The following is a 57,186-nucleotide window of genomic DNA, read 5'->3' as shown; positions in this document are numbered from 1 at the left end:
CCGACTACGTCTTTGACGGCAGTGGGGAGCGGCCGTGGGCCGAAGGCGACGCAACCGGGCCGCTCAACACCTACGGCCACACCAAACTCGCGGGCGAGGACGCCATCCGCGCCAGCGGCTGCCGGCACCTCATCCTGCGCACCCAGTGGGTGTACGGCGTGCGCGGCGGAAACTTCGCCCGCACCATGCTGCGCCTGGCGCGCGAGCGCGAACGCCTGACCGTGGTGGACGACCAATGGGGCGCGCCCACGGGGGCGGATTTGATTGCCGATGTCACCGCCCACGCGCTGCGGCAGGTGCTTGCCACGGGGCAGGGCAGCGGCACCTACCACCTCGCGGCGGCCGGGGTGACCACATGGCACGGCTACGCCTGTCATGTCATCGAGGCGGCCCGCCGCCGCTGGCCGGACGCGGGCTGGCGCGTCTCGGCCATCGACCCCGTGCCCACCAGCGCTTTCCCGACGCCGGCGCGGCGCCCGCACAATTCGCGGCTGGACACCACCCGCCTGCAGCGCACCTTCGGCCTGCATCTGCCAGCCTGGCAGGCCGGGGTGCAGCGGTGGGTCGAATCGCTGCCGCTGCCCTGATCGGGGTGCCAGGGGGCACGCCGCTGTTGGGGAAATCGCGACGCCTGGCGCGCGCAGCCGGCGTTTGCCTTGACGCTCGGGGGGACGCGTGCTACCGTCGCCGCAACACAAGTCGAAGACCATCGCGCACAGGAGGTCCCTTGAACCGATTCAAAACAGCCTACGCCGCGCTGGCGGGCAGTCTGCTCGTGGGCTTGGGGGGGTGCACCCATGCGCCCATTCCTGTGGCCGAGAATTTTCCGTACACCGCGCAGAAAAAAGTCCGCTCCGCCGGGCACTGGGACGCCGTGGCGGGCCATGTGGTGTCCAACACGCTGACGCGGCTGGGCCAGACCCCCGCGGCAGGCGCCGCCCTTCAGGTCGGCCTGCCGGCGTCGCCCACCGCGTTCGACCGGGCCTTCCGCGAGCTGCTGATCACCCGCTTGGTCAACGAGGGCAAGACGGTCGTCGAACGCGACGACGCCCCCATCAAGGTCAGCTACCAAGCGCAGGTGGTGCGCCACAACAGCGACCGTCCGCACTTCATTCCGGGTCTCTTCACGGCCATCACCTCTGGCGTCTACGTGGCGCACTACCTGGGCGTCCATGCGCACCCCGACGCGGCCATGGTGGGCGGGTTGGGCTACGCCGTGATCGCCGACGTGGCCCGCAGCCAGTACACGGGCGGGCCCACCCACACCGAGGTCATTTTGACCACCACCATCATGCAGGGCGACCGTTACCTCGTGCGCAACACCGACGTGTACTACGTCGAGGACAGCGACGCCACCCTGTTCCAGGTCGTGCGCGGCCCCGCGTCCCGCGAATTCAAGGTGGTGTCCCAATGAGAGCCTTCGCTGCGTTTGCCATGGCGGCGGCCGTGGCCCTGGTCGGGTGTTCGGCGCAGCCCAAAGCCACCCTGCCGACGTACGAGCAGGCAGCTGCGCACCCGTTTCTGCAGGCCAACCGCGATGCGATGGCCAAGCTGCTGGCGGGGCTGCCCGCGGCCCAGGCGTCGCCGCTGCTGGTGGCCACCATTGTCGATGTCAACGACCTGCGCGTGTCCTCGCCGCTGGGGCGCACGCTGTCGGAGCAGTACAGCTCCGCGGCGGCGGCCGCTGGGATCGATGTGCGCGAAATGAAGCTGCGCGGCGACGTGTTCGTGCGCGAGCAAACCGGCGAGCTGCTGCTGTCGCGCGAGATCAAGGACATCGCCCGGGTGCATCAGGCCACGGCGGTGCTGGTCGGCACCTATTCGGTCGCTGGCCAGTATGTGTACGTCAACGTCAAGCTGGTGCGATCGGAAACCGGCCAGATCCTGAGGGGCTATGATTACGCCCTGCCGATGGATCGCGACGTCCAGCGCCTGGTGCGCAAGCCCACGGGCGACTACTGACGGCCAGCCGCCCCTTGCGCCGCATGGGGGCGGGTTTCTTCGTTCAATCATCACCGCCTGATCCTCCCGGGTCGGGCGGCTTCTGCTCATGCGCAAAGGCATCATCCTGGCCGGCGGCTCCGGCACCCGCTTGCACCCGGCCACGCTGGCCGTCAGCAAGCAGTTGCTGCCGGTGTACGACAAGCCCATGGTCTACTACCCGCTCAGCACGCTGATGCTGGCGGGCATTCGCGACGTGCTCGTCATCAGCACGCCGCAGGACACGCCGCGCTTTGCCCAGTTGCTCGGCGACGGCAGCCAGTGGGGCATGAATTTGCAGTACGCCGTGCAGCCCAGCCCCGACGGGCTGGCGCAGGCCTTTCTGATCGGTGCGGACTTCGTGGCCGGGCACCCCAGCGCGCTGGTGCTGGGCGACAACATCTTCTACGGGCACGACTTCCAGCCCCTGCTGCACGCCGCCGATGCGCAAACCACGGGTGCCACGGTGTTTGCCTACCATGTGCACGATCCCGAGCGTTATGGCGTCGTGGAGTTCGACGCGCAGGGCCGTGCGATCAGCATCGAAGAAAAACCCCGGGCCCCCAAAAGCCCCTACGCCGTCACCGGGCTGTATTTCTACGACGAGCAGGTGGTGGATATTGCGCGGGCGGTCCGACCCAGCGCCCGCGGCGAGCTGGAGATCACCTCCGTCAACCAAGCCTATCTGGAGCGCGGCCAGCTCAACGTGCAGATCATGCAGCGCGGCTACGCCTGGCTGGACACCGGCACCCACGACAGCCTGCTGGATGCGGGGCAGTTCATCGCCACGCTGGAGCGGCGCCAGGGCCTCAAGATCGCCTGTCCGGAGGAGATCGCCTGGCGCCAGGGCTGGATCGATGCGGAGCAACTGCATCGGCTGGCCCAGCCCCTGGTCAAAAACGGCTACGGCCAGTACCTGTTGAGCCTGTTGCGATAAGCCCATGCCGTACACCGTCACCCCGACCGCCATCCCCGGCGTGCTGATCCTCGAGCCCAAAGTCTTTGGGGACGCGCGTGGCTTTTTCTTCGAGAGCTTCCACCAGCGCGACTTCGAACAGGCCACTGGGCTCAGCGGCATCGCCTTCGTGCAGGACAACCACAGCCGCAGCCGCCGCGGCGTGCTGCGGGGGCTGCACTACCAGCTGCCGCCGCACGCGCAGGGCAAGCTCGTGCGTGTGGCGCGCGGGGCGGTTTTCGATGTGGCGGTGGACATCCGGCGCGGCTCGCCGACCTTTGGCCGGTGGGTGGGGGTGGAGTTGAGTGAGTCCAACCACCGCCAACTCTGGATCCCGCCCGGGCTGGCGCACGGCTTTCTGACGTTGACCGACAGCGCCGACTTTCTCTACAAGGCCACCGACTACTACGCGCCCGAGTCGGAGCGCTGCATCCGGTGGGATGACCCGACGATCGGCATCGAATGGCCGTCGTTGGGCATGGCCCCGCTGCTGTCGGCCAAGGACCAAGCCGGTCGTGCGCTGGCGCAGGCCGATCTTTCGGAATGAGCCTCTCGGTATCCATCGTCTCCCACGGACACGGTGGGTATTTGCCCACACTGCTGCAACGATTGGCGTGTGTGCAGGCGGTTATCGATCGCGTTTGGCTCACGTTCGACATCCCGGACCCCGCGGTGCAAAGTGTGCTGATGCAGACCCCATGGCCATTCGACCTGCGCATCGTGTGCAACCCGCATTCGCAGTCCTACGCGCGCAACCACAATCGTGCTTTTCAGGCCGAATGTGTTGCCGCGGGCCGGGCACCGACTTACTGGTGGATCTTGAACCCAGACATCGACTGGGTGTGCGACCCTTCCGTGCCTCTGTTGGCTGCTTTCGCCGATCCAGTCGTGGGGCTGGCTTATCCTACACAGGTCGACACCGCCGGTCAGGTACAGGACCATGCCCGACGCCTCCCGACGCTGCCCCAGCTGTTGCGCAGGCTGGCATCCCATGCGCGGGGGGTAACCGACAAGCCCGTTTCCCGACCTGACTGGGTCAACGGTGCTTGCTTCGTCGTCAGAGGGGAGGTGTACGCGCGCCTGGGTGGGTTTGACGAGCGTTACCGCCTGTACGTCGAAGACGTGGAGTTTTGTCTGCGGTTACAGTTGTTCGGCTTTGTTCTGCGCCATGCCGCAGGTTCGCAGGTGGCCCACGTTGCTCATCGGCGCAGTCGCCGTCACATCAGGCACTTGGGCTGGCATCTGGCGGGCTTTGCGCGGCTGTGGACTTCCAAGACGTTCTGGAAATACCTCTGGAGGGGTACTCAATGAACAACCCGCTTGCATCCATGGGTTCGGGCCCTTCCGCGGTGGCGGCAGCACGGCCGCCGCTCGGACATATTCTGGTCGAGCGCGGCAAACTCCAGGCCCGTGATCTCGAACGGGCCCTGGCCGCCCAGCGCGAGACCCCGGGTTACCTCATCGGACAGGTTTTGGTCCGCTTGGGCCTCGTCACCGATGTCGACGTCCTCGATGCACTGAGCGAGCAGCTGCACATCCCGTCCATTGCCCTGGACCAGTTTCCCCCATTTCCTCCGGAAGTGCCGGGTCTTTTACCCGAATTTCAGCGCTCCCAACTGATATATCCCTTGGCGCTGGAGGGGCAGGTCTTGACCGTTGCGCTCGCCAATCCGCAAGATGGCTTTGTCGTCAAGGCGTTGCAACTGGCCACGGGTTTGCAAATTGAGCCGCGCATTGCCCTCGAAGCCGACATCGAAAAAGCCCTGCAAGGCCTAGGCACGGTGGACGACGGGGAGCAAACCCAGGGACAAGGCGACGATGCGGACGCCAGCGAATTCGTCGAGCATCTCAAGGATTTGGCCAGTGAAGCCCCGGTCATCCGCAAGGTCAACCAAATCGTAGGCCGCGTGGTCGACATGCGCGCGTCGGATATCCATCTCGAGCCGTTCGAAGACGGACTGCACGTGCGCTACCGGGTCGACGGCGTCATCGCCACCCACGAGGTCCTTCCGTCAGCTCTCGCTGCGGCCGTCACTTCCCGCGTCAAATTGATGGCCCACCTCGACATCGCCGAGCGCAGGCTGCCCCAGGATGGCCGAATCCGTTCACGCGTCAAGGGCAGGGACCTCGATCTGCGCGTATCGACTGCACCCACCGTTCATGGGGAAAGTGTCGTCATGCGCGTTCTCGACCGGTCCTCTGTGCGCTTCGAACTCGACCAGATGGGTTTTGCGCCGGATACTTTGGCGCACTTTCGTGCCCTTGTCGAGCGTCCGCATGGCATCCTCCTCGTCACCGGCCCCACCGGCTCGGGCAAAACCACCACGCTCTACGCTGCGCTCGCCAAGATCGATGCCGACGCACACAAAATCATCACGGTCGAAGACCCCGTCGAGTATCAGTTGCCTGGTATCAACCAGATCCAGGTGCACTCGGCCATTGGTTTGACCTTCGCGCGGACCCTCCGGGCCATTTTGCGACAAGACCCCGACATCATCATGATCGGCGAGATGCGGGACGCCGAAACCGCGCAGATCGCCGTGCAGTCGGCGTTGACCGGCCACCTCGTTTTGTCCACCCTGCACACCAACACGGCTGCAGGGGCCGTCATCCGGCTCCAGGACATGGGCATCGAGCGTTACCTCATCACCTCCAGCGTCATCGGGGTGCTCTCCCAACGGCTGGTGCGTCGCCTATGTCCAGCCTGCAAGGCGCCGCAAACACCCACCCCGCGGGCTCTGCAGGACACGGGTTTGGACAGGTTTTTGGCAGCGGGACAACCCATCTATCGCCCGGTGGGGTGCGACCAGTGCCGTGGGACAGGCTATCTGGGGCGCACGGGCGTGCATGAACTGCTGATGCTCGACGACGCGCTGCGTCGCAGCATTCTCGATGGGGCCGATGCCGCCCGGCTGCATGCCCAGGCGGTCCAGGCGGGCATGCTCACCCTTCGGGACGACGGCTTGCGCAAAGTCGCGTCGGGCGAAACCAGCCTGGACGAAGTGCTGCGCGTCACCGAGGACCAGTCCGATGCCTGACTTCTGGTACCGCGGCATCGATGCCTCGGGGCGCAGTTGCGAGGGGCACCTGCAAGCGTGGGACGAAGGCTCGGCCCTTCGACAACTCAGGGGGCAGGGCATCTTGGCCCGTGAGCTGTCTGCTGCACCCATCGGGGGCGCCGGTTCCCCGGCCGTGCCAGCGTTACCGCCCCAGCAGACCACGCGGCTGCCTGCGCGATGGCAGCGCTTCTTGGGGCGCTCGTCCCCGCGCGCGGCCGACATCGGCGCCTACACGGCCGAACTCGCCACCATGCTCAAGGCCGGTCTGTCGCTCGATCGGGCGCTGCGTCTGTTGGGTGCCATGGCCCCCCATCCGCAACTGGCAGACGTCAACCAACGACTGCTGGAGGACATCAAGGCCGGACACGCGTTCAGCCGGGCCCTCGCACGACACCCGCGGTTTTTTGACGACTTTTTCGTCAACCTGGTCCGCGCTGGCGAGGCCAGTGGCCACTTGGGCGATGCACTGGCGCGGGTGCAAGAGCACCAGGAACGGGTGCGCACCCTGCGCGAGCGCGCGGTCGCGGCAGCCACCTATCCCGCAATCTTGCTGATCGTCAGCCTGCTCTCCCTGCTCGTCATGCTGCTGTACGTCGTACCGCAGTTTCGCGACGTCTTTGGCGAGTTGGGCGACCGGCTGCCCCTGGCCACCCGGTTCATGATGGGGCTGAGTACCTCGTTGACCGACAACGCCATCGTGTGGGGATTGGCCATCACGGTTATCGTGGCAGGGGTGCTGACCTACTTGCGCAGCGACTCGGGCCGCGCCGCGTGGCGTGTGGCACAGTACCGCTTGCCCCTGGTTGGTCCCCTGCGCACACGGTACCAGCAAGCTGTCTTTGCCCGCACCTTGGGTACGCTGCTTGACAGTGGCGTCAACTTGGTCGCTGCTCTGGGCATTGCCACCGATGCCTTTGGCAACCCTGCGGATCGCCAGCGCATCACAGCCGTCACCGCCGACATCAAAGCCGGTCGGCGCATGGCTGATACATTGCAGAACCTGAACTTTTTTGACCCATTGGTCATCAACCTCGTGCGGGTGGGGGAGGAAACCGGCCGCCTTGGCCCCATGTGGCAAGAAGTCGCCCAGATCCTCGAACGCGAGGTCCAAGCCCGCATGCAGCGTTTGTTGACGGTCCTCGAGCCGCTTCTCATCCTGCTCCTTGGCGCGCTCATTGCCGGCATCATCGTTTCCATCTTGCTCGGCATTCTGGCCGTAAATGATCTGGCGCTATAATTTTTCGATGAAAATGATACCCATGAACACTCGTGTGCATCCTGTGCACCGTGGCTTCACTCTTGTCGAGCTGCTGGTCGTCCTGGTCATCCTGACTCTGCTGGCGGGCTTGGTCGGTCCGCGCTTCCTCAACCAGCTTGGTGGTGCCAAAAGTAAGACCGCCGCCGTCCAGATTGCCGATCTGGAAAAAGGCCTCGATCTCTTCAAACTGGACATCGGTCGCTACCCCACCACCGACGAAGGTTTGGCTGCCCTCGTCAAGGCCCCCTCGGGCTTGCCGTCGTGGAATGGTCCCTATATCAAGGGCGAAGTCCCCCAGGACCCTTGGGGTCGGCCCTACCGGTACACCGCGCAGGGCGGCAAGGTCGAAATCGTCTCGTTCGGCGCGGACGGGGCCCCCGGTGGCGAAGGCGAGGACGCGGACATCCGCAATGCACCCTGATAGCAGGGGTGGCTGGGGCAGGTCATGACCCATCGTGCCAACTGGCGGCGCGGCTTCACGCTCATCGAGCTGCTTGTCGTGATGACCATCGTCGCGGCCATCTCGGCCACGGTCCCTTTTGTGTACGACCGTTGGCAAGCCGCTGCGGCCTATCGCAAAGCGGTGGATGCCATTGCCGACGGACTGCAGTCCGCGCGCCAGCAAGCCACCCGCACCGCACGGCCCACCGCCTTGGTGCTCGATTTGCAGGAGCGCCGCCATGGTCTCTGGCAGGCGCCTGCGCCTCAGCCCGCCTGGTCCGCCGCCTGGCCCCCATCCGTACAAATCCGGGTTGACGTGGCGGAAGGCGCGGTGCCCGCTCCCTGGCTGGGCGTAGTGTTCATGCCAGACGGCGGTGGCACCGGGGGCACCATCGACATTTTGCGCGCGCCGCAAACCGGCACCCGCCTGCGCGTCGACTGGTTGACCGGGCGCTTGGCCCAGCAAGCCATCCTTCCATGACAACCGTGCACGTCCCAGCAGCCCTGGGCCGTCGCCCCGTGGCGGTTCACGGCTTTTCCTTGCTCGAAATGCTGGTCGCCATCGTCATCATGGGCGTATCCATTGCGCTCATCTACCGCAGCCTGGGTGATGGCGCCAGCAAAGCGGCCGATCTGTTGCAGCGGCACAAGGCCACACTTTTGCTCGAAGGCTTGCTGCAAACCCCGCCAGACCGGCTGCCATACCCCGTGCCACAGCAGGGGGCGAGCGGCGATCTCGCTTGGCGCATTGAGCCCGTTACCGATGTCCCCCAACCGCAACTGCTTGGGCCAGACGTCGCCCCCGGCGGCGCGGGCGCCACGGCAGCCGCGCCGCCGCCCGTTCGCCCGCAGGCCCTGCGCTACACCGTCTGGTGGGGTGATGGGCGACGCCAGATCAGCGTCGTCACCTGGCGCTTGGCTCCCACCGCGGGGCAAGGTACGCCATGAGGGGCGCACGGTATCGGCGCACGTGGGGCTTCACCCTCGTCGAAGTCCTCGTCGCCCTCGTGCTCTTTTCCCTTTTGGCCGTCGGTCTGGGGGGGGCCTTGCGCGCCTTGGGCGACACGCAAGAGCGGGTTCTGCGCCAGTCCCAGCGGGTCGAGACCATGGTGGCGGTGGGGGCGTTTTTGCGTACCGTCACTGGCGCCGTCGTGCGGGACGAATACCGATCTGCCGACCCCGGGGCTGCGGCCACTGCCGCGCGCCTGCGCTACCAGATCGCGCCGCACGAACTGCAATGGATCGGCATCATGCCCGCCCGTCCGGCCATGGGTGGGCGGACCGAGTTCCGCCTCGCGCTCGAGCCGGACGCCTCCGCCCCTGCCCGTCGGCACCTCGTGCTGCGCCATCGCCCGTGGATGCCGCTGACCGCCGCCAATACCGCTCCCGCGGGGTTCCTCGACTGGTCGGCTGCCGCAGCCGAAATCTTGGCCGAAGACGTTACGGAACTGGTCATCCAGGTGCGCGGCGAGCGGCCATCCGGTTGGCCGCCCGATCGACCCTGGGATGCCGATTGGCGCGCCGACTGGCCTGCTGACGCCAACGATCTGCCCCAGGCCATCCGGCTGCAGATTACGGATCGCCACGGCCATTGGCCGCCTCTGCTGGCCACCATCTTCCCCACGGTACCCAGCGCCGGCGGCCTGTCGCAGGCTGTGGTGGGCGGTACTCCCGTACGTGGGAGGGCGCGATGACTGGCCGCACTGGCTGCGCCCGTGGCATGGCCCTGGTCGCCGTCCTGTGGATGCTCGCGGCGTTGTCCGGGGCCGCCCTCGGACTGTCCGCCTGGGTGCGCAGCGAGGCCCGCCTGCGCCAAGCCGACGTCGCCCGCCTAAACGCCACGGCCGCCGCCCAAGCGGCCCTCGTCCACGTTCTGGCGGCCCACCCGTGGGGCGGTGGGTCGCCACCTGCGCGACAGCGCTGGACGGTGACTGTGCTGGACACGCCTGTCCAAATCGACTGGTCCACGGCCCAAGCGGCCATCGACATCAACCGCGCGCCGCAGGACTTGCTCCAGGCCGTCCTAGCCCACGCTGGGGGGCTCCCGTCAGACGCGGCCGCGCGCTGGGCGGCCGCCATCGTGCAAACCCGGGCCGACCCGGCACTGTCCGGCCGTCCCGCCTACGACGCGGTCGAGGACCTGCTCACCCGTCCCGGCCTGCCGTTTCCGGTCTGGATGGCGGTGCAATCCCTGCTGACCGTGGACAGCGACGACCCCGCCCTCGACCCCCAGGCGGTGGATGACAGCCTGCTCATCGTCTTGGCGCAGGGTGACGCAGGCCGTGCGGCGGCCTGGGCGCGCGCCAGGTCCATGCAGACCGATGGGGACCTGTCCACCATACCCGCGCCGTGGATTCGCCAGACCCCTGGCAACCGCTGGAAAGCCGTCGCCCACGTGCAGACCGAAGACGGCACGTTCCAAGTGACGTGGATGCTCGTTCAAGGCGCACCAATGGCCGACCGTTCGCCGTGGCGTCTGCTGCGGCAAACGGTCCGATGGGTGCCTTCCGGCTAAACTTCCAAGGTTATGCCAAACCCGGGTGATATCACTGCCCCCCAACCCCAGGCCGCAGCTGCCACCCGTGGCGGCAGTGGCCTGTGGGCGTCCTCGCCCCTGTTGCGCGGGCTGTCGCGTGCCTGGCAGCGCGGGGGGCGTCGCATCGCCTCGTGGCTGCGCCCCCCCACCGTGGTCGAACTCCCCCCCCAGGCAGCCGGCCCCGCCCGTCTGTACGACGCCACCGGCCGTGCCTGCCCGGGCTTGGCCCCCCGTTCCTGGCGGCTGTGGGGCATCCGGCGCTGGCACGCCGACCCCGTGGCCGACGACCTGCTGCTGCGTCGCACCTGGTGGCAACCCGGCACCGACGACGACGCCCACCGCGCCGCGGTGGCCCTGCGCGGACGGCTCGAAAGCCCCTTTCCACCCGACGACACCCTGTTCCTGTGGGCCGATCAACCCGCCGACGGGGGGCGACAGGTGCACGCGCTGTGGGCCTCTCGCCGGTTGCTGCAGCAACGCCACCCCCAGCATTGGCAAACCGGCAGCCGCCGCCTGCTGTGGGTGGAACTGCCGCCCGCCACCGATCGCTGGGTCCCGCTGCCCACCCCGGCCCAGCGCGCCATGCACCGGTGGCGCAACACCCGCGCCGCGCTCAATGCGGCAGCCTGGCTGCTGGCGTTGGCCGCCGTGGCCGCCCTGGCCGTCACCCCCAGTTGGCAACTGCGCCAGCGGGCCATCGACGCCCAGGCGCAGTGGGCCCAACTGCAGCAGCAAGCGGCGCCGGCCCTGGCCAGCCGGCAGCAGCTTACCGTCGCCATGGAACACATCGACGCCTTCGACCGCACCACCGCGGCCCTGCGCGACCCCGTTGCCCTGCTGGACTGGATCACGGCCCAGCTGCCCGACGACACCCACGTCAGCGACCTCGAGCAGGAAGGCGACACCCTCCGCCTGCAGGGGCTGACCCCCAACGCCGCCGCCCTCATGCGCCGCCTGGGCGACCAGCCGGGGGTGGCCGCCGTTACCGCCAGCCGCCCGGCCACCAAAGTCACCGGGTTGGGCAAAGAGTCGTATTTCATCGAAATCCGCTTCGCCCCGGTACCGTTAGCCCCGCCCGCAGCCCCGGGCGCCCCCGCCCAGCCATGACGCCACCCCCTGTTGCCACCCCCCCAGCCACCGCTGCTGCGGTTGCCGCGCAACCGGGCCGTGCCCCGCGCGCGCCCGCCCGCCAGCGCTGGCTGCCTGCCCTGTGGGTGCTTCCCTGGCTGGCCGTGCTGGTGGTACCCGCGGCACTGCTTGGGGTGTATGTGTACGACAAGCACCGCCAAGTCACCGCAGCCCTGCAGGACCTGGCTCCGCGCTACGCCCGCCTGTTGGGCCTGCAGCAGCAAGCCGCCCCCCTGGCCGATCTGGCCCAGGCCGCCCAGGCGGCGCTGGAGCAGCGCCTCTATGTCGCTGCCACCGACCCCGGTGCCGTTGCCAACGAAGCCCTACAACGCGCCCGCACCGCGCTGGAGGAGGCCGGCCTCAGCATCGAGGCCAGTCAGGCCGCCCCCGCGCAGGACGACGGCCCCCTGCAGCGCATTGGCCTGAACTTCACGGCCGAAGGCGACATGGCCGCCATCGTCGCCGGTCTGCAAAAACTGCAATCCAGCCGCCCCGCCATCCGCGTGCTCAAGATCGCCATCCGCCCAGCGGGTCTGACCCCGCCCAGCAGCAACCCCCGGCTCAAGCTCCAGCTCAATCTGGCTGTCTGGAGGCAAAAAGCACCATGACCCGCTGGCTACCCCTGACGGCCGCGCGGCTTGCCGCGCTCATCGCCGCTGCTGCCGCGCTTGGCCTGGCGGCGTTGTGGCTGCGGCCTGCCGGCCACGCCACCGCCGGCCCCCAGGCCTGGCGCGTATGGGTGCAGGACGCCGACTGGGGGGCCGTCCTGCGCGATCCGCTGGGTGCGGTCACCCTCCATCAGCCCCGCTGGGTTCCGCCGGCCGCCGTGGCGCCCGTCCTGCCGCCGCCACCGGCGCCGCTCGCATCCGCTGCCGTCGGCACCACCGCCATGCTGGAGCGGCCCCTGTTCGTCCCCAACCGGCGCCCGGCGCCGCCCCCGCCACCGCCCGAAGCCGCCAAACCGCCCGATCCCCTGGAGGGCGCGGCGCTCGTCGGTGCGCTCGTCGGCGAACATCCCATGGCCATCATCCGCACGGCCGACGGCACCCGCCGTCTGGCCGTCGGGGCCACCGTGGGCGACTGGACGCTGCGGTCCGTGGACGCCTTGCAAGCCCAGTTCGCCCGCGGCGACGAAACCCGCACCATCGCACTGACCGTCGCCCCCTTGGGGGCGCCCAACCCCAACGCCCGGCCGGCTGCCGCAGCCCCGGCGCCGGGGGCGGCCCCTGCGGCCCACAACCTACCGCCCAACCTGCAGGCCGTCCTCGAGCGCACCCGGCGCGAGATGGAAGAGCGCGCCCGCGCCCGCGCCGCCGCCGGCCTGCCTCCCTTGCAATAAACAAGAACAGGCACCACAGAACCTCGGCCCTCCAGCGGGGCCCCTTCATCCGAATGCACGCCATGTCGCCTTCTTCCTGTTCTCCCTGTGTTCCGCACCCGCCGACCGGGCTGCGGCCCTGGGCCGTGCCGCTGCGCCCGCGGCTGACCGCCCTGGCCGTCATGGGCGCACTGGCCCTGCAAGCCTGCGCGACGGCCCGTCCCCCCATCCCCCCACAGCCCACGGCCGCTGCCAGCGCGCAGGGCGCCACCCCGGCAGCGCCGGGCGCGTCCGACGCCGTGCCCGACGCCACCGCCGGCGCCCCGGTCTCGGCCCCGGCAGGCGACGCCCCGGCGGACGGTGCTGCGCCCGCCGCCCGCGCCCCCCAGCAGCCCGCCGGTGCCGAGCGCATCCTGCGCGGCACCGACCGCATCGTCGGCCCCAACCGGGCCGCCCCCGTGGCGGGCGCCAACACCGCCCTGCGCTTCGAGGCGGCGCCCCTGGCCGACGTGGTCCACGCCATACTGCGCGAGCTGCTGCAGGTCAACTACGTCGTCCATCCCCCTCTCAACGGCAGCGTCACCCTCTCCACCGGGCAGCCGGTCAGTGCCGAGCGTGCCCTGGTGCTGCTCGAGGCGGCCCTGCAAGCCAACGGCTACCAAATGCTGCGCGACGCCGCCGGCACCTACCACGTCGGCAAAGCCGAGCAACTGCGCGCCGTCGTGCCCGGCGTAGCCGTGCGCGACCTGGGGGCGACCGCGCCCCTGCCGGCGGGGCAGGGCGTTCTGGTCGTGCCGCTGCGCTACATCGGCGCGGCCGAAATGGCCGCCATCCTGCGCCCCTTTGCGCCCGACCCCGCCATCGCCCGCGTGGACGCGCTGCGCAACCTGCTCGTCCTCACCGGCACCCGGGGCCAGCTCGACGGCTGGCTCGACCTGGTGCAAACCTTCGACGTGGACCTGCTGCGCGGCATGTCCGTCGGGGTCTTCCCTCTGCAGCACATCGGTGCGCGCGATGTGGAAGCCGCGCTGCGCCTGCTGTCCACCACCGGCGGGGCAGGGCGCGCTCCGGCGGCTGCCGCCGCGGGCAGCCCCACGCCGCCGCCTGCCGGCAACGCCGCTGCCGCCACCGACGCGGTCACCAACGTCCCCTTCCCGCTGCTGGGCGCCGTGCGCGTGCTGCCGCTGGAGCGGGCCAATGCCGTCGTCATCGTCACCCCGCGGGCCGAATACCTGGACCTGGCCCGCGAATGGATTGCCAAGCTCGACCTGCCCGGCCTGGGCAGCAGCGACAGCCAGCTTTTTGTCTACCGCGTGCAAAACGGCAACGCCCGCCACCTGGCCGACGTGCTGGCCGGCCTGTTTGGTGCCGCGCCGCCCGCCACCCCGCCGGGCGGCTCCACGGGGGTGGCCCCCGGCGCCACCGTGCAAAGCGCCGCCAGCGCCCCGCCCGCGGGCAACTACGCCTCGCTGCCCGCCGTCGCGGGGCAGGCCGCCCAACAAGGCACCAGCCCCGCCGTCACCCTGACGGGCGGCCTGCGCGTCATGGCCGACCAATACAACAACGCCATCCTCGTCTGGGGCAGTGCCGGCCAATACCGCCAGGTGGAGCAGGCCCTCAAACGGCTGGACGTTGCACCCACCCAGGTCCTTATCGAAGCCAGCATCATCGAAGTCCAACTCGTCGACGACCTGCAATACGGCATCCAGTGGTTCTTTACCGACCGCCACGGCAGCAACAGCGGCAGCGGCGTGCTCAACGCCCTGGCCAACCTGGGCGACGCCCGGGGCGCCTTCACCTACACCCTGCGGGGCGCCAACGGCAACATCCGCGCCGTCCTCAACGCCCTGGCCGAAAAGTCGCTCATCAAAGTCATCTCCAGCCCCAGCCTGATGGTGCTGGACAACCACACCGCCAGCATCGTCGTGGGCAACCAACAGCCCGTCCGCACGTCCGAAACCGTCACCACTGGCGGCAACGTCACCACCAGCATCACCTACAAGGACACGGGCGTCAGCCTCACCGTCACCCCCTCGGTCAACGCGGGCGACCTGGTCACCCTGCAACTGCAGCAGGCCGTCACCGACGTCGGCGCCGTGGACACCGCCACCGGCCAGCGCGCCTTCCTGCAGCGGCAAATCGGCAGCCGCGTCGCCGTGCGCACCGGCGAGACGCTGGTGCTCGGCGGACTCATCCGCGACAACAGCACCAGCGGCAATGCCGGCCTGCCCGTGGCCAAGGACATCCCCCTGTTTGGCTGGCTGTTCGGTGCCCAAAACCGCAGCGCCAACCGCACGGAACTGCTCGTCCTCATCACCCCGCGCGTGCTGCGCAACACCGACGACAGCGCCGAGGTCGCGCGCGAGCTGCGCCAACGCATGCAAACCCTGCTGGGCGCGGGGCTGCACTCCACACTGCCGCCACTGCCCGCCCCATCCAACCCATGACCGTGATGACCCTCTCCAACGCACCGACGACCATGACTGCCCCCCTTGCTGACCATGCCGCCACCGTGCCACCCCGGCCCCAGGCGCCCGCCCGGTCAGTCCACCGGTCTGCCACCCGGTGGGCCTTGGCGTGGGCCGCCTGTGCCGCCGCCCTGCTGGCGGCCTGCGCCACGCCCCCGCGCGACCCCGTCGCCGCAGCGCAGGCCACCGTGCAACAGCGCGCCCAGCAGCGCGCCGACGCGATCGTGCGCCAAGACGCCGCCGCCGCCTACGCCCTGGCTTCCCCCGCCTACCGTCGCCTGGTGACGCCAGACGTGTACGCCGTGCGCCGCGCAGCGGTGCCGGTGCAATGGCTCAGCGCCCGGGTCCACCAGGTGGACTGCCCGCTGGACGGTGCCGAGCCCCCCGTGCGCTGCACCGTGCGGCTGGAAATCACCAGCCAGCCCCGCCTGCCCCTGCCCGGGGCGGCGCGCGCCCCCTTCAGCGGCTTTGTGCAAGAGACCTGGGTGCGCGACGGCGACCAATGGTGGATGCTGGAGGAGTTGTGACCCCCCATCCATCCACCCCCGGGCTTACCCGCGTTGCATGGCCGCAACAAACCGCCACGTCGGGCCTGGCTGCTTGGGGTGGCGGGGTCAGGTGTGCTAGAGTAGCCCCTGCGAGTCGTTTCCACATTCGCGAATCAACCACAACTGGAGGTTCCATGAAAAAGTCGTACATCGCACTGGCGATCGGTGCGCTGGCTGCAGGTGCCGCGCAGGCTGGTGTCGTGACTACCAGCACGGGTGCAGCCACTCTTGAGGTCAACCCCAACGGCATCGGTCACAAACTGGTGGTTCCGTACTACACGGTACAGAACAACAACGCCACCCTGCTCAACATCGTCAACCACGACCAGACTAACGGTAAGGCGGTCAAGATTCGCTTCCGCGGTGCGGCGAACTCGGACGATGTGTTTGACTTCACGCTGCTGCTGTCGCCGGGTGATGTTTGGACGGCTGCGATCACCGCTGATGCTGATGGCACCGCGAAGCTGACGACCGCGGACAACTCTTGCACGTTGCCGGCCAAGGCTGACATCAACCGCAAGTTCGTCACGACCCGCCTGGATCCGTACAGCTCCAAGTCTGTGGCTGAGCAGACCCGCGAAGGTTATGTTGAAATTATCAACATGGCCGATATCACGAAGAATACGGCAACGACTTCTTTGTGGTACGCGGTCAAGCACAACAGCAGCGGTGTACCCAATAGCTGTGGCTCGTCTGTGGTGACGGCGCTTCTGGATTCCTCGCTGATCGAGTCGTCTACTCTGTCGGATTATCTGGCTCGCGGCTTGGAGAATCCGTCCACCGGCTTGTCGGCGGATTGGATCATCATCAACCAAACGACGACTGCGGCGTGGTCGGGTCAAGCAACTGCCCTGGAGGCTCGCGATGCTGCCGGCGGGCGGGCGGAAAAGGCCAACTTGGTGTTCTTCCCGCAGATCGAGACGGAGTTTGGTGTTTCCGCGACAACCGCCGGGCAGTGGACGGCTGACCCCCTGCTTGCGGGTGGTACGGTGAAAGCTCAGCCGTTCGATTTCCCCGATCTGTCCACTCCTTACAGTGCAGCTGGCGCAACGACGGCAAACGAGTTGTTGGTCTCCACTAGAACTCTGGCCAAGACTTCGGTGGCCAATGAGTTTGTGACGTCGGCCGAGATCGCTGGCGCAACCGACTTTGTGTTCTCGCAGCCGCTGCGCCGCTATTACGTTGCCGTGAACTACATGGGGGGGACGGACGGCAAGACCGCTACTCAAGTTCCGCTGAGCACTTCGGTTGGCGTGCCTTACGGCCCCGGTCTGACGACGGTCAGCGATCGCGTGGTGTGTTTGGTCCGTTCTGGCAGCCAGCCGACTTTCCTGAGCTACACGGCGTTCAACCGCGAAGAGGCGACGCTGAGCGGCAGCACCTCGGCGGTCGTGTCGCCTGGCGGCCCTGGTCAAACCTTCCGCCTGTGTGGCGAGGTTGCCGTGACGTCCATCAACGCGGGCAGCAACACGGCGCCTTCCGCGCTGGGGGGCACGCTTGCGCGCAACAACATTGAGCTTCCGTATGCTGACGGTTGGTTCCGTTTGGATACGGACAGCAACGGTAGCACCAGCGGTGGTGGTCTGCCGATCATTGGTAACGCCCATCTGCGTGCAGCGAACGGCCCGGTTAACTATGGCTTCACGTGGGGTCATAAGTACAACTACTGATCTCGCTCTTGACCGCGGCGCTTTGAGTGCCGCCAGTTGATTCGCGAACGTGCACAGGGGCTGGCAACAGCCCCTGTTTTTATTTTTGCTATGCTTGTTCGCTGTTTTGTGCCAACCCTTGCTTGACCATGCTTGTTGACGTGACCCCACTGCGCCCATCGCGCGCGCTGCGCGCTGCTGCCTTGGTACTCACACTGGGCTGCGCGGCGGCGGGTGCGCCCGCCCAAGTCTTGTTGCAACACCCCCAGGCCCGGCTGGAGGCCGCGGATTTGCAAGCCGACTGGGCGCGCCTGCCCCCGGCCCAGCAGCCGTTGGCGCGGCAGTCGGTGCCCGCCATTCGCCAGCAGGCCGATGCGCTGCTGGTGCGCCGTGTGCTGGCCGCCCAGGCGGCAGCGGACGGGCTGGAGCGCGATCCCCTCGTCCAGCGCCAGTTGCAACTGGCGCGCGAACGGGTGTTGTCCGACGCCTTGCTGGCCCGCGTGGACGCCCAGGCCGTGGCCGACGAGCAGGCGCTGCAAGCCTATGCCCGCCAGCGCTACCAGGCACAGCCCGAGCGGTTTGCCCTGCCGGAGCAGGTGCGTGTGCGCCACATCCTGCTGCGCGGCGACGACGCCGACGCCCAGGCACAAGCTGTGCTGGAGGCACTGCGCGGCGGCGCCCGCTTCGAGGACGTGGCGCGCGAACGCTCGCAAGACCCGGGCAGCGCCGCCACGGGGGGCGATCTGGGCTTTTTTGGCAAAGGCCGCATGGTGCCCCCGTTTGAAGAGGCCGCTTTTGCGCTCAAGGCGCCGGGCGACCTGTCCGGCCCGGTGCGCACACAGTTTGGCGTGCACATCCTGCAACTGGTGGAACGCCGCCCCGCCGGCCAGCAGCCCTTTGCCGAGGTGCGCGCCGCCTTGGTGGAAGAGGCCGCCCAGGCCCTGCGCAACCAGGCCCGGGTGGAACTGCGCGACCGCATTCTGCGCGACGTGACGGCCGACGAGGCCGCGTTTGCGCCCCTGGTGCAACAGCCGGCGCAGTGACCCGCGCCACCGTGACGCCGCCATCCGCGCCCGTGCCACGCCCCCCGCGCGCGACGCTGTGGGCCCAGCGCCATGTGCTGCGCGCGCTGTGGTGGCGCCAGTGGCGCGACCGCTATGCGGGCAGCGCCTTGGGCGGGCTGTGGGCGCTGTTGCAGCCGCTGGCGCAGTTGGCGCTGTACGCGCTGGTGTTTCAGTGGATTTTTCAGGTACGCTTGCCGCAGGCCACCCCGGGGCAACCCTATGTGGTGTGGCTGGCATTGGGCCTGTGGCCCTGGATGGCGCTGCAAGAGGCGCTGGTGCGCGGTGCCGGGGCGGTGGTGCAACAGGCCGCGCTGGTGCAAAAGGTGGCGTTTGACAGCGCGTGGCTGGTGGTCGCCGCCGTGGGCGCGGCGTTTGCCCTGCATGGGCTGGGCCATGCCTTGGTGCTGGTGGCACTGGCCTTGGGTGGCGCGGCGTTGTCCCCCGCCCTGCTGTGGCAGTGGCCGCTGACGTGGCTGGCCCTGCTGGGCGTGGCGCTGGGCGCCGCGTTTTGGCTGGCGGCGGCCCAGGTGTATGTGCGCGACGTGGAGCCGTTGCTGCCCCAGGTGCTGCCGCTGCTGATGTACGCCAGCCCCGTGCTGTACCCGCTGGCGCTGGTGCCGCCCGCCCTACAGGCGGTGCTGGCCGTCAACCCGCTGACGGGGCTGCTGGAGCCGCTGCGTGCTGCTGCCTTGGGTTGGGGCAGTGGCTGGTCGCCGTGGCAGGCCGCAGGGGCGTTAGGTCTGTGCGCGGCATGGGCCGCATTGGGTTGGTGGGGCTTCCATCGCCTGTCGCCGGACTTTGAGGATGCGTTGTGACTTCTGACGCGCTGCCTGCGCCGGGCACCCCCCCGAGCGCTTTGCCAAGTTCGGCCGAACCCCTGGTGGTGCTGCGGGGCGTAGGGAAGGACTATCCGCTGGCCCAAGGGTGGCGGCGCTGGGCCTTGTTGTGGTCAGCGTGGCGGCGTCGGCCACCGGCTGGCGCGTTGTACACAGCGCTGGACCAGGTGGATTTGACGGTATTGCGCGGCCAGTCGCTGGGGGTGATTGGCGCCAACGGGGCGGGCAAGTCCACCCTACTCAAGTTGGTGGCAGGTGTGGCGCGCGCCAGCCGGGGGCACGTCGAGCGGCGCGGCCGCGTGGCTGCGCTGCTGGAGCTGGGCGCGGGTTTTCACCCCGAGTACACGGGCCGCGACAACGCGCTGCTGGCATGTGCGTTGCAGGGGCTGTCGGCGGCGCAGGCCCGCGATGCCTTGCCCCATATTCTGGCGTTTGCTGACATTGGCGCCCACATCGATTTGCCGCTGAAAACCTATTCCAGCGGCATGGTGGTGCGCCTGGGTTTTGCGGTCATGACGGCGCTGCGTCCGGATTTGCTCATCACCGACGAGGTGCTGGCGGTGGGGGACGAGGCGTTCCAGAAAAAATGCATGGCCTGGATGGAACGTTTTTTGGCCGACGGGGGCACGCTGTTGCTGGTGTCGCATGGCATGTACCATGTGCAAAAGCTGTGTCACCACGCGCTGTGGCTGCACCGTGGCCGTGTGCAGGCCCACGGCGATGCGCTGGCCGTGACGCGTGACTATCTGGCCTGGCACGAGCGGCAGGCGGCCGCGCCGCCACTGCAGGACGAGTCGGCCGTTTTGCGCGCCGCGGGCGATGCTGCCCCCTATCGGGTTGTGCGCTGGTGGGTGGACGGCGCAGTGCCCCACGGGCCGCTGACCGTGGGCACGGGCGATGCGCTGACCGTCAGCGGGGTGGTTGTCGCGCCCGACGGTGCCCACCCCCACGTGGCTGTGGGGTGGGCGCGGGCGGACGGCTCGCCGGTGTATGGGGTGGTCAGCGACATGGACGGCGTGCGGTTGCAGCGGCTGGATGCCCACCACCACGGCTTTGCCCTGCGCTTTGATGGCCTGCCGTTGCTCCCCGGCGATTACGAGCTGCGGTTGCATGCCATGGATGCGCAGGCGCTGCGCCTGTTTGACCAAGTGCAAGTCACCGTGCGGGTGCGCGGCGATTCGCGCGAACTGGGCTGGGTGCGCCTGCCGCACCGTTGGCTGTCCGTTCCGGCAGACGGGGCGGCGCAGCCGGCTGCGGGCTGGCCCGGTTGGCGTGCCTGCGACAATACGTCTTTGGATCATCCGTCCGGCGATCGCCCTCAGCCCCCCTGTCCATGAAACCGACGTCCCCTTCCCCTGCCGCCGTGCCGACGGCGGAAGCGTATTTTCAGCAAGCCTTTGCCGCCCACCGCGTGGGGGATGTGGCCAATGCCGAGCGTGGCTACCGGCTGGCGCTGGCGCTGGACCGACAGCACGGCCCGTCGCTGCACATGCTGGGCGTGATGCTGGCCCAGCAGGGTCGCTACGCCGATGCGGCCGAATCCCTGCGACGGGCGGCCCGGCGGATGCCGCACGATTTTTCGGTGCACAACAACTTGGGCAATGCGCTGGTCAAGGTGGGCGAGCACGCCGATGCCCTGCGGGCGTTCGACCGTGCGCTGGCACTGGCACCGGGCCATGCGCAGGTGCTGAACAACCGGGGCAATGCGCTGTATGGCCTGGGGCGCTATGCCGACGCCATTGACAGTTACCGTGCCGCCATCGAGCGGGAGCCGCGCTATGGCGAAGCCATGGCGAACCTAGCGAAGGCGTTGCTGCAGACCGGTCAGTCAGCCGAGGCATTGCGCTGGGCCGAGCAGGCCGTGGCGCTGGCTCCCAATCGCCCCGCGCCGCACGTGGCCAAGGGCTGGGCGTTGCTGGAGCTGGGCAAGCCGAGCGAGGGGGCACTGGCCGTGGGCCAATGGCTGGTGCAGGACGACAACCACGCCGAGGCGCTGTGGTGCCGTGGTCAGTGCTGCGCGGCACTGGGGCACGACGATCTGGCTTACGAGGCGTACGCTCGGGCCTATGCGCTGGAGCCGAAACTGCCAGGGGTGCTGGAGGGCTTGGCCGATGCCGCTGCACGCACGGGCCGGCTGGACGAAGCCCGGCGCCTTGCCGCCGTTCTGCGGCAGGAGGGGGAGCGCGATCCCGCACGGCTTGTGGCGGCGCTGCTTGTGCAGTCTCACGCCTTGGACTGGACAGACTATATTGCGTTGCGCGATCGCGCCTGCCAGATTGTGCGGGCCGGACAGCCTTATCGTCCCCATCCGTTTGCAATCCTTCAGGTCGTGGACGATCCGATGGTCCAACGACAGGTCGCGAGGGACTACACGCGGGTGGCGGGGTATGCCGGCAACAACGGGGGGGAGGCGGCATGGCCCGAGCCACAGTCCGGACGCATTCGCGTGGCCTACCTGTCGGCCGATTTCCGGGAACACCCCACCACGCGGTTGGCCGCTGCGACCTGGGAGGCGCACACGCGACAGGGCTTCGAGTGGGTGGGGGTGTATCTGGGGCCTGCCCTCGACCCGCAGAAGGACCCGCTGCACGCCCGGGCGATGCAGGCGTTTGATCGCTTCGAGGTCATCACGGATTTGGACGACGAGGCCGCTGTACAGCGGTTGCGCGAACTGCACATCGACATTGCGGTGGATCTGATGGGGTTTACGAAGTATGCCCGCCCGGGGCTGTTGGCGCGGCGGGTGGCACCGGTGCAGGCGGCTTATTTGGGCTACCCGGGCACCACGGCCATGCCGGCCATCGACTATTTGCTGGCGGACCGCTGGGTGGCCCCGCGCGAGGCGTGGGGCGCATTTGCCGAGCAGGTGGTGTGGCTGCCCACCACTTACCAGGCCAACAACCGCGAGCGCGTGGCGGCGGCGCACACCCCCACCCGCGCCGAGCTGGGGTTGCCGGAGGCAGCGGTGGTGTTGGCGTGCTTCAACAACCCAGGCAAGATCCAGCCCGAGACCTTTGCCTGCTGGATGCAGGTGCTGCAGCAGGTGCCCGGCGCGGTGCTGTGGCTGTTGACCACCCATGCGGGGGTGGAGCAGGCGTTGCGCGCGCATGCGGCACAGGCGGGCGTGGACCCTGCGCGGCTGGTTTTTGCCCCCAAGGTGGGGCATGCCGAGCACATGGCGCGGCATCAGGTGGCAGACCTGTTTTTGGACACGTGGCCCTACAACGCACACACGACAGCGGCCGATGCGCTGTGGATGGGCTTGCCGGTGTTGACCATGGCAGGGCACAGCTTTGCCGCGCGCGTGGCCGCCAGCCTGTTGGATGCGGTGGGTTTGCCCGAGTTGATTACCCACTCGCCACAGGCGTATGTGCAGCGCGCGGTAGCGCTGGCGCGCGATGGCGCCGAGCGGGACCGCTTGCGCGCGCATTTGTTGCGGGCCCGGGACCAGGCGCCCCTGTTTGACGCCGCGTTGCGCGCGCGCGAGCTGGAAGCGGCGTTTCGCCAGATGCACGAGCGGCGCTGCCAGGGGCTGCCGCCGGCGCCGTTGGATGTCCCCCCCCAGACGGCAGGGTGATGGCGTCCACGCCGGTTGCGGTCATCGTCCCGGTCTATCAGGGGCGGGACTGGGTGCAGCGCTGCCTGCACAGCGTGGCGGCGGCCGTGAACCGCACGCCGTGGCGCTTGTGGGTGATTGACGACGCCTCGCCAGACCCTGAGCTGCAGCATTGGCTGCGGTCATGGGTGGCTGTGCAGAAGGTGCCGGTCGAGTACCAGCGCAATGCCGTCAACCAGGGCTTTGTGCGCACGGTCAACCAGGGCATGGCCCAGGTGCGCGGGGCCGATGTGGTGTTGCTCAACAGCGATACGGAAGTGTCCGACGGCTGGTTGGACCGCCTGCGCGCGGCGGTGCGCCGTGAGCCAGATATTGGCACGGCGACGCCGTGGTCCAACAACGCCACGATCTTCAGTTTTCCGGCCTATCCCCAGGGTGGGCCGCTGCCCGCCGGTCTGGGCGTGCATGACATGGCGGCGGCGTGCGCCGCGGTGCTGTCGGGGCAGTCGGTGGATGTGCCCACGGCGCATGGGTTTTGCATGTATATCCGTGCCGAGTGCTTGGCGCAGACGGGCTTGTTCGACGCCGACGCCTTTGGCCGCGGCTACGGCGAGGAAAACGACTTTTGCCTGCGAGCTGCTGCGCGCGGCTGGCGCCACGTGCATGCGCTGGATGCGTACGTGTACCACCGCGGCAGCGTCAGTTTTGGCGATGAGCGCGCGGCGCTGGCGGCGCATGCGATTGCAGTGATCCGGCAGCGCTACCCGGGCTACGATGAGCAGGTTCAAGCCTATTTGCGGGCGGATCCAACGCGACCCGCCCGTTTGCGGCTGGAGGACTTTTTGGCAAGCCGGACCCACCCCACAACGGTAGAAGGGGGGGCTGCTGCGGCGGATGAGTCCCCGTGGTGGCGCAGGCTGAGTCAGGGGTGGCGCCGCGTCTGGGGTATTCGCCCGTGACCTGGGTGTCGTGGTGGGCATGCCGGGCGCTGCCAGCCATGGCAGCACGGCTGGGGCCAGGGGCGCAGGCCTGGTTGCCCGTGGCGCCGGGGGACAAGGCGGCGGGTGTGGCGGCCGCGCGTGCGGCGGTTGGATTTTTGCCCCGGGGGGGTGTGGACGCAGCGGCGTTTGCTTGGCGCCACGCCCGGTATCACGCGGCCGACCGGACAGATGTTTGGGCCATGTCCAAGGTTGGCCGCGCAGGCGCGGACCGTTGGGTGAGCGTGGAGGGGGAGCTACCAGCCAAGGGCGCGTACTTGGCGTTGACGCTGCACTACGGCGCGGGGATGTGGGCGCATGCAGCCTTTGCGCGCAGCCATGCGCGCAGCCGGTGGCTGTATGCAAGGCCGGCGGCGTCCCCCGACCGGTGGGTGCGCGGCTTGACGGCCATGCGCCTGCAGGCGCTGGAGGACGCCATGGGGCACCCCCCGCTGCCAACGGGGGGGAGCGCGCAGCAGATGCTGGATTGGTGGCGGCAGGGGGGCGGCATCATGGCGCTGTACGATGCTCCGCCCGACGGACGACGTCGCTGCGTGGCGCTGCAGACCCAAACGTTAGGGTGCGTGCAGGTGCCCAGGGGCTTGTTTGGGCTGGCGGTGGCGCATGGCATCCCCGTGTACTTTTACCGCTGTCTGCTCGACGATGCCACTGGCCGGCGGCGAGTCCAGATTTTGCCCCCAGTGGTTGCGGACGATGTGGAGGCGTTGACCCGGATGGCCGCAGCATGGCTGGACGCGAGTTTGCGCGCGGACCCCGCCGCGTGGCATTTTTGGGCCGGGGTGGAGCGGTTGCAAAGCCCGCCGCCCCCCGAAGACGGTGGGGCGGCGTAGCGTCAGGCTTTCCAGCGCAGGGCGTGTTTTTCCACCCCATGCCACGACGCAGCGCCCAGCGCCAACGTCACGGCGGTGGCCGATAGCAGGTACACGCTCATACCGTGTTGGTGGACGCCCCAGTGGGCCAAGGTTTGTTGAACCGGAAAGCGGTACAGATACACGCCGTATGACCAATCACCCCAGCGCTCGGGCCATGTGGGCAACCACTGGGCGTCGCGCGCAAGCCAGACGATGAACGACGCTACCGCCGTCCACAACAGCAACCACCGCGGGGCCCCGCCGTCCAACCCCGCCAGCAGGGCCGACACCATGACCAGCCCCACCAGGCGCCAACCATGCATGACCTGTCGCCAAGCGGCCAGGGCGCTGCCGCAAAAAAACAGCCACCCCAATTTGATGTGGTAATAATCCAAACCCCAGTGGCGATCGAACACGCCGGCATCCGAGGGGCGGTACCACAGTACGACCGTCAGAACGGCCAGCAGGCCCAGTACTTTCCAGCGCAGCGGCAGAGGCACGACCGCTACCAGCATCAGTACGAGGTAGCACCGAACCTCGTAGGGCAGCGACCACAACGATCCATTGACGGCATGGGGCAGCGGGTTGTGCTCGAACACCCCTGGCAGCGGGTAAGCCACCTTCCAGGCGCTGGCCGTGATCCAGTAACCGCGCGTCATGGCGTGGGACCAATAGTCGGCCAGGGGCAGTCGTGTCAGGGCGGGGCCCAGCGCACAGACGCATAGCGTGCACAACACCACCAGCGCCGGGTAGATGCGCAACGCGCGGTTGCGGGCGAACGCGCCCAGGTGTGGGCGGCGCTCCCACGACAAGGTCAGCAGGTAGCCGCTGAGCGAAAAAAGATGGCAACACCCAACCCGCACAGTGTGTCCAGCCCGGTCAGCCGCGCCAGGGGCTCGCGCTCCCCCTGTCCTGCCAATGGGTAGGCGTGACTCCAGAGGACGAAGAGCGCCGCCACCAGGCGCAGGGTGTCGAATCGCTGGTTGCGTTGGGGCCAATCGGCAGGGGTGTGGCGTTGGGGGTGACTGGGCATCCGCCGGGCATTATAGTGATCGGTGCGTTGGCGGCACCCCGCGGATAATGAGCGTGATGCGTGAGCTGCAGACGAACCCCCAACCCGCTCCCCCGCAGGGTTGGGTATTGCATGTAGTGCCCCCCAATGGCGGTGGGGTGGACCGGTGGGTGCGCGATGTCTTGGCGTGGCGGGCGGGCGATGCGGTGTTGCACGTTGCCCCCAATCAATGGGTGTTTGAGTCCGCTGACCACAGGTTCGTGCCCATGGCCGTGCCGAGTGAAGACGCCGGGTTGGCGGCTTTGGGGCGACCGTCGTGGGTGCATGTGCATGCAATGACCACGCCCGTCATGGAGGCCGCGCGACGTTTGAGCGAGGCGCTGGGGTGTCCACTGGGCATAACGCTACACGATGTGTGCTTTGCGGAGCCAGGGCCCGACGCCGATACCCGTGCCGATCTGGTGCTTCGCGCACGATGGGTGTTGGCCCCCAGCGATTACCTGGCCGGTGTGGCCCGGGATTGGATAGCCCGGGTGTGTTCAGGGCAGGACGCCCCGATGGTGCAGGTTCTGCCCAACGGGTGGCGCCCCTGGCCGGAGACGCCAGCGGTGCCCGCGACGGGGCAGGGTGAGTTTGCGATTGGCATGGTCGGTGCGCTGGGGTTGCACAAGGGCTTGGCTTTTGCCAGGGAGATGGCTGCATGCCTGCCCCCACGGATGCGTGTGGTCTTGATCGGGTATGCCGATGGCCAACTGACGCCGGGATGGCTCATCCCCGATCGTCTGTGGGTACACGGGGCGTTCGAGACGGGGGCGCTTCCATCGTTGCTGCGCGCTTACGGAGTGCAGGTGGTGTGGTTTGCGCCCGGGCAGCCCGAGAGTTTTTGCTACGCACTGTCTGATGTGTGGCAGGCGGGGTGGCCGGCGGTGGTCCCGGATGCCGGCGCGCTGGGCGAGCGCATGCAGCGCGTAGGGTTTGGATGTGTGTACGATCCGTATCTTTCGCCACAACGGGTTGCCGCGCTGTTGCAGGACTGGCTGCTGCATCCGCGTTGTCTGCCGCATGCCGAGCAACCGGTCGAGCGCGAGGTGACGGTTGCCGAGATGGTGCGGCAATTGGAAATGGTGTATGGGTCTGACAGTGTGAACGAATCTTTTCCCCCCGATGACGCTGCGTTGCAGCACTTGGCGCAGACGCATTTGGATAGTCGGTTTTTTCGGCACGAATTGCTGCGCCTGCAGGGTGAGCTGGAGGCCGCGCAGGCGCAGACCGCCCGCTTACGCGTCGAATTGGACGACGTGGCTCGAGCTTACGAGGCCAGGGGCCGGTGGATTGAAAAGCTGCAATCGGACATCGACGCTTTGAACGTGTCGATTGCAGTATTGCAAGAGAGGAACGGCTCAGGCAGATGGTGGGGCGCGATTCGGCGCTGGGTGGATCAGATGTTTGGCCGTTGAAGACGGTGGCTGTCGGGACGTATGCATGTTGTTGGAAGTGTTGACCGTTGCCTATCGCGCAAAGGCAGAGGACTTGGCTCAGACCGTAGAAATGCTGGCGCAGGCCCGCTCGGCGGGGGTGCCGCTGGGCTGGTCGGTATGGCATAACGATGGGGCTGAGGCATCGCCGGATTTGACGACGGTCTATCAGGCTGCCCGTCAGAATGGTATCCCGTTGAAAATAAACGGTGGCCGTGGTAATCTGGGCTTTGGGGGTGGCGTCAATGCGGCGCTTGAGTCATGCACCGCTGATTATGTGCTGCTGCTCAATCAAGATGCGATCCCCGAGCCTGGGGTGTTGGAGGAGTTGTGGGCAGTTGCACGCGCGGATGACGAGCGGGTGGCCGCGTGGGAAATGCGCCAACTGCCTTATGAGCACCCCAAGGCGTATGATCCCGTAACTCTGGATACCCCATGGGTGAGTGGGGCGGCTGTATTGCTGCGCACCCAGGCGCTGCGATCAGTGAAGGGGTTTGAGCCGCGCATCTTCATGTATGGCGAAGATGTGGACCTGTCGTGGCGGTTGCGGTGTCAGGGTTGGCGTTTGCGCTATGTGCCGCGTTGCACCGTGGTTCATCACACCTACGCACATCCCGACGAAGTCAAGCCGCTGCAGGCGTTGGAGGGTATTTACGTCAATTTGTGTCTGCGCGCCCGCTATTCGGGGCGTCGGCGTGTATTGCAAGGGTTGTCGATGGCGGCGGCGGAATGGGTGTTGCCGGCGTCTTTTCCCGGCAGGCGTTTGGGTATCGCCAAGGCAGTAGCCAAGTTTTTGCGGAACTATCGTTATTTTCGGGCCACACACCATTCCGCCCCCGGTTTTGAACCGGAGTTTGTCGGTTGGGGGTTTGAGACGCGGCGGGAAGGGGCGTTTTTCCCCCTGCGCACACAGGCCCAGTGGGCGCAGGCTGATAAACCCTTGGTGTCGGTGCTTGTGCGGACACACCATCGCCCGGATTTTTTGCGGCAAGCATTGACGTCGATTGCCAATCAGACCTGGCGCAATATCGAAGCGGTTGTGGTGGAGGACGGATCGTCGGACGGCGAGGCAGTATGCCGAGAATTCGACGGCAGGTTGGCGATTCGCTATGTCAGGTTGTCTCCTGCGCAAGGGCGCTCCGTGGCAGGCAACAAGGCCATGCAAGAGGCCCGGGGCGATTGGTTGTGTTTTTTGGATGATGACGATCTGCTTTTTGCCGATCACGTCGAAGTTTTGCTGCAATCCGTACAGGAGCACGGGGTGTTGGGGGCGTATGCCCTGGCGTGGCGGGTGTTTTGTCGCTCTTTGAGTGAGGGTGTGGGTCAAATTCAGGAAATCTGGCACGATACGTTTCCGGATGAGCCATTTTCGCGCGTAGCGATGTGGCACCATAATTACATGCCGATTCAGTCGGTTCTTTTTCACCGATCGCTGTTCGAGAAGTACGGCGGGTTTGCCGAGGATATGGATCAGTTGGAGGACTGGAATCTATGGACGCGCTACACCATAGTCCATGATTTTGTGCAAGTTCGTAAGGTTACCTCAAAGTATCGTGTGCCCGCGGATGCCGATGCTTCGGTTCGGCGGCAAGCCAGATTGGACGCTGCATACAAAGATGCCGTGGAACGTCAACGTTCGATGGAGTTTTTGGCCAACCCAGAAATGATTCGCGAGCTGGCCCGAAGTTACGCCGAAAAAGATGCTTTAGTGCACGTGAGCCGTGGGCGATTGAGGCAAGTGATCGCTCGCTCGCCCTTTTGGTCTCAAGTCGTGGCGCTTCGTGGTGTGGTCAGGCGTCGGTTTGGCCGCTGATGCGTCGCCAAAGTTGATTCAACCAAGAGTGTTTGCGTGCTGGCGGGCGGGGATCGGTGTGGTTTGTCGGCGGTTGCGCTGGCTGTGTGGGCGTGCCTACAGCAGTACGGTGCAGCGATTGGATGGCCGCCAAATAATCGGCAGACCAAGGCCAGTCGCACACGATGGTCAATGTTCCGCCGTGGATTGCGAAACTCTGGAGATCTTCGGTTTTGATGGGCAGGTCGAATTGCGGATCGTCCCCAGTGAGCACTAAGCGAAGATAGCTGCCGTCCGACGATTCGACATTGCCGATCTCGACGTCGTAATGCGGTGCGTCGAGCAAGTTCTGGCGTCCAATGGCGTTGGGGTGCCATTGCCAAACGATATCGCCGCTGTCCCGGGTAAGTTGCATGTACCGCAGATTCCAGTAGCCCGGACGGTCTGCTGGGTCAAGTCGCAGGCGTTGCGGTGTTGGGCCCGGTGGTATAGGAAAACTAATAGTTTGAGACGTTTTTCCCATTGTCCCCAGCGCGTGAATGCAATGATCGGCGCGATAGCCGCTGCCATCGTCAATGTAAAGCGTCATCGAATAACTGGCCATCCCAACGTCTGTAGGGGCGGTGGGGGTGTTTGGGGAATTTGGTTTCTCGTCGGTCGCTGGGGTGGCCCGAAAAATCCACTGATAGGCTGCGCTGTGCGGTTGTGCCAATATGTAACGCGCTACGCTGGGGGGTAGATGATCGAATGGGCGGTGGAACTCCGTTTCATGCCATGGTTGGGGAACCGCTTCAACGTGACGCGCCTGCCAGCCGGTTTGATGGAGCAGGTCCGTGAAAGATTGGCGTGTAAAAAATCGGACGTGAGTCTTGTCCAGCAGGCCTTCGGGGCCGTACTGCCAACGCCCGTGGATGAGGTCGGCTATCAATCCTGCATAAGATGCATTGGGGATCGAAACGAGGAGTTCGCCAGACGGTTGCAACAGGTGTCGGCACTGGTCGGCGAGCCGCTCGGGGTTGCGTAGATGTTCCAGGACATCCGCGCAGACGACCCAGCGGTAACGGCGCTCCCCGAGCAGGGCGGCAACGTCCAGCACTTCCAGGTCGCCTAGCCAGCACTGCCGGTAGAATGGGCGGGCTGGTTCCAGTTCGGCCGGATTGACTGTTACGCCGTCTATGGCAATGCCCAGCCCCAGAGGACCGTTGAGGTATCGGCCGAGACTGCCCGTGCCCATGCCCAAGTCGAGTACGTCACCGGGGTCGGCGGCGATCCACTCCGACAGCCGCTTCAAGGATGCGGCGGCGGGGGTGTCCATCGGGCGCGCATAGATGTGTGGACTGGAATCCATCGGGCGTAGTAGTTTTTTCCATTGTCATTGTAGGGTTCGTGCCTGATGATGTCGTCGTCATCTGCTCGCTTGCGTGGGCGCCGGCTGGTGCTGTTGTCGGGGCTGCTCGGGTTGGCGTCGGTTGCCCGCGGCCAGACATGGCGTTTTGTCGATACCAACGGCGTGGTGCATCTGGGTAATCAGCAGGCGCCTGCCGACGCCCAGGGGGTGACGTGGTTGGGTCCGGACGCTCGAGGGCCACTGCCTCCCGAGGTTCCACCGCCTACCCGGTTGGCCGGTTACCATCAGGTGCGAGCCTCGCTACGGGCTGCAGCGGCGGACTCGGGGCTTGACCTTGCGCTGGTCACGGCGGTAGCTGCGGCCGAGTCGTCTTTCAACCCCAAAGCGGTTTCGCGCAAGGGGGCTATAGGGCTCATGCAGGTGATGCCTGACACGGCGATGCGGTACGGCGTGGTGGGGCCGACGCCCCAGGCGGTGAGGGAGCGGTTGTTCGACCCTGACGTCAACGCCCAGGCAGGCTCGCGGGTGTTGCAGGATTTGCTGCGACGTTTTGGTGATCGGCTGGAGTTGGCGTTGGCCGCCTACAACGCCGGTGAAGGGGCGGTGCGCCGCTACGGAGGGCGTATCCCGCCGTTTCCGGAGACCGAACAGTACGTCGTGAAGGTGTTGGGGCTGTACGTGCGGTGGCAGACGCTCGTATGAGCCACGTTGGCTGGACAAGGGACGTGAGGCGCTTGTGCTGATCCAGCTTCTGTTTGCATTTGTGCTGTCGCTGCTGGGTTGCGGCCTTCTGGTCCGCTTTGCCTTCAGGCTGGGTGGTCGGTACCCGCTGGACCGCCCGCAACGATTTCATATGGGCGATGTCCCCAGGTTGGGTGGGGTCGCCATGGGGGCGGCGTTCTTGACGGTGGGCACTGCGGGTGCATGGCTGAGTGTCCACGTGCCCGATCAGATGATCGTAGCCCATCAGTGGTGGCCGCTGTTTGCGTTGGCGATGGGGCCTGCGTGGTTGTTGGGTATTGCAGAGGATTACTGCCACACCATTCGTCCGGCTATGCGTCTGGCGGCGACAGTCGTTTCGGCGGTTCTGTTGGTGCTTTGGCTGGATCTACGGATAAATCGACTGGGCCTGCCGTGGCTTGATCCTCAATGGATCAGGTGGGGATGGGCAGGACTGATGCTGTCCGTCTTGGCGATCGCGTCAATGGCCCATGCATTCAATATTATCGACGGCTATAACGGCTTGGCCAGTACCGTGACCCTGATGATCACGGCGGCGCTCATATACGTCGCGGTCAAGGTGGGTGACTGGCACTGGCTCTCGGTATTTGTGACCCTGTTTGGCGCCACGTTAGGGTTTTGGCTGTGGAATTATCCGCGTGGCCTTCTGTTTGCAGGCGATGGTGGTGCCTACCTTTGGGGTATGGTGATTGCTGCAGGTGCCATTGGGCTTGTGCAACGCAATCCGATCATTTCACCGTGGTTCCCGGTTCTGTTGCTTGCGTACCCGATCATGGAAACCTTATTTTCGGCTTACCGGAAGCTGGTGCGCGGACAATCACCAAGTGTCGCTGATGCGCTGCATTTTCATCAGCTCATCTATCGTCGTATTGTGCGTGGGGTGTTTGATGATGATCATGCGCGCCAAGTACTGATGCGGAACAATCGAACGTCCCCTTACTTGTGGGGGGTGGCATTGCTTGCTGTGGTGCCTGCGGTAGTCTTTTGGTCAAACAGTGTCGTATTGGTGGTGGCCGCGGCTCTCTTTACGGTGGGCTATGTGTCAGCGTATTTGATGATCGTTCGGTTTAAGGTGCCGCGTTGGATTCGGCGGTCGTGAAAGGTGGGGGTGTGATGAGACGATTCTTCTGGTCATGGGGTGCCGTTGCAGTTGCGGCTGTTATGCTGACGGCGGTCGGTGTTATTTACGGTAGTGGGATCCGTTTCGGTTACGTTTTTGACGATCTTCGATTGGTGGATGGAACGATCGTTCTTACGGACCCCTATTCGGTCTCGTTGTCTTTTCGGTCGCTTTGGACTGCCAGCTATCCGTGGATACATCAAACATTCGGGTCGGATATCGCTTGGCAGCGCGGCTTCAATGTCGTCCTTCATATGCTCAATGCCTTGGCATTGTGGGTGCTAACGCGGCGATTAATTGCGCGGGCGTTAGAAGAGGAATTTGGCTTTATAAAGGGTGAGGAGCGTTCGGCTGATCAAGATGCCTCGGTGTATGCCACGGGAGTCCAGATGAGTATCCTTCTGTGGGCACTCAATCCCGTGGCGGTTTATGCTGTTGCCTATCTGATCCAGCGGTCCACATTGATGGCGACGGGTTTTGTGGTGCTCGCGTTGCTATCTTTTATCGAGGGTATGCGTACGCGGAACTGGGTTTGGTATGGTGTCACTCTACTCTGCTACATCCTCGTGCTGATGTCCAAAGAGCATGGAGCACCTATGGTGGCCTTACTGTTACCGTTGTACGTATGGTGGAAACGGCCGTCACGAGTCGCCTTATGGCGGATTGCATTGGGATCGGGGGGGCTTGCGGCTGTCGCGGCAGCATGGGTATTCATCCGTAAAGGCTGGGCGTTGGGTGGGGCTACCGAGGACATGGTCCAGCCGTTCTTGCAGCAGCTTGAAGCAATTGATCCATCGGCAAAGGACCACGTTTTTGCGCTGAGCGTTCTCAACCAGATGTGGCTGTTTTTTCGGTACGGCCTGCTCTGGCTGTTGCCATGGGTGGGGTGGTTAAGTATTGATATTCGTGTTCCGTTTCCGACGGGTTGGTGGAGTCTGCAACTCCTTGGGGGGATTTTGTTTTTGTGTGTGGTGGCCGGCGCAATTTGGTTGATTTTGGTGCGCCGAGGGTTGTTGTCTCTGTTGGGCTTGGTGTTTCTGGTTCCTGCGACGTTGTATGTTACTGAGTTTGCGTATGTTCGCATTCAGGAGCCCTTTGTTTTGTATCGGAGTTATCTGTGGTCAATTACGCTGCCTGCGCTGTTGTCCATGGTGATGGTTGTTTTGGGGAAGAAGCAGTGGATCTATGCAGTCGGGTGTCTGGTCGCGATGGTTTTTGGTGGAATGGGGTATGAGCGCGTGCAGACTTTTCGTGATGATCTGGCTGTTTGGCGTGACGCGACGGCTAAGATCGACCAAGAGGCCTCTGCTAACGTGCTCGGACGTTGGCGGGCTCCGCTGAATCTGTCAATGGCGTTGTTGAATCGTCGCGATAACGAGGAAGCCTTGCGATCGGCTGTTATGGCTGACAAGCTTGGAGCCCCGTTGGGTCTGGCAAAATTTAATCAGGCCGCAGCTCTGGGTAATCTCGGAAAACACGAACAGGCGGTGGCTCTTTATGATCAAGCGGAGCGTGAGGGGTTTACGCTAAAGCCAGAACTATACAAAGATCGCGGGATTTCGCTCGCGAAAATGGGGAGGTTTGATGCTGCGCTGGAGAACTTTGATCGTTCGTTGGCTGAGGCCAAGAAGGAGTCCGTCCGCGCCGCGGTGTTATTGGCGGCAGGACGCGCCGCTAACTCATCGGGTCAGTACGATAGGGCAATTGATTATTATACGAAACTTGGAGAATTGCAACCGGATTTAACGGCGGTTCCGATCGGTCTTGCATACGCTATGTATAAAAAAGGTGATGGACAAGAGGCGTTGCGTGCGTTGAATCAGTCGCTTGCGAAAAAACCTACGGCGGAGGTGCTTCATGCTCGGTCGTATTTGTTTTATCAGCTAGGAAATCGCCAGCGTGCTCTGGGTGATATTGGGGTTGCGTTAACGTTGGATCCGCGGAATTCTGCGTATTTGGCTTTACAGCGCCAAATCGAGGCCGGGGTATCTACTGGACCGGATGCATCGAAGCCATAAAGGGCAATGGTTTGAGTGCCAATATCCTCCTGACCGGCGACACCGGCTACATCGGCAGCCACACCGCCGTGGTGCTGCAGCAGGCCGGCCATCGCGTCGTGCTGCTGGACAACCTCAGCAACAGCGACGCGGCCGTGGCCGAGCGCATCGGCCGCATCACCGGCCAGCGCCCGGCGCTGGAGGTGGCCGACGTGCTCCACACCGTGCGCGTGTGGCGGGTGCTGCGCCACTACGACGTGGATGCCGTCATCCACTTCGCGGGCCTCAAGGCCGTGGGCGAGTCGGTGGCGCAGCCGTTGGCCTATTTCCACAACAACGTCACGGGCACTGTCAGCCTGCTGCGCGCGATGGCCGAGGAGGGCGTACGCCAGCTCGTCTTCTCCAGCAGCGCGACCGTGTACGGCCAGCCGCAGTACCTGCCGCTGGACGAGGCGCACCCCACCGGCGCCACCAACCCCTACGGCAGCACCAAGCTGCACATCGAGGAGATGCTGCGGGACCTGGCGGCTAGCGACGCCACTTGGCGCATCGCCATCCTGCGCTACTTCAACCCCGTCGGCGCGCACGACAGTGCCCTGATCGGCGAAGACCCGAGCGGCATCCCGAACAACCTCATGCCCTACATCGCGCGCGTGGCCGCCGGGCGGCTGCCGCAGCTCAACGTCTGGGGCGACGACTACCCCACGCCCGACGGCACCGGCGTGCGCGACTACATCCACGTGATGGACCTGGCCGAAGGGCACCGCGCGGCGCTGGATCACCTGGATCGCACCGACCAGCCCTGTGACGTCTTCAACCTCGGCACCGGCCGTGGCACGAGTGTCCTGGAGATGGTGCGCGCCTTCGAAGAGGCCAGCGGCCGGCCCGTGCCGTACCGCATCGCCGCGCGCCGCCCCGGCGACGTGGCCGCCTGCTGGGCCGACCCGTCGAAGGCGCATCGTGTACTCGACTGGCGCGCCACGCGCGGAGTGGAGGCGATGTGCGCCTCGGCGTGGGCCTACGTGGCGCAAAGCGGTGCAGCCGAGCCCGCGGCCGCGTCGCAGGAGGCGGCGTGATGGAGCGGCAATTCAACACCGCCGGCCCGTCGATTCCCGGGGACCACTACCTGCTGGATCCCTTGCACCGCATCGACCTCGATGAGGTGCTGAGCCTGATCGAGGCCAAGCGCTACTTCGTGCTGCATGCCCCGCGGCAGACCGGCAAGACCACGGCGCTGCTGGCGCTGATGGAGTATCTCAACCGTCAGGGGCGCTACCGGACGCTGTATGCCAACATCGAGACCGCCCAGGCCGCGCGTGGCAACGTCGCGGAAGGCATGGCCGCCATCGTGCGCGCGCTGGCCAGCGCGGCGCGCCACTACTGGCAAGACGAGGCCGCCGCCCAGATGGCCCTGGAGCTGCTGGGCACCGTGGGGGTCAACGACTGGGTGCGCACGCTGCTGGAGCGCTGGAGCCAGATGAATCCCACTCGTCCCACCGTACTGCTCTTGGACGAAGTCGACGCCTTGGTCGGCGACACGCTCATTTCCCTGTTGCGCCAGATCCGCGCCGGCTACACCCAGCGCCCGGCGGCGTTTCCGCAGACCGTGGTGCTGTGCGGCGTGCGCGACGTGCGCGACTACCGCATCCACAGCGGCGGCGGTGAGATCATCACGGGCGGCAGCGCCTTCAACATCAAGGCCGAATCGCTGCGGCTGGGCAACTTCAGCGAAGACGAAACGCGGGCCCTCTGGCTGCAGCACACCGAAGCCACCGGCCAGACGTTTGACCCCGCCATCTGGCCGGAGCTGTGGGAAGACACCCGCGGCCAGCCGTGGCTGGTCAATGCCCTGGGGCATGAATGCACCTGGAAGGACAAAGAGCTGCGCAAGAACCGAACTGAGCCGGTGACGCTGGAGCGCTACAAGGCCGCGCGCGAACGCCTGATCCAAAGTCGCGCCACGCACCTGGATCAGCTCACCGACAAGCTCAGAGAGCCGCGCGTGCACGCCGTCATGGCCGCCATTCTGGCCGCCGACGACCGCGACGCTGATGCCTTGCTCGACCAAGTGCCGCTGGACGACCTGCAATACGTCGAAGACCTGGGCCTCATCCAGTCCCGCCCGCAGTGGAAGATCGCCAACCGCATCTACCGCGAGGTCATCCCGCGCGAGCTCACCTACACCACGCAAACCCGCATCACTCACGAGCAAGCCTGGTACGTCCGCGCGCAAGACCGGCGGCTGGACATCCCCAAGCTCCTCTCGGCCTTCCAGCAGTTCTTTCGGGAAAATGTCGACGCCTGGCTCGAGCGCTTCCAATACAAAGAAGCCGGGCCGCAGCTGCTCTTGCAGGCCTTCCTGCAGCGCATCGTCAACGGCGGCGGGCGCATCAGCCGCGAGTATGGGCTGGGACGGCGAAGAACCGACCTCTTGCTTGAGTGGCCCTTGGATGAAGCGCAAGGCTTCCTTGGCCCGGTGCAGCGCGTGGTGCTGGAGCTCAAGATCCTCTACAAGAGCCTGGAGGCCACGATCAAGGAGGGTCTCGAGCAAACCGCGGCTTACGCCGAGCAGTGCGGTGCGCAGGAAGCGCACCTCATCGTCTTCGACCGCCGGCCGGACATCAGCTGGGACGACAAGATCTTCCACCGCAGCGAAACGGTGGGCACGCGTACCCTCGGCGTGTGGGGGATGTGATGGAAAAGCAATTCAACACCGCCGGCCCGAGCAAGGCAGATCTGCACTACGTGCTCGATCCGCTCGCCCGCATCGACCTGGAGGAAGTGCTGGGCCTCATCGACGCGCAGCGCTACTTCGTCCTGCATGCCCCGCGCCAGACCGGCAAGACCACGGCGCTGTTGGCGCTGATGCAGTATCTGAATACCCAAGGCCGCTACCGCTGCGCCTACGCCAACATCGAGGGGGCGCAAGCCGCCCGCGGCAACGTCGAGGCCGGCATCGGCGCCGCCTGCCACGCCATCGCGCGCTCGATCGAGGACAGCACGGGCGAGCGTGCGCTTTACGAGTGGTATCGCCGCGAAGGCGAAGCCATCGAAGCACGCGACCGGCTCACGGCATTGCTACGGCACTGGAGCCAGATGAATCCCACTCGTCCCGCCGTGCTGCTCTTGGACGAAGTCGATGCCCTCGTGGGCGACACGCTGATTTCCCTCCTGCGCCAGATCCGTGCCGGCTACGCGCAGCGCCCGGGGGCGTTTCCGCAGATCGTCGTGCTGTGCGGCGTGCGCGACGTGCGCGACTACCGCATCCACTCGGGTGGGGGCGAGATCATCACGGGTGGCAGCGCCTTCAACATCAAGGCCGAATCCTTGCGGCTGGGCAACTTCAGCGAAGAGGAGACGCGGGCGCTGTGGCTGCAGCACTCGCAAGCCACCGGCCAGACGTTTGACCCTGCCATCTGGCCGGAGCTGTGGGAAGACACCCGCGGCCAGCCGTGGCTTGTCAATGCGCTGGGGCACGAGTGCACCTGGAAGGACAAGGAGCTGCGCAAAAACCGTGCTCTGCCGGTGACGCTGGAGCGCTACAAGGCCGCGCGCGAGCGGCTGATCCAGAGCCGCGCCACGCACCTGGACCAGCTCACCGACAAGCTCAGGGAGCCGCGCGTGCACGCCGTCATCAGCCGCCTGCTGGCGGGGGGCGACGAAGCCGTGCAAGACCTGCCCAGCGACGACCTGCAATACGTCGAAGATCTGGGCCTCATCCAGCGTTGGCCTTCGGCTGAGATCAGCAACCGCATCTACCGCGAAGTCATCCCGCGCGAGCTCACCTTCAGCACCCAATACATGCTGCCGCAGCAGCAAGCCTGGTACGTCCGCCCGCAAGACCGCCGGCTCGACCTCGACAAGCTTCTTGCGGCCTTCCAGCAGTTCTTCCGCGAAAACGCCGACGCCTGGATCGAGCGCTTCCAATACAAAGAAGCCGGGCCGCAGCTGCTCTTGCAGGCCTTCCTGCAGCGCATCGTCAATGGCGGTGGGCGCATCAGCCGCGAGTATGGGCTGGGGCGCCGAAGGACGGACCTCTTTCTGGAATGGCCGCTCGATGAAGCCCAGGGTTTTCTCGGTCCGGTGCAGCGCGTCGTCCTTGAACTGAAAATCCTGCACAAAAGCCTGCAGGCGACGATCGAGGAGGGCCTGCAGCAGACTGCGGCTTACGCCGACCAATGCGGGGCGGAAGAGGCGCACCTCATCGTCTTCGACCGCCGGGCCGAGCGCGCCGGGGATGATAAAACTTTTCGCTACTGTGCGCTCGCGGGGGGACGAATGATCGGTGTGTGGGGGATGTAGAAAGGGAGAGATTTTCATGAATTTGATTGGACAACCGATCGCCGTCATTGGTTTGGGCTACGTCGGGCTGCCGCTGGCGGTTGAATTTGGCAAACACTTTCCGGTCACCGGCGTTGACATCAAGGCCCGACGCATTGCTGAGCATCTCTCCGAGAACGCGGCCGTCTGTTGGGATGTCCCCACCAAGGCACAGCGGAGGCTGGGCTGGCACGCGAAATGCTTGTGGCAACGGTCGTGTGGGAATGCGTTGGGATTTTTCACTTCTGCGCAATGAATACAACGCAAGCCCAGCCGCGCCTGCGGCACAACATCGCGGCGATGGGGTTGGTCCAGGTTAGCAACTATGTGCTGCCGCTGATTACCCTACCGTATCTCACCCGTGTTCTGGGGGCCGAGGCTTACGGCAAAGTCGCGTTTGCGCAGGTCGCCACGGCCTACTTTGTGCTGTTGGTGGACTATGGCTTTTCGTGGAGTGCCACACGCAAAGTCGCTGCGCAGCGCACAGACCGCGTGGCGCTGAGCCGAATCTTTGCTGCCACCTGGGCAGCACAATGGCTACTCGTGGTTATGGCGGCGCTTACGGTCGCAATCGTGGTGCTTCTGGCCGAGCGGCTGCGCCCCGATGCTGCCTTGTATGCCGCCGCCTTCAGCACCGTCATCGGCACTGCGCTGTTTCCCATCTGGTTCCTGCAGGGTCTGGAGAGACTGCAGGTCGTTGCGATCCTTCAGCTGCTTCCCCGCGCCCTAGCCTTGGTGCCAATTTTTCTCGTTATTCAGCAGCCGCAAGACGCTGTCTGGCTGTTGCTCATCCAGGGCGGTGCCGGCGTTCTTGGCGGAGTCCTGTCACTGTATTGGATGCGGCGTCAATCCTTGATCCATTGGCAACTGCCGAGCTGGTCAGACACCTTGGGGGCCTTGCGCGAAGGTGGCGCGCTCTTTGGCTCTCGTGCCGCCATCAGCCTTTACACCACTTTGGTTCCGCTCGTTTTGGGCTGGATAGCTGGCCCTGTGGCATTGGCTTATTTCAACTTGGCAGACAAGCTGCGCAGCGCGGCCCAAGGCGTGCTCACACCACTCTCTCAGGCGCTGTTTCCTCGCATGAGCCATTTGGTCAGCACCAATGGACACGCTGCCTACACGCTTGTTCGCGGCAGCGCATTCGCCGTTCTGTTGGTGGCTGGTTCAGCAAGCGCTGCGCTGTGGCTGCTCGCTGATTGGTTGATTCTTTTGTTGGGGGGCGAGGAGTTTTTGCCCGCAGCCGACGTGCTGCGCTGGTTGGCGCCTTTACCGTTGGTGATCGGACTATCCAACATTCTGGGCGTACAGATCATGCTGCCGCATGGACTCAACCGCGCATTCAACACCGTCTTGCTATCGGCGGCAGCGGCAAGCCTGGGCCTCATCGTTCCCATGGCATCCCATTTTCATGCCGTTGGTGCCGCGCAAACCATGCTCATCGTAGAGATTTGGGTAACGGTTTTGATGGCAATCGTGCTATGGCGGCTTGGGTACTTCCAAGCCGACCGATGGGCCACTCTCACTACAAAGTCATGAAAACAGACGTACTCATCGTTGGAGCCGGTTTTGCTGGCTCCGTCTGTGCCCGAGTGTTGGCGGAAGCGGGTCGGAAAGTGCTCGTCATTGACAAGCGTAATCATATCGGCGGTAACGCCTACGATACTTACGACGACCAGGGCGTACTCATCCATCCTTATGGCCCGCACATTTTTCATACCAACGCTAAGCGAATCATCGAGTGGCTTTCGCGTTTTACAGACTGGCGCTTCTATGAACATCGAGTGTTGGCCAGTGTGGATGGTCAGCTATTGCCGATTCCGATCAACCGCACGACGATCAATCGTCTCTACGGCTTGAATCTCGACGAAGCCGGTGTTGCCGCATGGTTAGAGCGCGTCCGCGAGCCACGTGACCCCATCCGCACCAGTGAAGATGTCGTCCTCAATAGCGTGGGCCGCGATTTGTGCGACAAGTTCTTCCGTGGTTACACGCGCAAGCAATGGGGACTCGATTTATCCGAACTCTCTGCTGGCGTCGCGGCGCGCATCCCTACACGTACCAACGAGGACGACCGCTACTTCACTGACACGTACCAGTTCATGCCACGAGATGGCTACACGGCCATGTTCCGGCGTATGTTGGACCATCCAAACATCACGGTACAGTTGAATACCGACTACTTCGCTGTACGCGGCTACGTGCAAACCATTCACACCGTGTACACAGGCCCTATTGATGCGTTTTTTGACTACTGCTATGGGCGCTTGCCGTATCGGAGTCTCCGCTTCGAGCACCAGCATTTACCCGACACCGAGTGGTATCAGAGTGTTGGGACTGTTAATTATCCAAACGACCACGCGTACACCCGAATCACCGAGTTCAAACATCTGACCGGTCAAATACATAGGGGGACGTCGATCGTGCGTGAATTTCCTTGCGACGAGGGCGAGCCTTACTATCCCGTCCCTCGGCCGGAGAATGAATTGCTATTCAAGCGCTACGAGGAGCTTGCGCAAGCACGGCAAGATGTTACTTTCGTAGGAAGGCTTGCGCAGTATCGATATTACAATATGGATCAGGTGGTAGGGGCCGCGCTCAATGCGGCAGGAGAGATAGCAAATGACTGAGCACGGTATGGCTAACGTTATCGCCGTGGTTGTTACATACAACAGAAAGGACCTGCTTATCAAATGCCTATCCGCATTAAAAAATCAAACGCATAAATTAAAAAAAATACTCATCATAGACAACGCAAGCACCGATGGAACTGCTGAGTTACTGAAAAATAGAGGGATTATTTGTGATGACTTGGTCGATTATCAGCGCACGAGCATCAACATCGGGGGAGCCGGTGGGTTTTCCGTAGGCATTAAGCAGGCGTTAAATAAATATCAGCCCAATTGGGTTTGGCTTTTGGATGATGATGTCGAACCGACTCATGACTGCTTGGAGCGCTTGCTTGCTGATGCATGCAGGGATTGCATTATTCATCCAACCAGGGTCGACCCTGACGGGCGACGAGTAAGATGGCATCAGCACTTTGATCCGCTTCGCTATCGTAAGGTCTTTACCAATATCGAATTCGAGGCTGTAGATTACCTTGTTTCGACTAATGTGGCCTGTTTTGAAGGCTCACTTATCTCGAGAAAGGTGTTGCAAGACATGCCATTCAATCTAGAGAAATTTTTTATACATGAAGACGACACTTTATATGGATTCTTGGCATCTACCCGTTTTCCAGTGCTTTATACATCCAGTGCCCTGGTAAAACGGCTTCTTCCGGCTCCGGCGATCGTTTCGGACTGGAAGGTGTATTATCTAATCAGAAACATTTTCTGGTTGTATAAAACTTTGCGAGCCAAAAAAATTATTAATGGCATAAATATATTTTTCGCTGCGTTTTATGCGAGCATTAAAGCCATGAGAATTCTAATCCCAATCATTTTGAAGTTTCTCGTATTTGCTGCAAGCAAAAATCGGTTAAAGGCCGCAATTAGAGGTTTCATAGATGGTTTGTTCGATAAGCCTTTTCCAATATGAATATGAGTGGATGCATTAAATTATCTTTGGTGCTGCCCTGCTATAATGTCGAAGCCTACGTCGACCGCGCGCTCGAAAGCCTGCGCGCGCAGACATTCACGGACTTCGAGATCGTTGCCGTTGACGACGGCAGCACCGATGGCACCGCTGAGCGGCTGCGCCGGTGGCTGGACGTCGAGCCACGCCTTCGTATCCACAAGCAAGACAACCGGGGACTTTACCTTGCCCGGTTGTCCGGCATCGCGCAGTCACGAGGACAGTGGGTCACATTCATGGATGCGGACGATGAGCTGACGCCCGATCACTTCGAGGTGCTGTGGGCCGGAACGGGGGAGGATGTCGATGTCGTGGTGACGGGTATTGCTGCGGTCGATGTGATGGGAGTAGAGCGCCGTTATGGTCCTCAAAGAGGGGACATGCTGAGCACGCGCGCCGCCATCGAACTGCTTACAGGGACCCATGCGAGCGGTCTATATTCGTGCTGCAACAAGCTCTATCGAAAAAGTGTACTCGTCGGCGCGGGACTAGATCGCCCCCGAATCAATTACGGTGAGGATCAAATTTTCAACCTTCGGGTTTTCCGATCATGTCGAGGAAGGGTTAGGGGTGTTGAAGGATATACATACCGATATATCGCCCGGCCAGGCTCGATCATGCACTCGGTGAGCGAGCGTCACGTCGATGATTTTTTGGAGTTGTGGCGCGAGCGAGATGCGGCAGCTAATGCTCTTTTGAGAGAGCCCGGTGTTTGGCGAAGATATCGCCATCAGAAAATGGTTAACTGGATGGATTTTTCTGGGGTGGTTTTCCGTTCGCGGGCGATGGAACTGATGCGTCGCTTGCAGCAAGGAATGGAGCAAACGGAGGTAGTGCCCGCGCTTGCAACAATTGATGTCAAGAACTGGGCACGCTGGGCAAAGTGGCAGTTGCGCATGAAGCTGGGGCTTCGCGGCCGGTTTCCGGCGTGGCTGGCGTGAAAATGGGCAAGGTCGATAGGACTCGTCGTTGCTGCGAAGCTGGGGTATGGACGCCGCTGTGCGTGGTGCATCTTCCAGGCGTGTCAGGGAGTCATCCCGTACTCTGGGCTGCCGACGACTTAACTGTATGAGCGGACGCATCGCAGTCTTCTTGCCCTCCCTCCACGGCGGTGGTGCCGAGCGGGTCATGGTGACGCTGGCCAACGGCTTTGCTGCGCGCGGCTACCGGGTTGATCTCGTGCTGGCGGCAGCGCAGGGGCCGTATCTGCAAGATGTGTCGCCCCAGGTGCGCATTGTCGATCTCGCGGCGGGCCGGGTCATCAAGGCCCTGTGGCCGTTGGCGCGCTACCTGCGGCGTGAACGGCCGGTGGCGCTGCTATCGGCGATGAACCATGCCAATGTGGTCGCGGTGCTGGCACACAGACTCGCCCGGGTGCCGTGTCGTTTGGTGGTGTCCGAGCACATAAACCTCAGCACTGAAGTCGCTCGGGCTCAAGGGCTGGCTGCACGTGCGGTGTATGCCCTGGTTCCAAAGCTGTACCCCAAGGCCGACGCCGTCGTGGCGGTGTCTCGCGACGCGGCGCAGGATCTGGAACGCTTCGCCCATCTCCCCGCGGGCAGTGTGCAGGCGATCTACAACCCGTTCGACCTCGATCGCATCGAGCGGCTGGCGGCAGAGGCACCGCCGCACCCGTGGCTGCAGGCTGGCGAATCGCGGCCGGTGGTGGTGGCGATTGGGCGCCTGACGGAGCAGAAGGATTTTCCGACCCTGCTGCGTGCCTTTGCGGCCATGCGTGGACGTCATCGTGCTCGGCTGATGATCTTGGGCGAAGGTGAACTGCGCCCCGAGCTCGAAGCGCTGGCGCAGTCGCTGGGGCTTGGGCCCGATGAGGTGCAGATGCCGGGGTTCGTGCGCAACCCGTTTGCGTATCTGGCGCGCGCGGCGCTCTTTGTGCTGTCGTCGCGCTGGGAGGGGTTGCCCGGCGTGCTCGTTGAAGCCATGGCCTGCGGCGTGCCCGTGGTCAGCACCGATTGCCCCAGCGGCCCGCGCGAGATTCTGGAAGGAGGCCGCTGGGGGCGGCTGGTGCCGGTGGGCGATGCGTTGGCGCTGGCGCAGGCGATGGAGGAGGTGCTGACCACACCACGCCAGGCGCTGCCAGACGTGCGGATGCGCGCGCGGGATTTCGACCAGGCGCGAGCCATCGACGCGTACCTGCGGGTGCTGGGGTTGCCCCCCTATCCACAGGGAGAGCGCGCGGCATGAGGGTGTTGCATGTCATCACCAGCCTGTCCGACGGGGGCGCCGAGGCGGTGCTGTACCGGCTCATCAGCCACGATCCGCAGGATGAGCACCATGTCGTGAGCCTGACGGGGCTTGGCAAATACGGCCCGCTGCTTGCGGACGCGGGGGTGACGGTGACGGTACTCGACATGCCACGCGGGCGGCTGACGTGGGCCGGCGTGCGCGGCCTGTGGCACGCGGTGCGGCAGGCGCGGCCGGACGTCATCCAGACCTGGATGTACCACGCCGACCTTTTGGGCGGCGTGGTGGGGCGGCTGGCCGGGGTGCCAGTGGTGTGGGGCATCCACCACACCACGCTGGAGCCGGGCCGCTCCAGCCGCGCCACGATGTGGGTCGCGCGCGCTTGCGCCGGGCTTTCACGCCGGGTGCCGGCGCGCATCGTGGCGTGCGCTGAAGCGGCGGTGCGGGTGCACGCGGTGCTGGGCTACGACGCAGCGCGCATGGTGGTCATCCCCAACGGTTACGACCTGACGCGCTTTCGGCCGGATGCGCAGGCGCGCCTGCGCCAGCGGGCCGCCTGGGGGATGCCAGAGGGCGTGCCCCTGATCGGCATGGTGGCCCGCTTCGATCCGCAAAAAGACCACGCCAATCTGCTGGCCGCCCTCGGCGCATTGCGCCAGCGCGGGGTCGCGTTTCGGGCCGTGTTGATTGGCACCGGGGTGGATGAAGGCAACGCCCAGCTCGGGGCAGGCCTGGCCGCCCAGGGCCTGGATGACTGGGTGCGGCTGCTGGGGCCGATGACCGACATCCCGGCGGTGATGAACGCGCTGGACGTTCATGTGCTGTCCTCATCCGCGGAGGCTTTCCCCAACGTGCTGGCCGAAGCGATGGCGTGCGCAACCCCTTGCGTGACCACGGACGTGGGCGATGCGGCACAGATCGTCGGCCAGACGGGCTGGGTGGTGCCGCCACGCGATCCGGCGGCGTTGGCCGCCGCCATCGAAGCGGCACTGGCGGCTTGGGCCGATCGCGCCGCGTGGGCGCGGCGGCAGGCGGACTGCCGTGCGCGCATCGAGCAGCAGTTTGCCGTCAGCGCGATGGTGCAGCGCTACCGCACCGTCTGGCTGGAAGCGCGGGACTGGAGAAAGATGCCATGAATAGGGACGTCCGCTGGAAGCAGCGGTTGGACAATTACACGCGCGCTTTGCGCCAGCTGACCTCCGCCGTCGAGCTTGCGCGGGCCCGCCCGTTGTCGGAGCTGGAGCGGCAGGGATTGATCCAGGGCTTCGAGTTCACGCACGAGCTGGCCTGGAACGTGCTCAAGGATTACCTCGAATACGAGGGCATCCAGGGTTTGGTCGGTTCACGCAGCACGGTGCGCGAGGCGTTCAAGCGTGGCCTCATCGAGGATGGGGAGCTGTGGCTGGACATGATCGACAAGCGCAATCTTTCCAGTCACACGTACAACGAGTCTTTAGCCCAGGCGGTGGCGCAATCGGTGCTGGAACGGTATCACCCGGCGTTTGTCGAGCTGCAGCGCCGCATGTCGGAGCTGGCATGAGCGGGGCGTCCTGGGGGTTGTCGGACACGGTGTTGGCCAGGGTTCGTGCCATTTTGGCGCAGGAGCCCAGGGTCGAGAAAGCGATTCTTTTTGGGTCACGCGCCAAGGGCACGCATCGCGCGGGCTCGGACATTGATGTGGCCTTGGTCGGCGCGGGCTTGGATGTGGATGCGCTCGCGCGTTTGCATCGCCGCTTCGAAGAGTCGTCGATTCCGTACCAGGTGGACCTGTGCTGGCTGGCGGCGGTCGATCACGCGGCGCTGCGCGAACACATCGAGCGGGTGGGGCAGGTGCTCTACGAGCGGACGAACCCCGCCGAACCATCTGGTCAGGAGAGCGGCCCATGTGCGGCCTGACCGGCTTCTGGCACCCCGAGGGCTGCCCACCCGACGAAGCGGCGGCCACCGTGCGGCGCATGGCCGACACGCTGACGCACCGCGGGCCGGACGATGCCAGGGTGTGGGTGGATGAGGCCGCGGGGCTGGCGCTGGGGCACCGGCTGCGAGAGGAGCGCCTATACGGCCGGCGCAACTGGCAATACCATTTGTGGGATGTATTGATGTGGGAGGCATGGCGCCGGCATGCTGGGGAGGGAGTGCGTTGAATTCGTCAAAAGCCACGTGCTACGCCGGGCCTGCCAGCGCTGGCCAGGGCCATATCGTGCTGATTGGACACGCGGCGCAGGCCACGCTCAATTTCCGCGCCCCGCTGTTGGCGGACCTGGTGGCGGCGGGCTGGCGCGTGGAGGTGCTGGCGCCGGACTGGACGGCAGCGCAGCGACAGCGCCTGCAGGCGATGGGCGTAAGGGCAGCATCATTCCCCTTGGCGCGCACGGGCTTGAACCCGGTGCAGGATCTGCGAACCTTCATGGCGCTTCTGCGCCATCTGCGCCGCGAGCGTCCGCAAGCGGTGTTCACCTATGCCGCCAAAACGAATGTGTGGGGCATGCTGGCGGCGGCTGTGGCGGGCGTGCCGCGGCGGGTGGCAATGGTGGAGGGGTTGGGCTACGCCTTTACCGATGGGGCAGAGGGTCGGCGGACACCCAAACAGCGCCTCATCGGTGCCGTGCTGACGACGCTGTATCGCATGGCCTTTGCCGCCGCGCACCGCGTGGTGGTGCTGAACCCGGACGACGCGCGTGACCTGCAGCGCGAGTGTGGTCTGACAGGGTCGAAGACGGTGCTGTTGGGGGGCATCGGCGTGCCCCTCGAGGACTGGCCCATGCACCCGCCGCACACGCATCCGATGACCTTCACGCTGGTGGCGCGCCTGTTGCGAGAGAAGGGCGTGCTGGAGTTTCTGCAGGCGGCGCGGCGGGTCAAGGCGCGGCATCCGGCGACACGCTTCTGGGTGCTCGGCCCGTTGGACGACAATCCCGGTGGCCTGCGGGAGGCCGACCTGCGGCCATGGCTGGACAACGGCACGGTGGAGTGGCCCGGCGCGGTGGACGTCAAGCCGTGGCTGGCGCAGACCAGCGTGTTCGTGTTGCCCTCGTCGTACCGGGAAGGCGTGCCGCGCAGCACGCAGGAGGCGATGGCGATGGGCCGGCCCGTCATCACCACCGATGCCCCGGGGTGCCGCGAGACGGTGGTGGAAGGCGTAAACGGCTTTCTGGTGCCGCCGCGGGACGTGGAGGCGCTGCAGCGCGCGATGCTGCGCTTCATCGAGGAGCCGGAGCTGGTGGAGCGCATGGGGCAGGAGAGCCGGCGGCTCGCCGAAGAGCGATTTGACGTGCGGCAGGCGAATGCCATCCTGCTGAAAACGATGGGTTTGGGGTGACAAGAAACAGGGAGGCGTGTTTCGTGCGAAGGTTGTTTGAGAACAAGACCCTCATCATCGGGGGCTGGTTGTGGGTCCTGCTGACGGGATTGGTGCTGCAAATCTGGGTCATCCCCGCCACGCCATGGCATGCCGGCCATGGTTTGCTGGCCGGGGGCGACTGGATTCAATTTCAGGAGCAGGCTTTGCGACTGGCCGCCGCCATCGAAAACGCGGGCTGGAGTGCCTGGGAGCTGCGTTTCGAAGGGCAGGCGCCCGCGAGTATGGCGGCGGCCGTTTATGCGGTTACCGGACTTTCTGAGCCTTGGGTGCTTTTGCCGCTACAGGGCTTGCTATACGGAGTTGCCATCTGGGCGGCCGTGGATGTCGCCAGGCGCATCGGTGTAAACGAACGCCTGCTCTGGCTGGTGGTGCTGCCTTTTGTTGTTCCCTCTTCGCTATTGATTTTCGGGCAAATTCACAAAGACATTCTGTCGTTGCCCGGCGTGCTGCTGATTGCATGGGGGTGGGTCATGGTGTTGACGGACAAAACGCCTAAGGCCCGCTTTTGGTTCCATGCCGCGATGGCATCCGTCGCAGGGGTGTTGCTCGTATGGTGGGTACGGCCTTACCAAGCGCAACTGCTGCTGATGACGGGTTTCTTGATCGGGATTGGCGCGGCCATTTCCGCTGCCGCGGTCCGACGTTGGGCTGCGGCTGCCGGACCCGTCTTGGTCTTGACGGTCATGATGGGAACCTATGGCACCGCTGAAAAACTCACTGCGCCTGCTGCGCCTGCTGCGCCTGCTGCGCCTGCCTGCGCGACGTGGCAGCCGGAGGTCACGATACCCGCAATCGGTGGAGCAGCGGCCGCCATTTTTTGCTACCGGCACCACTTCATCCGGCACCACCCGGGTCAAGCTGCGAACATCGACCACGATCGCCTTTTGACCAACTATGGTGAAGCGGTCCGTTATTTGCCAAGGGCATTGCAGATTGGCTTGCTGGCGCCTTTCCCGACCCATTGGCTTGGGGAGGCCTCGTCTCCTGGGGGGCAGGTCAAGCGGCTTTTGGGTGGCGTTGAAATGCTGGGGTTTTATGTTCTGTTGATGGGTTTGATATGGGCGTTTCGGCCGGTCACCAATACATGGGGTGTGGCGGCGCTCAGTGTGATCGGTATAGGGGGTATTTTGTTCTATGTCTATTCTTCGCCCAATGTCGGGGCGCTGTACCGCTATCGTTTTCCTTTCTTGATGTTGTTGATTCTGATCGCGGCTTTGGGTTGGTCGAACAGGCTGACCGCTACCCGTAGCGCACAGGGGGTTTGATGCAGACGTTGGTTGTGGCGTGGTTGCTGTCGTTCATCGTGGTAATGGCCATCATTCGATCCAATCATTGGCATGTGCATTTGAGTTCGGACGTCATCGATGGCGTACAGAAATTTCATCGCGGCGCCATCCCCCGCATTGGCGGGCTGGGGATCATCGCGGGGTTGGGGGGGGCGCTTGGCTGGAGCGCTTGGCGTGGCTTGATTGGCGTCGAGATGGCATGGTTACTCATCGCCGCGCTGCCAGCTTTTGGCGCGGGACTCGCAGAGGACGTGACCAAGCGCGTGGGCGTGGCGGCGCGGCTGCTGGCCACGATGGCCGCGGCGGCCGTGGGGGCGTGGGGCCTGGGGGCGGTGCTGCCGCGGCTGGGGGTGCCCGGGGTGGATGCGCTCTTGGCGCTGTGGCCGCTGTTGGCCTGGGCGGTGACGCTGGTGGCCGTGGCCGGGGTGGCCAACGCGGTCAACATCATCGACGGCTTCAACGGCCTGGCGGCGGCGACGTCCATGTTGATGTTCATGGCCTTCGGCTACGTGGCGTGGGTCTTGGGCGATAGCTTCATCGTTCAGGTGTGCTTGGCGATGATCGGGGCGCTGGCGGGGTTTTTCGTCTGGAACTACCCGCGCGGGCTGATCTTTCTGGGGGATGGCGGGGCGTATCTGGTGGGCTTTCTGCTCGCGGAGGTGGCGGTGCTGCTGGTGGTGCGGCACCCGCAGCTGTCGCCGTGGTTTTGCCTGCTGGTGTGCGCCTACCCGATCACCGAGACGCTGTTTTCCATCTACCGCAAGCGCTTCTTGCGCGGGATGTCGCCGGGCGTGCCCGACGGGCTGCACCTGCACATGCTGGTCTATCGGCGGCTGGTGCGCTGGGCGGCCGGTCACGAGGCGGCGCGCGACGTGACGGCGCGCAATTCGGCGACCTCGCCTTACCTGTGGGGGTTGGCGTCCCTGGGCATCGTGCCGGCCGTGCTGTTCTGGCACGACGAAAGGTGGCTGGTGGCCAGCGCGTTGGGCTTTGTGGTGGCCTATGTGTGGGTCTATGCGCGGCTGGTTCGCTTTCGCGTGCCGGGGTGGTTGCGCCGACGGGTGGGGGATAAGACATGACGCGGTGGCGGGTTTGGGTTGGCCTGTGTGGCTTGGCGATGGCGCTCGCCGCGTGCGGCGGCGGGGGCAGCAGTGCTTTGACGCAGCCGGACGATGGCTATGCTTACCCGCCGGTCGTGTTGCCCAGCGGGCCGTCCTATGACGCCAACCCCGCGTTGGATTTGACCGGCTACCGCTATGCCCATGCGGTGGGTGCCCAGGGGCAGGGCGTGGTGGTGGCCGTGGTGGATGGCGGGGTGGGAGGCCACCCCCTGCTGTCGGGGGCCGTGTTGCCGGGCGTGGATGTCACGGGTGACACCGCGCCGGGGTATGCGGGGGACGGCCGTATCGACCTGGATGGTCACGGTACGGCAGTGGCGGGTTTGGTGGCCGCGCGCGGATCGGACCGGTGGCCGTCCATGGTCGGGGTGGCGCCGCAGTCGCTGGTTCTGCCCGTCCGGGTGACTTCTCCCAACATGCCGAGCGGCACCGACCCCAGAACGGTGAGCCGCGCGGTGCGCACCGTGCTCGAGCAACCGGTGGCCACTCCCACCGGGCAGGCGGTACCCCGCATCGTGAACTTGAGCCTGGCCGCAGCGGCCCCCTCGGCCCCGTTGGCGGACATCGTGGACACCGTGCGCCGGCAGGGCGTGCTGTTGATTGCCGCGGCGGGTAACGATGGCAGGCCGTCGCCCGACTGGCCGGCGGCATACGCGCCGCAGGCCGGCGGCCATGTGATCGCGGTCGGGGCGGTGGACGCGACGGGGGCCATGCCGGAGTGGAGCAACCGCGCCGGCCCGGCACGTGAGCACTACTTGGTGGCGCCGGGTGTCGATTTGTTGACCACGGTGCCCCCGACATTGTTGCCGCCGTCGGCGCAGGGGCTGGCCTATGCCAGCGGAACCAGCTTTTCCACGCCGATCGTGGCGGGGGCGGCTGCGACGGTGTGGGGCTTGTGGCTGTATCTGAAAGCACCCGAGGTGGCGGGTATTCTGTTGGACACGGCGCGCGATTTGGGCGCACCGGGCCCTGATGAGGTGTACGGGCGGGGGCTGTTGGATTTGGAAGCCGCCCTCGAGCCCGTGGGGGGGACGCTGCTGCCCCGCGGGGACGGGGGGTGGCAACCCGCCGCGTTGGTGGCTGACGGGGCGTTGGCGCGCGCCTTGCAGGCGCAGGATGTGCCGGTGATGGTGTTCGACCGCTACCGCCGCCATTTTGCCGTGCCTTTGGGGCGGTTGGTGGCGTCTGCCGACCGCCGGGCGGGCTTGAGTTTGCCGCTGGGAGCGCTATCCGCCGCGGCGAGCGGCGAGTCCAATGGACTGCAGGTGACCGGAGCGTGGCAGGTGGATGCACAGGGCCGGCCGCGCTGGCAGGGCGGATGGCGCGCCGGGGCGGGGGCATGGTCTTTGGCATGGTGGCAGGGCGGCCCACCGTTGGCCGAAGGCGACGAGGCGTCGTTGGCTCGGTATCTGCCGGGTTGGGCCCAGGTGGCCCACGGCGGTCTGACACAGGACCCCAGCGCCCGTGGGGTGGAGGGGCGCTACCGCACGGGGCCGTGGGCGTGGTCGCTGGCGCAGGTTTCCAGCAGCGCGGCCCTGGGCGGGGCACAGGTGGATCGGCAGTTGGCGTTGGCGTACCACGGCGGGCTGTGGTGTCTGGCCGCGCATGCCACGGCATCGGACCGCCGGTGGTGGGCCGATGGCCAGGGCCGAACGACCCAGTGGGGTGCCGCACTGTCCCGCCAGACGGCAGCCGGCGAGTGGATGGCAGCCTGGAGTGCGACGCGCGCCCAGCAGACCCTGCCCGCTTGGCAAGGCAGCGCGCGGATGGCGCTGCAGAGCGTGGCTTTGGGGTGGCAGGCCCGGAATGTTGGATTGCCGTATGACCGCTTGGTGCTGGCCGTGAGCCAGCCGCTGTCGCTGCGGCGGGGGCAGGCGACCGTGAACCTGCCCACCGGGGTGGACTGGGCGACGGGCCAGCCGCGTTTTGCGCCGCTGACCCTGCCCCTGCGCGGTGGGGCCGCTGCGGCCCCGTGGCGCCTGGAAGCGGTCTGGTGGGCGCCGTTGGGCAAGGGGGCAACGGTCTCCGCCGCCGCGGGGGTGGCCGCGGGAGGGGCGGGCGCCGAATGGGCGGTTCGCTATCAGCGCCCGTTCTGATTCAGCCCCGCACCCCCGCCAAATCCCGCAACACCGCCACCTTGTCCGTGCGCTCCCAGGTGAACTCCGGCTCGTCGCGGCCGAAGTGGCCGTAGGCGGCGGTCTTGCCGTAGATCGGGCGCAGCAGGTCCAGCATCTGGATGATGCCCTTGGGCCGCAGGTCGAACACCTCGTTGACAATGCGAGCGATCTGCTCGTCCGGGATGACGCCCGTGCCCTCGGTGTAGACGGTGACGTTGATCGGCCGCGCCACGCCGATGGCGTAGCTGACCTGGATCTGGCACTGGCGCGCCAGCCCCGCGGCGACGATGTTCTTGGCCACATAGCGCGCGGCGTAGGCGGCGGAGCGGTCGACCTTGGTCGGGTCCTTGCCGCTGAAGGCGCCGCCGCCGTGCGGGCAGGCGCCGCCGTAGGTGTCGACGATGATTTTGCGACCGGTGAGGCCGCAGTCGCCCTGCGGGCCGCCGATGACGAAGCGCCCGGTGGGGTTGATGAGGTAGCGGGTGTTGTGCAGCCACTCCTTGGGCAGCACCGGTTTGATGATTTCTTCGATGCACGCCTCGATGAAGGCGGGCTTCATGTGTTTGCCGTCGCTCATCTCGGGGCTGTGTTGGCTGGACAGCACCACGGTGTCGATGCTGTGCGGGCGCCCGTCCACGTAGCGCATGGTGATTTGGCTTTTGGCGTCGGGCCGCAAGAAGGGCAGGCGGCCGTCCTTGCGCAGCTGCGCCTGGCGCTCGACGATGCGGTGCGCGTAGTAGATCGGCGCCGGCATCAGTTCGGGCGTTTCGTCGCAGGCATATCCGAACATCAGTCCCTGGTCGCCGGCGCCCGTGTTGAGATAGTCATCGGACGCGTGGTCAACGCCCTGGGCGATGTCGTTGCTCTGCTTGTCGTAGGCCACGAGCACGGCGCAGCCCTTGTAGTCGATGCCGTACTCGGTGTTGTCGTAGCCGATGCGCTTGATGGTGTCGCGCGCGACCTGGATGTAGTCCACGTGCGCGTTGGTGGTGATCTCGCCGGCCAGCACGACGAGCCCCGTGTTGCACAGCGTCTCGGCCGCCACGCGGCTGCGCGGGTCCTGCTCGAAAATCGCATCCAGGATGGCGTCCGAGATCTGGTCGGCCACCTTGTCCGGGTGGCCTTCGGACACCGATTCGCTGGTGAAGAGGAAGTCGTTCGCCATGGCTATACACTCCTGTCGATGGGTTGCCGGCGTTTCGCCGGCCCCAAACGGGCGTGTTGGCGAACGCTTTAGCGGCATTTGTGAATCGCCCGCAAGTAGTTCGGTAACTCGGCGATGGGGCGAAGTGTAGCCGAAGCCGGCCTGCGCCGGGGAATCCGGGCGGGGTATGGGGGTAGAGGGCCGGGTGCAATCTCCGGAATCCATGCGCATCGATTCCGGAATTTTCGGCCATTCAATCCGATCTTTACGATATCATCGCCCGATGTTTCCGCCCGCTTTGTACCCTCGTTGGGTAGAGCCGCGCCTGATCGAGGCCATGCAAGACACGCCGGTGGTGCTGCTAGCCGGTTCGTGCTGACAGGGTCTGCCAACCTGATGGCGCTGCCCACGGTGGCGGATTCGCTCGCCGGCCGTATGGAGACCCTGCATCTGCTGCCGCTGGCGCAGGGGGAGATTGAGCGACGTACCGACAACTGGATCGACCAGGTGTTTGCCGGTCGCCTGCTGCGGGCCGACCGGCTGGCGCTGGGGGCGGACTTGACCGAGCGCGTGCTGCGGGGTGGGTATCCGGAAGCGGTGGCGCGTGTCACACCGCGCCGGCGCGCGGCATGGGCGCGGCAGTATTTGCAGGCCATCCTGCAGCGCGACGTGCGCGAGGTGGCCAGCATCGACAAGCTGGACCAGCTGCCCCGCTTTTTGCGGGCGCTGGCGCAGATGGCGGGGCAAATGTGCAACCACACCCGCCTGGGCGCGGAGGTGGGCCTTGATGGCAAGACGGCGGCCCGTTACCTGGGTGTGTTCGAGCAACTCTACCTCCTGCGGCGGGTGGATGTCTGGTCGCGCAATGGCCTGAGCCGGATCGTCAAGACGCCGAAGCTCCAGTTCACGGACGCGGGCCTGCTGGCCGCGCTGCTGGACCTGACCCCGGAAGCGGCGCAGCGGGACCGGATCCCTTACGGACATGTGCTGGAAACCTTTGTCTTTGCCGAATTGCTCAAGCTGGCCAGCGTGGCGCAGGGGCAATACCGGCTGCTGTATTACCGGGACGCGGACAAGGTCGAAGTGGATGTGGTGATCGAGGATGCCGCCGGCCACGTCGTGGGCGTGGAGGTGAAGGCGGCGGCGACCGTGGGCGAGCGGGATTGGCGCGGCTTGACCAAGCTGCGGACGGTGGCAGGGGAGCGGTTTCGGATGGGCGTGCTGCTTTATGACGGGGCCGAAACCCTGCCCATGGGGGATGGCCTGTGGGCCGTGCCGCTGTCCAGCCTGTGGGGGGTGGTGCCGTGAGGGTCTGGTTCGCGGTGCTATCCCGCTGGCCCCTCCTGGCCCTGCACGTCCTGGGCTGGTGCGCGGGCTGGGGGGTGTGGTTGGCGTCGCCCACCTACCGACGCCGGTGGCGGGCGCACACCCGGCAGGCCGGCTTGAGTGGACGGGCGCGCTGGGCGTCGATCGGGGCGGCCGGGCAGCAGGTGGCGGAGCTGCCGCGCCTGTGGTTTGGGCCGCCCGTGCCCGTCGGTTGGGAGGGGGCGGCGCACATCGAGGCGGCGCTGGCCCAGCGGCGCGGCGTGCTGTTTCTGACGCCGCACCTGGGGTGCTTCGAGGTCACGCCGCGCGCCTATGCCGAGCGGTTTGGCGTGCCGCACGCCGCGCCGATCACCGTGCTGTACCGGCCGTCACGCCACGCGGCGTTGGATGCACTGCTGCAACAGGCGCGGCAGCGCCCGGGCATGGCCGCGGCACCCACGACGCTGGCCGGGGTGCGGCAGCTCATGCAGGCCCTGCGCCGTGGCGAGGCCGTGGGCCTGCTGCCCGATCAGGTGCCGCCGCAGGGGCTGGGCGTGTGGGCGCCGTTTTTTGGCCGGCCGGCGTACACCATGACGCTGGCGGCGCGGCTGGCGCAGCAGCCCGGGGTGCAGGTGCTGCTGGCGTGGGGGCAACGGCTGCCGTGGGGCCGCGGCTATGTGGTGCATGTGCAGCCGTGGGCGCAGGCGATGGACGAGCCACTGGCCACCGACCCGGCGCAGGCGGCGGCCCAGATCAACCGGGCGATGGAGTTGCTGATCCGCCGCTGCCCCGAGCAGTACCTGTGGGGCTACGCGCGCTACAAATCACCCCGCGAATCACCCCGCGCCCTCGGGTGAGGGCAGAAACCCGCCGATCAACGCCAGCACCTGCGCCGGCTGCTCGTGCAGCAGCCAGTGCGAGGCCTGCGGCAGCCGTTCGACGTGCAGGTCCGGCACCCAGTCGCTCAGCCCGTCCAGCAGGCCGGGCAGCAGGGCCTGGTCCTGCAGGCCCCAGATGACCCGCGTCGGCACCCGCACGCGCAGCAGCTCGTCGGGCAGCTCCACCCCCGCCGCGCCGAGGTCGTCCGCGGTGGGTGGGCGCAGCGGCGAGGCGACGTAGTAGTTCAGCCCGCCTTGCAGCCCCATCGCCCACACGGCCTCGTACTGCGCCTGCAGGGCTGGCGTCAGCCAGGCCGAGGTGTCCGACATGCCCCGAAAGAACGCCCACAGCCGGGCATAGCCGTTGGCCGACAGGCGTTGCGCCGCGTCGGGCCGGACCAGAAAGTTCATGTAGGCGCTGGCGGCCTGTTGCGCGGGGGAGCGGCGCAGGTCGCGCCAGAACGCACCCGGATGGGGCGAGTTCAGGATGATCAGCCGTTGCAGCCGCTGCGGTTGCAGCGCGGCCAGGTTCCACGCCACGGCGCCACCCCAGTCGTGGGCGATCACCGCGGCGACGCGGCCGGGGGTGGGGCCCGCAGCGGTGACGGCGTCGATCAGCGCGGCGATGTCCTGCATCAGGTGGCGTGCCCGGTAGGCCTGGGCCGCAGCCGGGGCGCTGGAGCGCTCGTAGCCGCGCAGATGGGGCGCGATGCAGCGCCAGCCGCCGTGCTCCGGCGCGGCAAACCGCACCAGCGCCTCGTCCCAGACGAAGGCGGCTTCCGGGAAGCCGTGCAAAAACAGCAGCACGGGCCGGCCGGGCTGGCCGGCGGCGCGCACGCTCAGGGTGATGCCGTGCGGCAGCGGGAGCGAGAAGGTTTCGATCATGGGCGCGGGCTCCGGGGTGGGCCCTGCCGCGCCGGGGATCAGGTGGGCGAGGCCGCGGCCGCGGGATGCGACCAGTCCCACAGCCGCAGGGCCACCTCGTCCACGCCCTGGCGCTTGAGGGCGGAGAACAGCATCGCATCGCCCCCGGCGGTCTGCAGTCGCGCAATCGACAGCGCCTTGGCCTGTTCCTGCCGCGAGAGCTTGTCCGCCTTGGTCAGCAGCACCAAAAAGTCCAGCCCCTGCTCGACGCGCGGGCGGATGATGTCCAGCAGCGCCTCGTCCAGCTCCGTCAGGCCCAGCCGCGCGTCGCACAGCATCACCACCGCGCGCAGATTGGGCCGGCTGACCAGGTAGTTGGCCATGACCTGCTGCCAGCGACGCTTGGCGGCCTGGGGCACGGCGGCGTAGCCGTAGCCGGGCAGGTCCGCCAGCACCGCGTCGGTGGCGCCCTGCTTGCCCAGGGCGAACAGCACGATGCTTTGCGTGCGGCCCGGCATCTTGGATGCGAAGGCCAGTTGCCGCTGCTGCGCGAGGGTGTTGATGCAGGTGGATTTGCCGGCGTTGGAGCGGCCGACGAAAGCGATCTCGGGCGCGGCCAGGGGGGGCAGGTGCTGCAGTTGCGGCGCTTCGGTCAGAAAGCGGGCCGTGTGCAGCCAGGCGCGCGCCTGGGCTGCTGCCGTGGTTGTGGCCGTGGGGGAGGGGGTGGGCGTCGTCATACAGGGCGGTTTCGGGGCCATTGTAGAATCTGGCGGTTATTCCGATGCGTCGGGGCCGGCCCCGGCCCGCACTTTCACGCGCCCACACAGCGACCACACCATGAAACCCATCGTCACGCTCATTGGTGCCGCCCTCGCCGCCACC

The 57,186-nt window shown here is 65.8% G+C and carries 53 protein-coding genes and 1 pseudogene (1 of these 54 only partly in view); 49 read left to right on the top strand and 5 right to left on the bottom strand.

Going from position 1 to position 57,186, the window contains the following annotated elements; all coding sequences use genetic code 11:
* The 25 genes from rfbD to A9O67_RS01015 all read left to right on the top strand — a co-directional run.
* Positions 1–587 carry the 3' portion of a dTDP-4-dehydrorhamnose reductase gene (rfbD, locus tag A9O67_RS01130; RefSeq protein ID WP_068606544.1) on the top strand. Its footprint begins 334 nt before the window's first position, so 587 of the gene's 921 nt are visible here — the last part of the coding sequence; its start codon lies beyond the left edge, outside the window; the stop codon is at positions 585–587.
* 140 nt (positions 588–727) lie between these two features.
* The gene (locus A9O67_RS01125) at positions 728–1,414 is read left to right on the top strand and encodes a hypothetical protein (protein WP_068606542.1); all 687 of its coding nucleotides are present in this window, start codon (positions 728–730) and stop codon (positions 1,412–1,414) included.
* Complete coding sequence (locus A9O67_RS01120) at positions 1,411–1,962, top strand: FlgO family outer membrane protein (protein WP_068606540.1); 552 nt, start codon at positions 1,411–1,413, stop codon at positions 1,960–1,962. The genes A9O67_RS01125 and A9O67_RS01120 overlap by 4 nt, the downstream gene beginning before the upstream one ends.
* A gap of 88 nt (positions 1,963–2,050) precedes the next feature.
* Positions 2,051–2,917 (top strand): glucose-1-phosphate thymidylyltransferase RfbA, encoded by an 867-nt coding sequence (rfbA, locus tag A9O67_RS01115; protein ID WP_068606538.1) that lies wholly within the window; start codon positions 2,051–2,053, stop codon positions 2,915–2,917.
* 4 nt (positions 2,918–2,921) lie between these two features.
* Complete coding sequence (gene rfbC / locus A9O67_RS01110) at positions 2,922–3,482, top strand: dTDP-4-dehydrorhamnose 3,5-epimerase (RefSeq protein ID WP_068606536.1); 561 nt, start codon at positions 2,922–2,924, stop codon at positions 3,480–3,482.
* Positions 3,479–4,246 carry a glycosyltransferase family 2 protein gene (locus A9O67_RS13310; RefSeq protein ID WP_197484391.1) on the top strand — a complete coding sequence of 256 codons (768 nt, stop codon included), beginning with the start codon at positions 3,479–3,481 and terminating at the stop codon, positions 4,244–4,246. Before rfbC ends, A9O67_RS13310 begins: the two co-directional genes overlap by 4 nt.
* A 17-nt stretch (positions 4,247–4,263) precedes the next feature.
* A complete protein-coding gene (gene gspE, locus A9O67_RS01105; protein WP_068606534.1) occupies positions 4,264–5,973 on the top strand; it encodes a type II secretion system ATPase GspE in 1,710 nt (569 codons plus the stop codon).
* Positions 5,966–7,231: a type II secretion system F family protein gene (locus tag A9O67_RS01100; RefSeq protein WP_068606532.1), complete on the top strand. Its 1,266-nt coding sequence runs from the start codon at positions 5,966–5,968 to the stop codon at positions 7,229–7,231. The genes gspE and A9O67_RS01100 overlap by 8 nt, the downstream gene beginning before the upstream one ends.
* 7 nt (positions 7,232–7,238) lie before the next feature.
* Positions 7,239–7,673, top strand: a complete 435-nt coding sequence (gspG, locus tag A9O67_RS01095; protein ID WP_068606529.1) for a type II secretion system major pseudopilin GspG — start codon at positions 7,239–7,241, stop codon at positions 7,671–7,673.
* Positions 7,674–7,697: 24 nt separating this feature from the next.
* Positions 7,698–8,174, top strand: coding sequence for a pilus assembly FimT family protein (locus tag A9O67_RS01090; protein ID WP_068606527.1), 477 nt, complete (start codon positions 7,698–7,700; stop codon positions 8,172–8,174).
* The gene (locus tag A9O67_RS01085; RefSeq protein ID WP_082955259.1) at positions 8,171–8,641 is read left to right on the top strand and encodes a prepilin-type N-terminal cleavage/methylation domain-containing protein; all 471 of its coding nucleotides are present in this window, start codon (positions 8,171–8,173) and stop codon (positions 8,639–8,641) included. Before A9O67_RS01090 ends, A9O67_RS01085 begins: the two co-directional genes overlap by 4 nt.
* Positions 8,638–9,387, top strand: coding sequence for a prepilin-type N-terminal cleavage/methylation domain-containing protein (locus A9O67_RS01080; RefSeq protein WP_068606523.1), 750 nt, complete (start codon positions 8,638–8,640; stop codon positions 9,385–9,387). Before A9O67_RS01085 ends, A9O67_RS01080 begins: the two co-directional genes overlap by 4 nt.
* The gene (locus A9O67_RS01075; protein WP_156682215.1) at positions 9,384–10,208 is read left to right on the top strand and encodes a hypothetical protein; all 825 of its coding nucleotides are present in this window, start codon (positions 9,384–9,386) and stop codon (positions 10,206–10,208) included. The genes A9O67_RS01080 and A9O67_RS01075 overlap by 4 nt, the downstream gene beginning before the upstream one ends.
* A gap of 171 nt (positions 10,209–10,379) precedes the next feature.
* Entirely contained in the window at positions 10,380–11,336 is a 957-nt protein-coding gene (locus A9O67_RS01070; RefSeq protein WP_197484390.1) for a PilN domain-containing protein, read from the top strand.
* Positions 11,333–11,965, top strand: a complete 633-nt coding sequence (gspM, locus tag A9O67_RS01065; RefSeq protein WP_082955258.1) for a type II secretion system protein GspM — start codon at positions 11,333–11,335, stop codon at positions 11,963–11,965. Before A9O67_RS01070 ends, gspM begins: the two co-directional genes overlap by 4 nt.
* Positions 11,962–12,696 carry a hypothetical protein gene (locus A9O67_RS01060; protein WP_068606515.1) on the top strand — a complete coding sequence of 245 codons (735 nt, stop codon included), beginning with the start codon at positions 11,962–11,964 and terminating at the stop codon, positions 12,694–12,696. The genes gspM and A9O67_RS01060 overlap by 4 nt, the downstream gene beginning before the upstream one ends.
* Before the next feature lie 62 nt (positions 12,697–12,758).
* On the top strand, positions 12,759–15,122 hold the full coding sequence (gene gspD / locus A9O67_RS01055) for a type II secretion system secretin GspD (RefSeq protein ID WP_156682213.1): 2,364 nt from the start codon (positions 12,759–12,761) through the stop codon (positions 15,120–15,122).
* Positions 15,119–15,670, top strand: coding sequence for a hypothetical protein (locus A9O67_RS01050; protein ID WP_197484389.1), 552 nt, complete (start codon positions 15,119–15,121; stop codon positions 15,668–15,670). Before gspD ends, A9O67_RS01050 begins: the two co-directional genes overlap by 4 nt.
* A gap of 155 nt (positions 15,671–15,825) precedes the next feature.
* Positions 15,826–17,361 (top strand): hypothetical protein, encoded by a 1,536-nt coding sequence (locus A9O67_RS13305; RefSeq protein WP_068606511.1) that lies wholly within the window; start codon positions 15,826–15,828, stop codon positions 17,359–17,361.
* Positions 17,362–17,489: 128 nt separating this feature from the next.
* Positions 17,490–18,383: a peptidylprolyl isomerase gene (locus tag A9O67_RS01040; RefSeq protein WP_082955257.1), complete on the top strand. Its 894-nt coding sequence runs from the start codon at positions 17,490–17,492 to the stop codon at positions 18,381–18,383.
* Positions 18,384–18,415: 32 nt separating this feature from the next.
* A complete protein-coding gene (locus A9O67_RS01035) occupies positions 18,416–19,219 on the top strand; it encodes an ABC transporter permease (RefSeq protein ID WP_197484388.1) in 804 nt (267 codons plus the stop codon).
* A gap of 167 nt (positions 19,220–19,386) precedes the next feature.
* A complete protein-coding gene (locus A9O67_RS01030; RefSeq protein ID WP_197484387.1) occupies positions 19,387–20,577 on the top strand; it encodes an ABC transporter ATP-binding protein in 1,191 nt (396 codons plus the stop codon).
* Positions 20,574–22,817 carry an O-linked N-acetylglucosamine transferase family protein gene (locus A9O67_RS01025; protein WP_082955255.1) on the top strand — a complete coding sequence of 748 codons (2,244 nt, stop codon included), beginning with the start codon at positions 20,574–20,576 and terminating at the stop codon, positions 22,815–22,817. Before A9O67_RS01030 ends, A9O67_RS01025 begins: the two co-directional genes overlap by 4 nt.
* Positions 22,817–23,755, top strand: a complete 939-nt coding sequence (locus A9O67_RS01020) for a glycosyltransferase family 2 protein (RefSeq protein WP_068606501.1) — start codon at positions 22,817–22,819, stop codon at positions 23,753–23,755. Before A9O67_RS01025 ends, A9O67_RS01020 begins: the two co-directional genes overlap by 1 nt.
* 221 nt (positions 23,756–23,976) lie before the next feature.
* Entirely contained in the window at positions 23,977–24,624 is a 648-nt protein-coding gene (locus tag A9O67_RS01015) for a lysophospholipid acyltransferase family protein (RefSeq protein ID WP_068606499.1), read from the top strand.
* Between the two features lie 2 nt (positions 24,625–24,626).
* Here the strand turns inward: A9O67_RS01015 and A9O67_RS01010 are convergent, their stop codons facing one another.
* Positions 24,627–25,508: an acyltransferase family protein gene (locus tag A9O67_RS01010; RefSeq protein ID WP_197484386.1), complete on the bottom strand. Its 882-nt coding sequence runs from the start codon at positions 25,506–25,508 to the stop codon at positions 24,627–24,629.
* Positions 25,509–25,923: 415 nt separating this feature from the next.
* On the opposite strand from A9O67_RS01010, the gene A9O67_RS01000 reads away from it, so the two are divergent.
* Together A9O67_RS01000 and A9O67_RS12820 are read left to right on the top strand one after the other, a co-directional pair.
* Positions 25,924–27,114 carry a glycosyltransferase family protein gene (locus A9O67_RS01000; RefSeq protein ID WP_197484385.1) on the top strand — a complete coding sequence of 397 codons (1,191 nt, stop codon included), beginning with the start codon at positions 25,924–25,926 and terminating at the stop codon, positions 27,112–27,114.
* Positions 27,115–27,139: 25 nt separating this feature from the next.
* Positions 27,140–28,945 carry a glycosyltransferase family 2 protein gene (locus A9O67_RS12820; RefSeq protein WP_082955253.1) on the top strand — a complete coding sequence of 602 codons (1,806 nt, stop codon included), beginning with the start codon at positions 27,140–27,142 and terminating at the stop codon, positions 28,943–28,945.
* On the opposite strand, the gene A9O67_RS12815 is transcribed toward A9O67_RS12820, so the two are convergent.
* Positions 28,923–30,239 carry a class I SAM-dependent methyltransferase gene (locus A9O67_RS12815; RefSeq protein ID WP_197484384.1) on the bottom strand — a complete coding sequence of 439 codons (1,317 nt, stop codon included), beginning with the start codon at positions 30,237–30,239 and terminating at the stop codon, positions 28,923–28,925. The genes A9O67_RS12820 and A9O67_RS12815 overlap by 23 nt on opposite strands.
* A 78-nt stretch (positions 30,240–30,317) precedes the next feature.
* Between A9O67_RS12815 and A9O67_RS00995 the strand changes: the two genes are divergently transcribed.
* From A9O67_RS00995 to A9O67_RS00930, 20 genes and pseudogenes are all read left to right on the top strand, one after another.
* Positions 30,318–30,974: a lytic transglycosylase domain-containing protein gene (locus A9O67_RS00995; RefSeq protein WP_231960162.1), complete on the top strand. Its 657-nt coding sequence runs from the start codon at positions 30,318–30,320 to the stop codon at positions 30,972–30,974.
* 34 nt (positions 30,975–31,008) lie between these two features.
* The gene (locus tag A9O67_RS12810) at positions 31,009–32,112 is read left to right on the top strand and encodes a glycosyltransferase family 4 protein (RefSeq protein ID WP_231960159.1); all 1,104 of its coding nucleotides are present in this window, start codon (positions 31,009–31,011) and stop codon (positions 32,110–32,112) included.
* 14 nt (positions 32,113–32,126) lie between these two features.
* Positions 32,127–34,151: a tetratricopeptide repeat protein gene (locus A9O67_RS12805; protein ID WP_082955251.1), complete on the top strand. Its 2,025-nt coding sequence runs from the start codon at positions 32,127–32,129 to the stop codon at positions 34,149–34,151.
* Positions 34,152–34,162: 11 nt separating this feature from the next.
* A complete protein-coding gene (gene galE, locus A9O67_RS00990; RefSeq protein WP_197484383.1) occupies positions 34,163–35,206 on the top strand; it encodes a UDP-glucose 4-epimerase GalE in 1,044 nt (347 codons plus the stop codon).
* On the top strand, positions 35,206–36,825 hold the full coding sequence (locus tag A9O67_RS00985) for a P-loop NTPase family protein (RefSeq protein WP_068606492.1): 1,620 nt from the start codon (positions 35,206–35,208) through the stop codon (positions 36,823–36,825). The genes galE and A9O67_RS00985 overlap by 1 nt, the downstream gene beginning before the upstream one ends.
* Positions 36,825–38,432: a P-loop NTPase family protein gene (locus A9O67_RS00980; protein WP_068606489.1), complete on the top strand. Its 1,608-nt coding sequence runs from the start codon at positions 36,825–36,827 to the stop codon at positions 38,430–38,432. Before A9O67_RS00985 ends, A9O67_RS00980 begins: the two co-directional genes overlap by 1 nt.
* 16 nt (positions 38,433–38,448) lie before the next feature.
* Positions 38,449–38,574, top strand: a pseudogene (locus A9O67_RS12800) (hypothetical protein); the annotation flags it as partial.
* Positions 38,575–38,702: 128 nt separating this feature from the next.
* Positions 38,703–39,986, top strand: coding sequence for an oligosaccharide flippase family protein (locus A9O67_RS00975; RefSeq protein WP_068606487.1), 1,284 nt, complete (start codon positions 38,703–38,705; stop codon positions 39,984–39,986).
* Complete coding sequence (glf, locus tag A9O67_RS12795; RefSeq protein ID WP_082955249.1) at positions 39,983–41,077, top strand: UDP-galactopyranose mutase; 1,095 nt, start codon at positions 39,983–39,985, stop codon at positions 41,075–41,077. The genes A9O67_RS00975 and glf overlap by 4 nt, the downstream gene beginning before the upstream one ends.
* A complete protein-coding gene (locus A9O67_RS12790; protein ID WP_082955248.1) occupies positions 41,070–41,990 on the top strand; it encodes a glycosyltransferase in 921 nt (306 codons plus the stop codon). The genes glf and A9O67_RS12790 overlap by 8 nt, the downstream gene beginning before the upstream one ends.
* 2 nt (positions 41,991–41,992) lie before the next feature.
* A complete protein-coding gene (locus A9O67_RS12785) occupies positions 41,993–42,967 on the top strand; it encodes a glycosyltransferase family 2 protein (protein WP_197484382.1) in 975 nt (324 codons plus the stop codon).
* A 127-nt stretch (positions 42,968–43,094) separates the two neighbouring features.
* Entirely contained in the window at positions 43,095–44,231 is a 1,137-nt protein-coding gene (locus tag A9O67_RS00970; protein ID WP_068606485.1) for a glycosyltransferase, read from the top strand.
* Entirely contained in the window at positions 44,228–45,367 is a 1,140-nt protein-coding gene (locus tag A9O67_RS00965; RefSeq protein WP_068606483.1) for a glycosyltransferase, read from the top strand. Before A9O67_RS00970 ends, A9O67_RS00965 begins: the two co-directional genes overlap by 4 nt.
* Positions 45,364–45,771 carry a nucleotidyltransferase substrate binding protein gene (locus A9O67_RS00960; RefSeq protein WP_068606481.1) on the top strand — a complete coding sequence of 136 codons (408 nt, stop codon included), beginning with the start codon at positions 45,364–45,366 and terminating at the stop codon, positions 45,769–45,771. The genes A9O67_RS00965 and A9O67_RS00960 overlap by 4 nt, the downstream gene beginning before the upstream one ends.
* Positions 45,768–46,127, top strand: a complete 360-nt coding sequence (locus tag A9O67_RS00955; protein WP_068606479.1) for a nucleotidyltransferase family protein — start codon at positions 45,768–45,770, stop codon at positions 46,125–46,127. Before A9O67_RS00960 ends, A9O67_RS00955 begins: the two co-directional genes overlap by 4 nt.
* Complete coding sequence (locus A9O67_RS00950) at positions 46,115–46,375, top strand: hypothetical protein (protein ID WP_068606478.1); 261 nt, start codon at positions 46,115–46,117, stop codon at positions 46,373–46,375. The genes A9O67_RS00955 and A9O67_RS00950 overlap by 13 nt, the downstream gene beginning before the upstream one ends.
* 56 nt (positions 46,376–46,431) lie before the next feature.
* Positions 46,432–47,550 (top strand): glycosyltransferase family 4 protein, encoded by a 1,119-nt coding sequence (locus A9O67_RS00945; protein ID WP_197484380.1) that lies wholly within the window; start codon positions 46,432–46,434, stop codon positions 47,548–47,550.
* 32 nt (positions 47,551–47,582) lie between these two features.
* Positions 47,583–48,857: a hypothetical protein gene (locus A9O67_RS00940; RefSeq protein WP_068606476.1), complete on the top strand. Its 1,275-nt coding sequence runs from the start codon at positions 47,583–47,585 to the stop codon at positions 48,855–48,857.
* On the top strand, positions 48,857–49,957 hold the full coding sequence (locus A9O67_RS00935; protein ID WP_068606474.1) for an MraY family glycosyltransferase: 1,101 nt from the start codon (positions 48,857–48,859) through the stop codon (positions 49,955–49,957). The genes A9O67_RS00940 and A9O67_RS00935 overlap by 1 nt, the downstream gene beginning before the upstream one ends.
* A 38-nt stretch (positions 49,958–49,995) precedes the next feature.
* Entirely contained in the window at positions 49,996–52,092 is a 2,097-nt protein-coding gene (locus A9O67_RS00930) for a S8 family serine peptidase (protein WP_068606472.1), read from the top strand.
* A 1-nt stretch (position 52,093) separates the two neighbouring features.
* Here the strand turns inward: A9O67_RS00930 and metK are convergent, their stop codons facing one another.
* Entirely contained in the window at positions 52,094–53,278 is a 1,185-nt protein-coding gene (gene metK / locus A9O67_RS00925; protein WP_068606470.1) for a methionine adenosyltransferase, read from the bottom strand.
* A 351-nt stretch (positions 53,279–53,629) separates the two neighbouring features.
* Here metK and A9O67_RS00920 point away from each other — a divergent pair, with 351 nt between their 5' ends.
* Complete coding sequence (locus A9O67_RS00920) at positions 53,630–54,565, top strand: ATP-binding protein (protein ID WP_197484379.1); 936 nt, start codon at positions 53,630–53,632, stop codon at positions 54,563–54,565.
* Positions 54,562–55,419, top strand: a complete 858-nt coding sequence (locus A9O67_RS00915; protein WP_068606548.1) for a lysophospholipid acyltransferase family protein — start codon at positions 54,562–54,564, stop codon at positions 55,417–55,419. The genes A9O67_RS00920 and A9O67_RS00915 overlap by 4 nt, the downstream gene beginning before the upstream one ends.
* On the opposite strand, the gene A9O67_RS00910 is transcribed toward A9O67_RS00915, so the two are convergent.
* Positions 55,399–56,325: an alpha/beta fold hydrolase gene (locus tag A9O67_RS00910; RefSeq protein WP_068606466.1), complete on the bottom strand. Its 927-nt coding sequence runs from the start codon at positions 56,323–56,325 to the stop codon at positions 55,399–55,401. The genes A9O67_RS00915 and A9O67_RS00910 overlap by 21 nt on opposite strands.
* Before the next feature lie 38 nt (positions 56,326–56,363).
* Positions 56,364–57,041, bottom strand: a complete 678-nt coding sequence (gene yihA / locus A9O67_RS00905) for a ribosome biogenesis GTP-binding protein YihA/YsxC (protein WP_068606464.1) — start codon at positions 57,039–57,041, stop codon at positions 56,364–56,366.
* Positions 57,042–57,186: the final 145 nt, after the last annotated feature.

Origin of the sequence: Tepidimonas fonticaldi (assembly GCF_001675355.1) — a bacterium.
Taxonomy (GTDB): domain Bacteria; phylum Pseudomonadota; class Gammaproteobacteria; order Burkholderiales; family Burkholderiaceae_C; genus Tepidimonas; species Tepidimonas fonticaldi.
This window is presented reverse-complemented; position numbering and strand designations above follow the sequence as displayed.

Excerpts from the sequence above, each read along its gene's own strand:
- A9O67_RS00980 (WP_068606489.1), top strand. The coding sequence starts at position 36,825 with ATGGAAAAGCAATTCAACACCGCCGGCCCGAGCAAGGCAGATCTGCAC.
- A9O67_RS00985 (WP_068606492.1), top strand. The coding sequence starts at position 35,206 with ATGGAGCGGCAATTCAACACCGCCGGCCCGTCGATTCCCGGGGACCAC.
- A9O67_RS00955 (WP_068606479.1), top strand. The coding sequence starts at position 45,768 with ATGAGCGGGGCGTCCTGGGGGTTGTCGGACACGGTGTTGGCCAGGGTT.
- rfbA (WP_068606538.1), top strand. The coding sequence starts at position 2,051 with ATGCGCAAAGGCATCATCCTGGCCGGCGGCTCCGGCACCCGCTTGCAC.
- yihA (WP_068606464.1), bottom strand. The coding sequence starts at position 57,041 with ATGACGACGCCCACCCCCTCCCCCACGGCCACAACCACGGCAGCAGCC.
- glf (WP_082955249.1), top strand. The coding sequence starts at position 39,983 with ATGAAAACAGACGTACTCATCGTTGGAGCCGGTTTTGCTGGCTCCGTC.
- A9O67_RS01020 (WP_068606501.1), top strand. The coding sequence starts at position 22,817 with ATGGCGTCCACGCCGGTTGCGGTCATCGTCCCGGTCTATCAGGGGCGG.
- A9O67_RS01040 (WP_082955257.1), top strand. The coding sequence starts at position 17,490 with ATGCTTGTTGACGTGACCCCACTGCGCCCATCGCGCGCGCTGCGCGCT.
- A9O67_RS13305 (WP_068606511.1), top strand. The coding sequence starts at position 15,826 with ATGAAAAAGTCGTACATCGCACTGGCGATCGGTGCGCTGGCTGCAGGT.
- gspD (WP_156682213.1), top strand. The coding sequence starts at position 12,759 with ATGTCGCCTTCTTCCTGTTCTCCCTGTGTTCCGCACCCGCCGACCGGG.
- A9O67_RS01050 (WP_197484389.1), top strand. The coding sequence starts at position 15,119 with ATGACCGTGATGACCCTCTCCAACGCACCGACGACCATGACTGCCCCC.
- A9O67_RS01100 (WP_068606532.1), top strand. The coding sequence starts at position 5,966 with ATGCCTGACTTCTGGTACCGCGGCATCGATGCCTCGGGGCGCAGTTGC.
- A9O67_RS12805 (WP_082955251.1), top strand. The coding sequence starts at position 32,127 with ATGAGACGATTCTTCTGGTCATGGGGTGCCGTTGCAGTTGCGGCTGTT.
- A9O67_RS00910 (WP_068606466.1), bottom strand. The coding sequence starts at position 56,325 with ATGATCGAAACCTTCTCGCTCCCGCTGCCGCACGGCATCACCCTGAGC.
- A9O67_RS00965 (WP_068606483.1), top strand. The coding sequence starts at position 44,228 with ATGAGGGTGTTGCATGTCATCACCAGCCTGTCCGACGGGGGCGCCGAG.
- A9O67_RS00960 (WP_068606481.1), top strand. The coding sequence starts at position 45,364 with ATGAATAGGGACGTCCGCTGGAAGCAGCGGTTGGACAATTACACGCGC.
- A9O67_RS12820 (WP_082955253.1), top strand. The coding sequence starts at position 27,140 with ATGTTGTTGGAAGTGTTGACCGTTGCCTATCGCGCAAAGGCAGAGGAC.
- A9O67_RS00935 (WP_068606474.1), top strand. The coding sequence starts at position 48,857 with ATGCAGACGTTGGTTGTGGCGTGGTTGCTGTCGTTCATCGTGGTAATG.
- A9O67_RS00975 (WP_068606487.1), top strand. The coding sequence starts at position 38,703 with ATGAATACAACGCAAGCCCAGCCGCGCCTGCGGCACAACATCGCGGCG.
- A9O67_RS01080 (WP_068606523.1), top strand. The coding sequence starts at position 8,638 with ATGAGGGGCGCACGGTATCGGCGCACGTGGGGCTTCACCCTCGTCGAA.
- A9O67_RS01075 (WP_156682215.1), top strand. The coding sequence starts at position 9,384 with ATGACTGGCCGCACTGGCTGCGCCCGTGGCATGGCCCTGGTCGCCGTC.
- gspM (WP_082955258.1), top strand. The coding sequence starts at position 11,333 with ATGACGCCACCCCCTGTTGCCACCCCCCCAGCCACCGCTGCTGCGGTT.
- rfbC (WP_068606536.1), top strand. The coding sequence starts at position 2,922 with ATGCCGTACACCGTCACCCCGACCGCCATCCCCGGCGTGCTGATCCTC.
- A9O67_RS13310 (WP_197484391.1), top strand. The coding sequence starts at position 3,479 with ATGAGCCTCTCGGTATCCATCGTCTCCCACGGACACGGTGGGTATTTG.
- gspE (WP_068606534.1), top strand. The coding sequence starts at position 4,264 with ATGGGTTCGGGCCCTTCCGCGGTGGCGGCAGCACGGCCGCCGCTCGGA.
- A9O67_RS00930 (WP_068606472.1), top strand. The coding sequence starts at position 49,996 with ATGGCGCTCGCCGCGTGCGGCGGCGGGGGCAGCAGTGCTTTGACGCAG.
- A9O67_RS00950 (WP_068606478.1), top strand. The coding sequence starts at position 46,115 with ATGTGCGGCCTGACCGGCTTCTGGCACCCCGAGGGCTGCCCACCCGAC.
- A9O67_RS00970 (WP_068606485.1), top strand. The coding sequence starts at position 43,095 with ATGAGCGGACGCATCGCAGTCTTCTTGCCCTCCCTCCACGGCGGTGGT.
- A9O67_RS01120 (WP_068606540.1), top strand. The coding sequence starts at position 1,411 with ATGAGAGCCTTCGCTGCGTTTGCCATGGCGGCGGCCGTGGCCCTGGTC.
- A9O67_RS01025 (WP_082955255.1), top strand. The coding sequence starts at position 20,574 with ATGAAACCGACGTCCCCTTCCCCTGCCGCCGTGCCGACGGCGGAAGCG.
- A9O67_RS12785 (WP_197484382.1), top strand. The coding sequence starts at position 41,993 with ATGAGTGGATGCATTAAATTATCTTTGGTGCTGCCCTGCTATAATGTC.
- metK (WP_068606470.1), bottom strand. The coding sequence starts at position 53,278 with ATGGCGAACGACTTCCTCTTCACCAGCGAATCGGTGTCCGAAGGCCAC.
- A9O67_RS01090 (WP_068606527.1), top strand. The coding sequence starts at position 7,698 with ATGACCCATCGTGCCAACTGGCGGCGCGGCTTCACGCTCATCGAGCTG.
- gspG (WP_068606529.1), top strand. The coding sequence starts at position 7,239 with ATGAAAATGATACCCATGAACACTCGTGTGCATCCTGTGCACCGTGGC.
- A9O67_RS01085 (WP_082955259.1), top strand. The coding sequence starts at position 8,171 with ATGACAACCGTGCACGTCCCAGCAGCCCTGGGCCGTCGCCCCGTGGCG.
- A9O67_RS12790 (WP_082955248.1), top strand. The coding sequence starts at position 41,070 with ATGACTGAGCACGGTATGGCTAACGTTATCGCCGTGGTTGTTACATAC.
- A9O67_RS00995 (WP_231960162.1), top strand. The coding sequence starts at position 30,318 with ATGATGTCGTCGTCATCTGCTCGCTTGCGTGGGCGCCGGCTGGTGCTG.
- A9O67_RS01015 (WP_068606499.1), top strand. The coding sequence starts at position 23,977 with ATGTCCAAGGTTGGCCGCGCAGGCGCGGACCGTTGGGTGAGCGTGGAG.
- A9O67_RS12815 (WP_197484384.1), bottom strand. The coding sequence starts at position 30,239 with ATGGACACCCCCGCCGCCGCATCCTTGAAGCGGCTGTCGGAGTGGATC.
- A9O67_RS01000 (WP_197484385.1), top strand. The coding sequence starts at position 25,924 with ATGGCCGTGCCGAGTGAAGACGCCGGGTTGGCGGCTTTGGGGCGACCG.
- A9O67_RS01060 (WP_068606515.1), top strand. The coding sequence starts at position 11,962 with ATGACCCGCTGGCTACCCCTGACGGCCGCGCGGCTTGCCGCGCTCATC.